Raw genomic sequence first — 57,671 nt, 5'->3', positions numbered from 1 at the left:
TGGATTCAAGCCGGCGCCGTATTCGTGACGCTCGCAGCGCCCGAGCGGATCGAACGTCGCCAGCCTCCGTCCCAGGTGATCGTACTCGGCACGCCAGCTCGCGCCGCCCGGCAGCGTCAGCTCGGCGATGCGCATGCTGTTGCCGTCGTAGCGCGTCCCGGTGCGGCGGCCGAGCGGATCGATTTCCACGACGATACGGCCCGCACTGTCGTACTCGAAGGAGAGACTGCGCTCGCCCGGCAGGTCGATGCGGGTCGGTTGCCCGGCCTCGTTGTAGGCCAGCCGATAGGCGCCGCCATCGAGGTCGGTGCAGTCGACGATCTGCAGCGCCGCGTCGTAATGCCACTGCGCCACCCGTCCCAGTTCATCGCGCACCGTGGTGCGGCGCGCATCCAGGTCGTAGTCGAACTCGGCGCGCTCGCCCTCGCTCGACCAGCAGGCGGTCACGCGCGGCCGCCCGCCGATCTCGCGCCACGCATAGTGCGACACCAGGCCTGATGCGTTGGTGTGGCTGGTCATCAGGCCGTCGGCGTATGTAAAACGCCGCGCAAGAACGCCGCTGGCGTCGTTCACGGCGCACAGCTGCCCGCCGCCGTCATACTCGTAGCGCACCAGCGTGCGCGGGCCGGCGTCGACGCGCTCGATGCCAGTCAGGCGCGCTGGCGCCGCGGTGTTGTAGTCGAGCCGCAGCTGTACCCCGCCGCTGCAGGCGATCGCACGCACCCTGCCCTCGTCGTCGCGGGTAAATGCCTGCCACTGCCCGCAGCGGTCCTCGATGCGCAGCAGCCGGCCGGTCTCACCCGCCGCCACGTCGATGCGGCCGAAGTCGTGATAGCGCTCGTTCAAGTCGACCATGATGTAGCGGCCGTCCTGGGTACAGGCCAGGTAGCGCTGCTCGGCTTCGCTGTACAGCGTATGCCCCGGCGGCACGATTGGAAAGCCGGTTTCGCGCCCCTGCGCGTCGGATAGCCACAATTGGCCGTCACGCGCCTGCAGCCGCAGTTCCCACGGCAGCACCCAGCCCCTACCCAGGCTGCCTTCGGTGGCGAGGTCGCTTGCGTAGAAGCGCGCCACCGGCAGCGGCATCGGGCCCGGCACCACGGCGTCGATTTCGTCCTGCGCCAGCAAGACCTTGCGGCCGGTGGCGACATCCACCGGCCGCCCGAACAGGCCGCCCATCACGCGCGTGACCACCGGCGTGGCCACGTAATGGCCGACCGCCTCGCCGATCATGAAGCCGCCGGTGAACTTGACCGCGCACGGCACGACCGCCTTCGACAGGCCGCCGGCCGCCTTGACCAGCCCCGCCAGGCCGCCGACCAGCCCGGCCAGGGCGAAGGCCCAGCCCACCGCGGAGCGCAGCCACGCCGGCACCTCGTCCTCCACCGGCAGGTAGCCGACCCGCCCACCGCCGATGAAAACGTTGGCCGAGCCGTCGTCGACCTTGGCGCCGCAGGTGATGGCGTCGCCCTTGCGCGCCGCCGGCAAGCCGTTGATGAATACCGAGCCCGAACCTTCGGCCACCAGCGGCAGCGGGTTGTGCTTGTCGCAGGCGACGCCGCTGGCGGTGGTGCGGGCGGCGCCGCGGCCGTTGGTGAAGACGTCGGGCGAGGCGCTGGCGATGGCGCCGGCGCGCTGCGAGAACAACCTGCCGATCGCCTCTCCCAGGCCAAGGATGGCGGTGGCGCCGATGCCGGCTGCCAGGCCGGCCAGCAGCGCCACGCCGAAGCCGCAGGTAAAGGTGGCAAAGGCGACGGCGGCGATCAGCGCGATGCCGATCACGGCGCCGACCAGGAAGCCCTCGAGCGCGCAGGTATGCGCGATCGGGTCGGTCAGGCGGGCGGCTTCGAACATGGCGCGCGTCAGGCCAGGGCCGCCGGCTCGAAGCTGTCGAGCCAGGCGCGCCACAGTGCATCGAACGCCTCGTCGAACGCGCCTGGCGTGGATGCGCTGAACACCAGCAGCCGCCCGGCGCCGATTTCGAACACTGCCTGTCTCTGGCGCACCGGCTGCGCGCCGCTCCTGTACTGGGCGTCGATACGCTCACCCGCCAGTGCCGGCGCGGGTTGGCCCAGGCGTTCATCGCGGCGCGCCAGCAGCCGGTGACCGGGCAGGCGCGCCCCGAGCATGGCAAGCTGGCGTTCGACATAAGCCGGCAGCGTTTCGTCCGGGCCGAGCCAGTCGCGCGCCACGCTCAGGTTGGGCTGGCTGCGCGGATCGCGCGGCACGAACAGGTTGGCGCTGCGGTCCTCGAAACCGGGCGGCAGGCATACGCTGCCCTCGTGCATGACGATGCGCGCGGGCTGGCCGGTCGATCGCGGCTGCTGGCTCATGAAAGGCTCCTCCTGAGTTGGATTCAAGGGTTCAGGAAAATCTTGCCGGCGACGATCGTGATCTCGTCCGGCGTCATGGTGATCGAGCTGCCGCCCACGCTCAGGGTGAGCTTGCGCGGCGACGTCACCATCACTTCGCCACTGAGTGAAGTGACCATGATGTCGCCTTTCACCGTGCTCTCCTGGCGCCCTTCGGTCACGTTGACGGTCATGTCGCGCTTGACCGTGGTGCTGCAGGCGCCGCCGACATCGCAGGTGGCGTCGCCGCCGATGCTCTCGGCGTTGGCCGCGCCCACGCTCACCGTGCGCGCGCCGCCCACCGACCTGGTCTCGCTGCCCTTGACCACCGTGTCGAGGTTGCGCTCGGCCTGGGCCCACAACTGCTCGGCGCCGCGCTTGTCCTCGAAGCGGATCGCGTTGGCGTTGTCATAGCCGCCGCCAGGCGAGGAGCGCGACAGCATGCCGCTCTGGGTCTTGTTGGCCGGCAGAGTCCACGGCGGCATCGTGTTCGCGTTCGGGACCATGCCGGTGATCACGGGCCGGTCCGGGTTGCCGTCCATGAAGGCGACCAGCACCTCGGCGCCGATGCGCGGGATCGCCGTCATGCCGAAGTTCGCGCCGGCCCATGGGGTGGCGACGCGGATCCAGGCCGAGCTGCGCTCGTCGCCCGCGCCTTCGCGGTCCCAGTGGAACTGCACCCGTACGCGCCCGAATGCGTCGGTATGGATTTCCTCGCCCCGCGGGCCGACCACGGTGGCGCTCTGGATGCCGTAGATGCGGGTCTGCTGGCAGTGAAACCCGCGCCCCGGACGCCAGGGAATCTTGCGCCGCAGGCAGGTGAAGCGGTTCCCGTAGCTCGGCAGCTCCTCGCCCACCCCGTAGTTGTTGGTGGCGCGGTGCGTGCACTCGACCACCAGGAATTCGGCGTCGGCGCCGCGGTCGAAATGGCCGGTGAGGCGGAACCAGCGCCCCGGCATCAGGTGACGATTGTTGCCGCCGCCTTCGAACGCCTTGGCGCGCGCCTCGGTTTCCTCCATGCGCAGGCGCGCCAGCGCGTCGCCGCCGGCCAGGTCGCCGAAGCCGTGGGCGCCGGTGTATTCGTAGGATTCGATGACCGGCACCTCGCCCTGGCGGTTGACGGTGGTGGTCGAGGTGTGCAGCGGGCGGCCGCTCTTGAAGTCGTAGCTGGCGACGGCGACGCTGGCGTGCACCAGGTCGCGGCTGGGCGACCAGTCGCCGATGCCGTCTTCCTCGATCGCGCCGCCGTGGCGCTGGTAAGGCACATCGGCGCCGCCGTCGATCGGCGCGGCGCTGATGGAGTCGTCCGCCAGCACCAGGCGGTGACCGCGCGCGCTGTGCTCGAACCAGTAATACAGTCCGGCCGCGGCCCAGCGCCGCGCCAGGTAATTCAGGTCGCTTTCGTCGAACTGGCAGGCATCGGTCATCGGGCGGTCGGCGCCGGCTACCCGCCAGTCCCAGTCGGCCAGCGCGCCGTAGTCGGCCATGATGCTGCGGGTCTGGTCGTACAGCGTCGCGTGGTGGAACAGGTAGTTGTCCTTGCGCAGGCCAAGGTAATCCAGCCAGGGACCGAGCACCGCCCGGTAATAGGCCAGGCCGCCGTCGACCCTGGTCAGGCCGAAGCGGAACACATGGCCGCTGAAGTGGCGCAGCGTGCCGTCGGCGCGCACCAGTTCCACGCACAGCAGCTTGCCCTGCAGCGCCTTGAGTTCGATGTGGGCGTCGTCGGACAGCAGCTCGAGTGTGTAGACGAAGGGACGGGACAGGCCTTCGGACGCTTCGATGGCGTTGACCAGCAGCGCCGCGCCGGGCCCGTCGTCATGTGGAAAGGCCAGCCGCAGGATACGGTTGTGCTGGCGTTGGACGCCGGAAGGCAACAGGCTGGATATGGCATCGCGCATGGCGTGGCTCCGCAAAAAACAGATGACCCTGCCGGTCAGCTTAGGCGTCGCGCATAAATCGAATTAGCTGAAGAACAAGCTTTACTGAAAAACCACACCACGCCGCTTGTCGCTTGCGTGGAGAAAATAGCCGTGTGAACGAGCGATGCCGGAAGCGCATACAACAACGTCGCCTTACAAAGATTCAATAATCATTTCCATCGCACAATCACCTGACTATAATTATTGGAACAACAAGATGACCCGGACCATGCCGCCACGTCTCTCCAAATCCAAGCTCATGGCCTTGCGCCAGTGCGAACGCCGTCTCTGGCTCGAACTCCACCAACCGGCGCTGCGCCAGGACAACGCCGCCAGCCACGCCGCCTTCGCCACCGGCCACCAGGTGGGCGGCGTGGCGCGCAGCCTGTACGATCCCGACGGCGCCGGCGTCCTGCTCGACCCGCACAGCGAAGGCTTCGACGCCGCGCTGGCGCGCAGCCGCGTTCTGCTCGATGCGCGCCAGCCGGTGTTCGAAGCCGGCTTCGCCGCCGGTGGCGCGCTGGCCTTTGCCGACGTGCTGCTGCCGTTGGCCGACGGCGGCTGGCGCATGGTCGAAGTGAAATCCTCGACCTCGGTCAAGGACTACCAGCGCGACGACGCCGCGATCCAGGCCTACGTCGCGCGCCAGGCTGGCGTGCCGCTGGCCGCCATCGCGGTGGCGCACATCGACAGCGACTGGGTGTACCCGGGCGGCGGCGACTACCGCGGCCTGCTGGCGGAACACGACCTGACCGCGAGCGCGTTCGCGCGCGCCGACGAAGTGCAGGACTGGATCGCGCGCGCGCAGGCGGTAGCGGCCCTGCCGGCGGAACCGGCCATCGCGCCGGGCGCGCAGTGCAGCGCTCCCTACGATTGCGGCTTCATGCAGCATTGCCATGCCGACGCGCCGCAGGCCGAGTTCCCGGTGAGCTGGCTGCCGCGCGTGGTCAAGCGCGAACTCAAGGAGTGCATCGCCGCCGGCGCCAGCGACATGCGCGACGTGCCGGATCACCTGCTCAATCCCACCCAGCAGCGCGTCAAGCAGCATACGATCTCCGGCCAGCCGTTCTTCGACGCCGCCGGCGCCCGCAACGACCTTGCGCGCCACACGCTGCCGGCCTGGTTCATCGACTTCGAGACCATCAACCTGGCGCTACCGGTGTGGCCGGGCACCCGTCCATTCCAGATGATCCCGTTCCAGTTCAGCGTGCACCGGATGGACGCGCAGGGCACTCTCGACCACCGCGCCTTCCTCGACCTGTCGGGCAACGACCCGTCGCAGGCTTTCGCCGGCGCCCTGCTCGACGCCTGCGACGGCGCCGGACCGGTATTCGTCTACAACGCCGCTTTCGAGACCGCGCGCATCGCCGAACTGGCGCAGCGCTTCCCTGCCCTCGCCGCGCCGCTGATGGCGCTCAACGCGCGCGTGGTCGACCTGCTGCCGGTGGCGCGCAACCGCTATTACCACCCGATCCAGCAAGGCAGCTGGAGCATCAAGCGCGTGCTGCCGGCGATCGCGCCCGACCTGTGCTACGACCAGCTCGACGGCGTGCAGAATGGCGGCGGCGCGATGCAAGCTTTCCTGGAGGCGCTGGACGGCGCCACCACGCCCGAACGCAGGCGCGACATCGAGCGCCAGCTGCTCGACTACTGCCACCTGGACACGCTGGCGATGGTGCGCCTGTGGCGCTTCCTGGCCGGCGCCGAATAAGACAACCGAGGATTTCCATGCAAGAAACCGACCTGCACCAGCACCTGCTGCGCCTGTGCGCCGAACCCGACTTCCAGCAACTGGATGCGCGCATGCGCCAGTTCGATCCGTTCAAGGTGCTGAGAGTCGAGCGCTACGAACTGCGCCACACCACCACGCTGGCCTGGCTGCTCGACCCGGAACAGACTCACGGCCTGGGCGACGGCTTCCTGCGCCGCTTCCTGGAACAGACCTGCGGCGCCGGTCTGGCGGCCGGCCCCGTCGCCGTGCAGGCCGAGCTGCGCCTGGGCGGCGGCGCGCTGCATGCGCCGGTGACCGCCGGTGCCGATGAAGAAGGCGACAGCGGAACGGCCGCACGCAAGACCGGCGAACTCGACGTGCTGATCGAAAGCGCGGGGTGGGCGGTCGCGATCGAGGCCAAGATCGACAGCCGCGAAGGCCAGGACCAGCTGCTCGACTACAGCCGCTACCTCGAGCGCCGCTTCGGCGACGCCAAGCCGGTGCGCCGCCTGTACCTGACCGTCCAGCCCGACCAGGACGTGATCGACGCCAACCCCGGCTGGAGCGGCATCCAGTGGGGCGCCCAGGTCGCCACCGCGCTGCGCGCCGCGCTGGAACAACGCTACGGTGCGTCTCTGGACCAGGCGCTGGATGGGTGCGCGCCCGGCGAGCGCGCCCTGTGCGAATTCCTGCAACGCTACCTGCACCTGCTCGAGCGCCTCGACGACACCGCCTTCGGCGCCGCCGGCACGGTGCAGGCGCTGGCCGATGCGTACTTCGCGCCGCTGGCCGCGCTCAGGGACCGGCTGCGCCGGCGCGAGGACGCCAACGCGCCGATCCTGCCCTGGCTCGACCTGCCGGACTGGGCGCGCTGCTACTGGCCGCATCGCCAGCTGTTCGACCTCCTGATCGGCCGCATGCGCTCGCCCGAAGCGGGCTTCGCCGCCGCCGTCCTCGAGCGCCTCGGCACGGCAAGCGACATGCCGCTGCAGCGTCTGGACGGTGACGGCGGCAAGCGCGCCACCTTCCGCTTCGTGCCCGCGGCGTGGATGGACTGGCAGGTCGACGTCGACGACAACCGGGCGCCGCTGCACGCGCTGATGTTCTATCACGTCGCCTACCGCAACAGTTACCAGGACATCGAGATCAAGCTGCTGCTGCCGAAAGTGGCCGAGCATGCGCTGCAGGTGCGCCTGGTCGAGGGCTTGCTGGCGCAGCAGCAGGCGCACGGCACACGATCGCTCAAGCCGAGCCCGACCCACCTGGGCGTGTTCCTGGAAGCCACCGGCAGCAGCCTGAAGCTGTACAGCGAGAAGCTTGCCTGGCAGCTGGACGACGGCAGCCACGCGCTCAGCGCCGGCGCCGACGACAAGATCGGGGCGTTCTGGAAAGCCGTGACCGAGCACACCGCCCTGCTCGGGAAGATCATGGCGCAGCCGCAAGCGTGATGGACATCGGCCCGGCCGGCGCCACCGGCGCCGCCATCCTGCGCAACGGGGCGCTGGTGCAGCGCCTCCGCGACTCGGAAGCGACGCCCGGCGCGCCGATGACGATCGACGCCTTCATCGACTGGCCGGGCTCGGTTACGGGCGAGGACGGCGAGGCGCCGCCGCCCGCCGGCTGACGACCGCGCCTGGCGGCAAGGGTGCGCGCGATCGAACATCGGCGCCGGGAGGAGTACAATTTTTCGGCATTCGTCAGCCGATTCCGATGCCAGCCCACTTCGTACACTTCTGCCCGGCGCCCGGTTCCAAATCCGGCGAAGGGGCGGCGTGTCGCCACAAGATTGCACGCCAAACACACAGGCAGCACGCCGGGCGCCCCGCGGAGGACCCGCCATGACCTTGTCCCAACCGATCCTGGCGCCCTCCGCGCGCCAGGCCGAAACAGCCGTCTTGCTGGTCAACGACGACCCGGGCGCCCTGTTCGCGCTGCGCACCGTGCTGGGCGACCTGGACGCCGCCATCGTTACCGCCGGCTCCGGCGAGCAAGCCCTGCTGCGCCTGCTGAAGCAGGACTTCTGCCTGATCCTGATGGACGTCAAGATGGCCGGCCTGGATGGCTTTGAAACCGCGCGTCTGGTGCGCGCCCGCCCGCGTTCGCGCGACACCCCGATCGTGTTCCTGACCTCGCACCGCGCGAGCGACCTGGACCGGACGCACGGCTTCGAGGCCGGCGCCAGCGAATACCTGTTCATGCCGGTCGCGCCCGAGGTGCTCAAGGCCAAGGTCCAGGCCTATATCGACGCGGCCGGCGGCCGTCACGCGCCGCAGGGCGATGCGCAGGCGGACGGCGCCACGGCCATGGACGGCATGCGGCACGCGGTCGTGCCGGCGCCGCGCCCGCCACCGGCGCCGGCCGACCACCCCCCGGACGCGGTTGCCGCGGCGCCCCCGGTAGAGCGCGGCGGCCCGCCGGCGGTCCAGGGCGAAGGCATCGAGCGCCTGATCCTCGACCACGCCGGCGACTACGTGGCCCTGCTCGACGCCGCCGGCGCCTGGCTGTACACCAGCCCCAGCTACCGCGCCGAATTCGGCGCCGCCTGCACCCCGGGCGCGCCCTACTTCGAGATCGTGCATCCGGCCGACCGCGAACGCCTGCGCACCCTGCTCGCGCATCCGCCGCCCGACGCAGCGCACTGGCGCCTGCAATACCGGGTGCTGGGGCGTAGCGAACGCCACTTCGAGTCGGACGCCAGCCTGATCCGCGCGGACGACGGCGCAGTGGCGCAGCTGGTGCTGATCTCGCGCGACATCACCGAGCGCAAGGAGATGGAAGCCTACGTGCTGCACCAGTCCTTCCACGACAGCCTGACCGGCCTGCCCAACCGCCTGCTGCTGCTCGACCGCCTGAGCCAGGCCACCGCGCACCGCGAACGCGCCCACGCGCGGGTGGCGGTGCTGTTCATGGATCTGGATCACTTTAAAGAAATCAACGATTCGCTCGGCCACGCCGCCGGCGACCGCCTGCTGCAGGTGGTCGCCGAGCGCCTCGCCGCCTGCGTGCGCGAAGGCGACACCGTGGCCCGGGTCGGCGGCGACGAATTCGTGGTGATGCTGGTGGAATTGCAGCAGCTGGCCGACGCCGCCCTGGTGGCCGAGAAGATCATCGCCACCGTGTCCGAGGCGTGCCAGATCGAGGGCAGCGAGCTGCATGTGATGCCCAGCATCGGGATGGCGATCTTCCCCGGCGACGGCGCCGATCCCGACACCCTGCTGCGCAACGCCGACATCGCCATGTACCATGCCAAGCGCGACGGCGGCGCCCACTACTGCTTCTTCACCCGCCACATGCAGGAAGCGGCAAGCCGCCGGCTGGCGCTCGGCAACGCCCTGCAGCGCGCGATCCGCGCCGGCGAATTCGTGATGCACTACCAGCCCAAGGTGGCCGCCGCCAGCGGCGCCATCGTCGGCTTCGAGGCGCTGATCCGCTGGCCACAGGCCGGCGCCGCGCCGATCCCGCCCAGCCTGTTCATCCCGGTGGCCGAGGAGACCGGGCGCATCGACCCGATCGGCAGCTGGGCCATCGGCGAAGTCGCATCCGAGCTGGGGCGCTGGGCCGGGCTGGGCTTCGGCGACGTGCCAATCGCGGTCAACGTCTCGGCGCTGCAGTTCCGGCGCGCGGACGTGGCGCGCAGCCTGGGCGCGGCGGTCGACCTGGCCCACGTGCGCCCGGCCATGCTGGAAGTCGAGCTGACCGAATCGGGGGTGATGAGCAACCCGGCGCAGGCGATCGCGACCCTGCACCAGATCCACCAGCTCGGCATGACGATCGCGATCGACGACTTCGGCACCGGCTACTCGTCGCTGGCCTACCTCAAGCGCTTCCCGATCGACAAGCTCAAAATCGACGCCTCGTTCGTGCGCGACATCGCCACCGATTCCAGCGACGCCGCGATCGTGCTGGCCATCATCAGCCTGGCCCACGTGCTGGACCTGACCGTGATCGCCGAGGGCGTGGAAACCGAGGCCCAGGTCGCCTTTCTGGTCGAACACGGCTGCGACGAATTGCAGGGAAATTATTTCAGCGCGGCGGTGTCGAACGAAGACGCGGTCGGCCTGTTGCGGCGCGGTCCCTTCTGCATCGGCCCCGGCACGACCGCCATGCCACCCACAGAGATTCGGCCATGACATCCGAGCAGGCGGCTCCCGAACGCCGGGTCCGGGCGCGCCGCGCGCCGGGGCGGCGGGTGTTCGACGGGTCGGCGCACGAACGGCGTGCCGGCGCCCATGTCGGCACGGCAGATGGCGCTGGCGCCGACCTCGCCTCGCGCGCACTGCTGCTGCAGGCGCTGATGGCGCTGCGGGCGGGCGACTTCAGCGTGCGCCTGCCGTACGACTGGCCCGGCATCGACGGCAAGATCGCCGACGCCGTCAATGACATCGTCGCCACCCACGGCAAGCTGGCGGGCGCGGTCGAGCGGGTCTCGGTGGCGGTCGGCCTCGAGGGCCGCCTCGGCCAGCGCATGCAGCTCGACAAGACCGACGGCGCCTGGGGCGACGAGGTCGACGCCATCAACTCGATGATCGACAACCTGGTGCAGCCGGTGCGCGAGGTGGGGCGCGTGATCGGCGCGGTGGCGCGCGGCGTGCTCACCGAAAAGATGCTGCTCGACAACGAAGGCCGCCCGCTGCACGGCGAATTCCTGAACAATGCCAACACCATCAACACCATGCTCGACCAGCTCAACAGCTTCGCGAGCGAGGTGTCGCGGGTGGCGCGCGAAGTCGGCACCGAGGGCAAACTCGGCAGCCAGGCCGACGTGCGCGGCGTGGCCGGGGTCTGGAAAGACCTGACCGACAACGTCAACCTGATGGCCGGCAACCTCACCGACCAGGTGCGCAACATCGCCGAAGTCACCACCGCCGTGGCGCGCGGCGACCTGTCGCGCCAGATCACGGTGGGCGTGCGCGGCGAGCTGCTGGCGCTGAAGGACACCATCAACATCATGGTCGACCAGCTCAACAGCTTCGCCGGCGAAGTTACCCGGGTAGCGCGTGAGGTCGGCCTCGAGGGCAAGCTCGGCGGCCAGGCCGAGGTCAAGGACGTGGGCGGGGTGTGGAAGGACCTGACCGACAGCGTCAACGCCATGGCCAGCAACGTCACCGGCCAGGTGCGCAACATTGCCGAAGTCACCACCGCCGTGGCCAGGGGCGACCTGTCGCGCAAGATCACGGCCGACGCCAAGGGCGAGGTGCTGGAGCTCAAGAACACCGTCAACATCATGGTCGACCAATTGAACGCCTTCTGCAGTGAAGTCACGCGCATGGCGCGCGAGGTCGGCACCGAAGGCAAGCTCGGCGGCCAGGCCCAGGTGAAGGACGTGTCCGGCGTGTGGAAGGACCTGACCGACAGCGTCAACGCCATGGCCGGCAACCTGACCGTGCAGCTGCGCGACGTGTCGAAGGTGGCCACCGCGATCGCCGATGGCGACCTGGGACGCAAGATCACGGTCGAGGCGCAGGGCGAGATCCTGCAGATCAAGGACGTGATCAACGTGATGGTCGAGCAGCTGAAAAGTTTTTCGGGCGAGGTCACGCGGGTGGCGGTGGAAGTCGGCACCGAAGGCCGCCTGGGCGGCCAGGCCGAGGTCGCGGGCGCCTCGGGGGTATGGAAGAACCTGACCGACAGCGTCAACCTGATGGCCAGCAACCTCACCGGCCAGGTGCGCAGCATCGCCGCCGTCACCACCGCGGTGGCGAATGGCGACCTGTCCAAGACCATCACGGTCGACGTGCGCGGCGAGGTGCTGCAGCTGAAACAGACCATCAACACCATGGTCGACCAGCTGCGCGGCTTCGCCGGCGAAGTCACGCGCGTGGCGCGCGAGGTCGGCACCGAAGGCCGGCTGGGCGGCCAGGCCTACGTGCCGGCGGTGGCCGGGGTGTGGAAAGACCTGACCGACAACGTTAACCTGATGGCCAGCAACCTCACCGGCCAGGTGCGCAACATCGCCGCCGTCACCACCGCGGTGGCCAACGGCGACCTGTCGCGCAAGATCACGGTCGACGTGCGCGGCGAGATCCTGGAACTGAAAAATACCGTCAACATCATGGTCGACCAGCTCAATGCCTTCGGCGGCGAGGTCACGCGCGTGGCGCGCGAGGTCGGCCTCGAGGGCAAACTCGGCGGCCAGGCCCAGGTGAAAGGCGTGTCGGGCGTGTGGAAGGAACTGACCGACAGCGTCAACCTGATGGCGGCCAACCTGACCGACCAGGTGCGCGGCATGGCCAAGGTGGTGACCGGGGTCGCCCAGGGCAACCTGAAGCAGAAAATGGTGGTGCCGGCCAAGGGCGAGGTGGCGGCGCTGGCCGACACCATCAACGACATGGTCGACACCCTGGCCACCTTCAGCGACCAGGTGACTCGGGTGGCGCGCGAGGTCGGGGTCGAGGGCCGGCTGGGCGGCCAGGCCACGGTGCCTGGCGCGGCCGGCAGCTGGCGCGACCTGGTCGACAACGTCAACCAGCTGGCGGCCAACCTGTCGACCCAGGTGCGCGCCATCGGCGAAGTCGCGACCGCCGTCACCAAGGGCGACCTGGGACGTTCGATCGCGGTCGAGGCGCGCGGCGAGGTGGCCGACCTGAAGGACAACGTCAACCAGATGATCCGCAACCTCAAGCAGACCACCGAGCGCAACACCGAGCAGGACTGGCTGAAGACCAACCTGGCGCGCCTGAACCGCATGCTGCAAGGCCAGCGCGACATCATGACGGTATCCCGCCTGCTGCTGTCGGAACTGGCGCCGCTGGTGGGGGCGCAGCATGCGGTGCTGTACCTGATGCAGCTGCCGCGTCATGGCCGCTCGGGGCTGACCACGACGCCGAACGCGCAGCCGGTGCTGACCCTGAGCGCCAGCTACGGCTACCAGGAGCGCAAGAACCTCTCCAAGGAATGGCACGTCGGCGAAGGACTGGTCGGCCAGGCCGCGTTCGAGAAGCAGCGCCTGCTGGTGAAGAACTTGCCGGAAGACTACATCCAGATCGTCTCCGGCCTGGGCCAGACCAGCCCGCGCAACATCGTGCTGCTGCCGATCCTGTTCGAGGGCCACGTCAAGGCCGTGATCGAACTGGCGGCGCTGGAGCCGTTCCAGGCGATCCACCTGAACCTGCTGGACCAGCTGTCGGACGCGCTGGGCATCGTGTTCAATTCGATCGAGACCGCGTCCGGCACCGAGATGCTGCTGCGCCAGCAGGCCCAGAAGCTGGAAGGCGAATACAAGTCGCAACAGAGCGAGCTGCAGGAGATCAACGCCGAGCTGGAACGCAAGGCGCACCAGCTGGCCGACCAGAACGCCGAAGTCGAGGCCAAGAACCGCCAGATCGAAGAAGCGCGCAAGAACCTGCAGGAGAAGGCCGAGCAGCTGTCGCTGACCTCGCGCTACAAGTCCGAGTTTCTGGCGAATATGTCGCACGAGCTGCGCTCGCCCCTGAACAGCCTGCTGCTGCTGGCCGAGCAGCTGCGCCAGAACCGCGAGCACAACCTGAACGAGAAGCAGATCGAGATGGTGAAGGTGATGTACGGCTCCGGGCGCGACCTGCTGCACGTCATCAACGACATCCTCGACCTGTCCAAGATCGAGGCGGGCAGCATCTCGCTCGACATCACCGACATCGCGCCGGCGGCGCTGGCGCGCGAGCTCGAGAAAAGCATGCGCGGCCAGTTCGAGGCCAAGGGGCTGGCATTCACGGTCGACCTGGCGCCCGACCTGCCGCCGCTGCTGCGCACCGACGTCCAGCGCGTCAAGCAGCTCCTGACCAACCTGCTGTCCAACGCACTCAAATTCACCAGCCGCGGCAGCGTGACGCTGGCGGCGCGCATTGCCGGCAGCGGCTGGAAGATCGACCAGCCGGGCCTGGAGCATGCGCCGCGCGTGATTGCCTTCAGCGTTACCGACACCGGCATCGGCATCGCGCGCGACAAGCGCCAGATGATCTTCGAAGCCTTCCAGCAGGCCGACGCCAGCACCTCGCGCCGCTACGGCGGCACCGGGCTCGGCCTGGCGATCAGCCGCGAGATCGCGCGCCTGCTGGACGGGGAACTGAGTGTGGACAGCGAGGAAGGCGTGGGCAGCACGTTTACCTTCTACCTGCCGCAGCAGATGCCGGGACTGCGCGCGCATGCGCCGGCGATGGAGCAGGCGCCGCCGGCCGGCAAGGACCGCGGCGGCGCCGAACCGGCGCAGCGCCACGAGGCGGAACCCGAACCGGCGGCGCCCGCTGCCGCGCGCCAGAACGCGCCCCTGCTCCTGATCATCGAAGACGACCTGGTATTCGCGCGCACGCTGCAGGACATGGCGCACGAGCGCGGCTTCGACACCCTGGTCGCCACCGGCGGCGAGCAAGGCTTCCTGCTGGCCCAGCGCAACCGGCCGGACGCGATCACGCTCGACCTCGAGCTGCCCGACACCGACGGCTGGAACGTGGCCGACAGCCTGCGCAGCGATCCGGTGACGCGCGCGATTCCCATCCACGTGATCTCGGTGCGCGACCGCCCGGGACGCGACGGCCGCCACGGTGTGGCCAGCTTCACCACCAAGCCGGCCGACCTGGACACCCTGGCCCAGGTGTTCGCCGAGATGACCGCGCGCCTGGTGCCGCCGCTGCGAGTGCTGCTGGTGACCGACAACCCGGCCCGGCGCCCGGCGATCGAGCGCGCGCTGGCCGGCCCCGACCGCGTGTTCGACGTCGTGTCCAGCGCCGCCGAAGCGCTCGGCGCCCTGGAGCGGCGCAGCTACCAGGGCATCGTGATCGAGCTCGAGCCGCCCGGCGACGAAGGCCTGGAACTGCTACGCACCATCCGCGGCAATCCGGCGCTGGCGCAGCTGCCGGCGATCCTGTATGCCGAGCACGCGCCGAGCGCCGCCATGCTGGAGCAGGTGGCGCGACTCGACGCCCAGGTGCTGCGCCACGACGGCCAGTCGCTGGAAGAGAAGACCGCGGCGGTATCGATGTTCCTGGAACGGATCAAGAAAGGAGCCGGCGCGCCCTCCCCGCGCACGCTGGGCGCGGCCGGCCCGGCCCCGCCGGCCGGGGTCCTGAAGGGCAAGTGCGTGCTGATCGTCGACGACGACGTGCGCAACCTGTTCGCCCTGACCGGGCTGCTGGAAGACGCCGGCATGTCCGTCAACGCGGTCGAATCGGGCGAAGAAGCGCTGCGCCAGCTCGACACCCATGCGGGCATCGACGCGGTGCTGATGGACATCATGATGCCCGACCTGGACGGCTACGAAACCACGCGCCGGATCCGCGCCGACGCCCGCTTCTCGCGGCTGCCGATCATCGCGCTGACCGCCAAGGCGATGCTGGAAGACCGCGCCAGGTGCCTGGCGGCCGGCGCCTCGGACTATGCCTCGAAGCCGGTCGACACGGCGCAGCTGCTGGCGCAGCTGGCGGCGTGGCTGGCGGAGCAGCCGACCGCGTAGCTGTCGTTATCGGCGTCGTTGTATGCCTGGTTTCAGCGCAGCGCCGCCTTCGCGCGCGCCGCGTGCAGCTTGCGGTAGCTGTCCATCAGGCGCTGATGGCGGTCCAGCCCTTGCAGGTCCATCCCGGTCGGGGTCAGGCCGTAGAAGCGCACGCTGCCGTCGACCGAACCGAGCGCCGCATCCATGCGCGCGTCGCCGAACATGCGGCGGAAGTTGGCGACGTAGTCGCTAAGGTCCAGCTCGTCGTCCAGCGTCACCTCGAGCACCACGTTCAGCGCCTGGTAGAACAGGCGGCGCTCGACGGTGTTGTCGTTGTACTGCAGGAAGGCCCCGACCAGGTCGTGCGCATCTTCGTGCTGGCCCAGCGCCAGGTGCACCAGCAGGCGCAGTTCGAGCACGGTCAGCTGGCCCCATTCGGTGTTCTCGTCGAACTCGATGCCGATCAGGGTGGCGATGTCCGAATATTCGTCCAGCTCGTTGTTGTCGAGCCGTTCGAGGAGTGCCCCCAGCGCTGCGTCGTCGAGGCGGTGCAGGTTCAGGATGTCTTCGCGGAACAGCAGCGCCTTGTTGGTGTTGTCCCAGACCAGGTCTTCGACCGGATAGACTTCCGAGTAGCCCGGCACCAGGATGCGGCAGGCGGTGGCGCCCAGCTGATCGTAGGTCGCCATATAGACTTCCTTGCCCATCTCTCCCAGGATGGCGAGCAGGGTTGCCGCTTCCTCGGCGTTGGAATCGTTGCCCTTGCCCGAGAAATCCCACTCGACGAAGTCGTAGTCGGACCTGGCGCTGAAGAAGCGCCATGACACCACGCCGCTGGAATCGATGAAGTGCTCGACGAAGTTGTTCGGTTCGGTGACCGCGTGGCTGGAGAAGGTCGGTTGCGGCAGGTCGTTCAGGCCCTCGAAGCTGCGGCCCTGCATCAATTCGGTCAGGCTGCGTTCGAGCGCCACCTCGAAGCTCGGATGCGCGCCGAACGAGGCGAACACGCCGCCGGTGCGCGGGTTCATCAAGGTCACGCACATCACCGGATACATGCCGCCGAGCGACGCGTCCTTGACCAGCACCGGGAAGCCCTGCTCCTCCAGGCCCTTGATGCCGGCCACGATGCCGGGATACCTGGCCAGCACCTCCTGCGGCACGTCGGGCAGCGCCATTTCGCCTTCCAGGATCTCGCGCTTGACGGCGCGCTCGAAGATCTCGGACAGGCACTGCACCTGGGCTTCGGCCAGCGTGTTGCCGGCGCTCATGCCGTTGCTGGCGTACAGGTTCTCGATCAGGCTGACCGGGAAGTACACGGTCTCGCCGTCGCCATGGCGGGTGAACGGCAGCGCCACGATGCCGCGCTTGACGTTGCCGGAGTTGGTGTCGAACAGGTGCGGGGCGCGCAGCTCGTCGTCCGGGTTGTAGATGTCGAGCGAATAGTCGTCGAGCAGGCCGGCCGGCAGCGCGTCGTCCTTCCCCGGCTGGAACCAGCGCTCGTTCGGGTAGTGCACGAAGTCGGCGTTCGCGATGTCTTCGCCCCAGTATGCGCCGGCGTAGAAATGGTTGTTGCTCAGGCGTTCGATGTATTCGCCCAGCGCCGAAGCCAGCGCGCTTTCCTTGGTCGCGCCCTTGCCGTTGGTGAAGCACATCGGCGAATGGGCGTCGCGGATGTGCAGCGACCAGACGTTGGGCACGATGTTGCGCCACGAGGCGATCTCGATCTTGATGCCCAGGCCCGCCAGCAGCGACGACATGTTGGCGATGGTCTGCTCCAGCGGCAGGTCCTTGCCGGGAATGCGGGTGGCGGTCGCGGTATCCGGCTGCAGCGTCAGGAGCGCCTGGGCGTCGGCGTCCAGGTTGGCCACTTCCTCGATCACGAACTCGGGGCCGGTCTGCACCACCTTCTTGACGGTGCAGCGCTCGATCGAGCGCAGGATACCCTGGCGGTCCTTGTCGGAGATATCCGGCGGCAGCTCGACCTGGATCTTGAAGGTCTGCTGGTAACGGTTCTCCGGGTCGACGATATTGTTCTGCGACAGGCGGATATTCTCGGTCGGGATGTTGCGGGTGTCGCAGTACAGCTTCACGAAATAGGCCGCGCACAGGGCCGACGAGGCCAGGAAGTAATCGAAGGGACCGGGCGCCGAGCCGTCGCCTTTGTAGCGGATCGGCTGGTCGGCGATCACCGTGAAGTCGTCGAACTTGGCTTCCAGGCGAAGCTTGTCGAGGAAGTTGACCTTAATTTCCATATCAGAATTCCAAAATGTCGCGTAAAACGAAATGGGCGCCATTATCCGTTGTTTCAGCCGATCGGCATAGAAAAAGCGGAGAAAAACCGTTGTGAAAACAGGGATTTAGGGAATAAAAATGGTTCGGCAAACCCGCTTCAGCCAGCCGCCGCGCTCGTGCTCCCGGCGCCGGCGGCCCGCTCCCAGCGCCGCACCAGCGCATCCACGTCGTCGACCGGGAAGCGCAGCAACTCGACCACCGGCTCGTCGATCTGTCCATAGCAGCGTCCTTCGTCCCCGTCCGCGCCACCGTTGGCCAGTCCGGGGAGCGGCACCTCGGGCGGCTGGATTTCTTCATAGTTATAGATAGTGATGAACGACGCGTTTCCACGGCAGCGGTACATCGTCACCTCCGCGAACAGCGGCGCCTCGTCCACATGCGGGATCAGGAGCGACGTCACCGCGCCCGGATCGCGCTCCAGCCTGCGGCGCACGGCTTGCTGATCGTGGATGAAGTGGAACTGCAGCGGCACGTTAAATTCCGTGGCCCACGACCCGGTCTGCTCGCAAAACGGTTTGCGCGCACGCGCCGCGCCGGCCAGTGCCGACGGGATGACGCAGGCGCCCAGTTCGACCAGCCACACCACGATCCGCGCCGCCCCACCCGGCACCGACGGCGTGTCGGCCACGATGACGGCGGGCGCAGCCAACAGCACGTCCGGACGCAGGAAGAAGTAGACCGCGGTTTCGGCCGCCGAGCGCGCGTCCAGCTGCACGGTCCACGCGGCCCAGGCCGCCCATTGGACGTACCACGCCGCCAGCCCGAGCGCCGCGCCGGCGCGCCCCATCCAGCGCGGGTGGCGCACGTTGCCCCATGCGGCCACCCGGTTCGCCGCCAGCGCCAGCCACGAACTCAGGCCCAGCGTGTACAGCGGATTCGGCATCGCCGGCGCCGGCGCCGTGGCCCAGGCATACAGCCACGCGACCGGCAGCGTCAGCACCAGCGCGGCGGCGAAAACGTATTTGGCGGCCGGGGCCACCCGAAGCGACGGCGCAAAGTATGCGCTGCGCATCAAATCGTGCGTTGAACCGTGCTCGCCTTGTTTCATTCGCGAATTTCCATAGAATCGTCGACACCTCCATTGTTGAGCAACTAGCTTCGCGCGACAACTGGTCACTTCCCTCACGACGTCGACGGCATGAACCTGAAAGCGGCAAGACCCTATCTGTTGGCGGCGCTGATCAGCGTCGGCGCCCTGGCCGCCTGGCGCAGCTTCGGCTGGAACACCATGGACCCGGTGAACAGTCTCGGCCTCGACCTGTCCAGGCCGGATGCGCTGATCCTCAGCCACAGCATCGCCGCCCTGCCGCGCGACCTGCTCACCATTCCGCTGGCGCGCGACGTGCTGCGCGAAGACCTGGTGTTCTACTACGAGCAGAGCGAAGACCGCCTGGGCCTGAAAGGCACGCTGCGCCGCATCGCCTACGAGCACGAGCTGGACTGGGGCGACCAATTGATCCGCGTGATCCTCGACCAGCCGGCCGAGATGGCGCTGTGGCGCGACGGCGACGGCACGCTGCGCCACTTCGCCGTCGCCGTCACGCGCAGCCGCCTGGGCCGCGTGGTCGAGGAAGCGGCCAAGGTGGCGCTCAAGGACACCCAGATGCGCCTGGCCGGCGAACTGCGCGTGGGCGACGCGAACGCCCAGGTGTATGCGCTCGACTACGCCCATGGACGCACGCTGCTGTTCGTGGCGCATGGCGAGCGCATGGTGATCCTGTCGCATCCGGGCATGCTGTACGGCGGCGACAAGGAAGACCGGCTCGATGCGCGTGCCAAGAAGGTGGTGGCCGGCCTGCTCGACCCCGATGCACGCAACAACGGCGTCTTGCGCCAGGGGTTCCAGCTCGGCGCCGGCATTCCATCGGGTCACAGCGTGGCGGTCAAGGCCGACTTCCTGTCGTTCGGCTACCAGCCCTTCTTCGGCGCGCTGCAGGCGCTGCGCTTCGATTTCAGCCGCAACAAGTGGCAATCGCAGGTGCTGCTCGACGGCGCCGCGCTCAAGGGAGGCGGCTACAGTGGCTACGATAGCCGGCCGCTGTGGGACACCCTGCCCTATGGCGCCAGCGCCTGTTTCAGCGTGCCGGCCGACTGGGCGGCAATGCGGCCGGTGTTGAAACGCCTGGGCGCGGCACGCGATGCGCAGCTCGAACCGCTGGCGGCGCAATTCTCCGGTCCGGCCGCGGCCTGCTGGTATGGCACGTCGAATCTGTACACGCCGGTGTTCGTGGCGCGCCGCGCCCAGGCCGGCGGCGGCGCTGATCGCGACGCGGCGCTCGCCGCCCTGTTCGGCGCCACCGTCGGGCCGAGCGATGCCGTCGACAGCGCTGGCGCCGGCGCACGCTGGCAGCGCGCCCGGCCCACGCCGGCCGGCGCGTTCACGCCGACGCTGGCGGCCAGCGGCGACACCGTCGTGTTCTCGGCCGACCCGGCGCTGGTCGACGGGGTGCTGGCGGTGCAGGCGAAACGGGCGGCCGCCGCGTCGGACCGCCTGCCGGCGCCGGCGCGCACGATCGGCATCGTCAACCCGGCCGCGCTGGCGCAACTGATGCGCAAGGAAGCATCCGAGGTGCTGCCGGCCGCCACCGAGCCGGTGCTGCGCGGCGCCTTCGACACCCACATGGCGCCGCGCCTGGATGCGCTGGCGCGCTATCCGGCTTACCGCATGGTGCTCGGGCCCTTGCCAGCGTCGGGCAAGGCCTGGACCCGGCTCGAGTGGCAAGCGATCCAATGAGCACGCGCCGCGACGGCTTGCAGCTGCTGGTCGCACTGGCCGGCGCTTGCGTATTTGCGCCGGCTGGTGCCCTGACCCGGCTGCCGGACAAGCAGATCCGCCTGTCGTCGGCGCAGGGCCGCGCCTTCCGCGCCTGGATGGTGCGCATCGTGCGCGTGCAGGTCGAGCGCGGCCCTTCTCCGCGCTGGCAGCACCGCGACTGCGCCGGCCTGGTGCGCTTTGCCGTCACCGAAGCATTGACAGCGCACGACGCGCGCTGGCTGCGCGCCAACGGCATCGCCACCAACCGCTTCCTGCCGCCGGAGCTGGGCTTGAGCCCGGAACAGGCCAGGCTGCGCAACCGCTGGCTGCAGACCGGCGGCACGGTCGGCCACTTCGTCACCGCGCTGGCGCTGGTGCAGCACAACAGCCGTCCGCTCGGGCGCGACGTCAACATCGCGCAGCCGGGCGACCTGCTGTTCTACGACCACGGCGACGCCCAGCACCTGATGGTCTGGATGGGCGCGCACATCGCTTACCACACCGGGACCGTTACCCCGGACGACAACGGATTGCGCAGCGTCGGCATCCGCCAACTCATGAACTGGAAGGACACACGGTGGCATCCCTCGGCCGACAATCCGAACTTCGCCGGGGTGTACCGGCTTGCGTTTCTCGCCTAGCCCAGCTGCTGCATCTGCTGCTATTGGCGTTGCTGTTCGCCCTTGCGCTGCCGGGGCGGGCCGAGACGCGCGAGCGCCCGCCCAGCAACTACGAGCCGTTCAAGGGCGCGCCGTTCTTCCTGCTGTCCGACACCAGCTACGGCAGCGCCGACGTGGCGCGCGTGCGGCTGGAAGTGCCCGAGCGCGACGCCGCCCGCGCCGGACTTGAAGCATATTCCGGCGTCGACATCGTGGTCTACCGCGTGCCTCAGCCGCTCGAATTCCTGAAGAAACAGCGCAACCTGCACCGCATCGAGGTGACCGGCAACTACCGCGGCGAAGGCCTGGCCAATACCTTGCGCCACCTGTGGGATACCTGGTGGAAGGAGTCGCGCCTGGTGTGGCGCAAGCTGTTCTCGGCGCCGGCGCGGCGCGCCGTCACCGAAGCGCAGCCGGGCCTGGCCACCAGCCCGGCGATCCACCGTCCGACCGTGTACGCCCACCATCCGCAGTACAAGCCGATCAAGGGCTTCGACATGGTGGACAGCTTCCGCTACCCGCTCTGGCACGCCAAACCGATCGAACCGCCGCCCGGCGTCAAGCTGGAAGGCTCGAGCAGCGAATTCATCGACTTCGACGCCGGCGGCAACGTGATGATCCCGATCGGCAAGCGCGCCCCGGGCCTGTACCTGGTCGAAGCCATGATCGGCGAGCACCGCGCCACGACGCTGGTGTTCGTGTCGGACACGGTGGCGGTCACCAAGATCTCGTCCGGCCAGATGCTGGCCTGGACCGCACGCCGCGACAACGGCGCCGCGGTGGCAAATGCCAGCGTGGCATGGAGCGACGGCGCCGGCATCCTGCAGTCAAGCCGCAGCGGCGCGGACGGCGTCGCCATTCTCGAACGCGCCAGCCCGGAACACACGTATCTGCTGGGCGAGGATCCGGCCGGCGGCGTGTTCGTGTCCGAGAATTTTTACTATGACAGCGAGATCTACAACACCAAGATCTACGCCGTCACCGACCGCCCGCTGTACCGGCCGGGCGACGAAGTCAACATCAAGATCCTGGCCCGCAACTTCGTTTCGGCGCGGGTGTCGCAAGCGGCGACCGCCGGGCCGATCGGCCTCACGCTGGTTGACCCGAACGGCACGCCGGTGCTGACGCAAACGCTGCAGCTGTCGCCCGACACCGGCGCCGAGACGCGCCTGCGCCTGCCCGAGTCGGCCGGCGCCGGCGGCTACGAACTGCGCATGCGCTACGGCGAGGACACCTATGGCGCGGCGTTCCGTGTGGCCGAATACATCAAGCCGCACTTCGAGATCGACGTGCGCCCGTCGCGCACCGACTTCAAGACCGGCGACACCGTCACCGGCACCATCGCCCTGCGCTACCCGGACGGCAAGCCGGTCAAGCGCGCCCACGTTTCCATCAGCCTGCGCAGCCAGAAAAACACCATGGTCGAGGGCGAGCTGCGCTACGGCGGCATGTTCCCGATCGAACTCAAGACCGAGGAACTGCGCAGCGACGACGACGGCAATATCGGCTTCACGCTGCCGGCGGCCGCCGACCCGTCGCGCTACATCCTCACCGTGCTGGCCACCGACGGCGCCGCCTACCGGGTCAAGACCACGCGCGAGCTGCTGGTCGAACGCGCATCGACCGGCTACCAGCTGCGCGCCGCCCGTAATTTTTCGGAACCCGGCCAGCGGGTACGCTTCGCGCTCACCGCCCAGGGTCCGATCATGCAACGGCCCACGCGCTGGGAACTGATCCGGCTCGAATCGCAGACCAAGACGGGCGGCGCCTTCGACCCCAACGCGCGTCACTGGGACCTGGACTTTCCCGGCGCCGGCTCTTACCAGCTCAACCTGCGCGACGAGCGCGGCAACCTGCTGGCCGCGGCCAGCCACTGGGTGGCGGGCGACGGCGTCAAGGCGGCGCCGGGCAGCATCGAGATCGTGCTCGATCGAGCGCGCTACGCGCCGGGCGACATCGCCGAAGCCTTGATCACCTTCCCGGAACCGGTGCAACAGGCGCTGCTGACCCTCGAACGCGACAAGGTCGAGCAGCACGGCCTGGTGGCCGGCGACGCGCCGTGGTACCAGGCGCGCCGCGTCGCTCCGCGCCAGTGGCGGGTGCGCATGCCGGTGCGGGCCGAGCACGGGCCGAACATGACGTTCTCGGTGGCCTACGTGCGCAACGGCGAATTCGTGTTCGAGAACGCCGGCCTGGAAGTGATCGAGCCGCGCATCGCGCTGCAGTTCAGCAGCGACAAGGAGGTCTACCAGCCCGGCGAAACGGTCACGCTCGACGTGTTCGCGCAGCTGGACGGCAAGCCGCTGGAAACGCTGGTGACGCTGGGCGTGGTGGACGAGATGATCTACGTGCTGCAGCCCGAGATCGCGCCCGACATCGGCGACTTCTTCCACCACCTGCGCCGCAACAACGTGCGCACGACGGCCAGCCTGGCCTTCATCAGCTACGACATGGCGCAGGGCCGCGGCGGCGCGGCGCCGGCGCGCCACAACTACAACGAGCGCGGCGTGAAAGTGCTGGAGCGGCCGCGCCGCGCCGAAGTCGACACCGCGTTCTGGGCGCCGGCGCTCAGGACCGGCGCCAACGGCCGCGCGCGGGTGTCGTTCGTGATGCCCGACGCGCTGACCCGTTGGCGCATCACCGGGCGCGCCATGGACGCGCAAGGGCGCGTCGGCCAGCGCAGCGCCTACCTGCGCTCGGACAAGGCCTTCTATACCAAGTGGACCGCGCCCGACTGGATGCGCGAGGGCGACGCGCCGCGCGCGGCGATCGCGGTGTTCAACCAGACCGGCAGCGAGCAGCCGCTCGACGTCATCCTGGGCGCCGGCGCCCAGCGCAGCAAGCAGATCTTGAAGGCGCGCCCCGGCGTCAATTACACCGAATTCGCGCTGGCGCCCGGCGCCGGGCCGTTGCGCCTCGAAATACACCACGCGGGCAAGCTGGTCGACGCCCTCGACGCCCCAATGCACACGTTGCCGCAAGCATGGAGTGCGCTGCGCACGCAAACGGTGGCGCTGAACGGCGTCGACCTGCCGCTGAACCTGCCGCTGAACTTGCCACCTGATGCGCGCAACGTGCGCCTGAGCTTTGCCGCCGGCGCCGCCAGCCATTTCGCGCGCATCGCCGACGATTTGATCGCCTATCCCTACGGCTGCGTGGAGCAGACCGCTAGCCGCCTGATTCCGCTGACGATGGCCCTGCACGGCGTCGGCGCCGCCAATCCGGACGTGCGCGAGCGCTTGACCGCGACGCTGCAGGCGCAGCGCCTGCGGCTGGTCGCGATGGCGGGTCCGCAGGCGGTATTCGGGTGGTGGGGCAACGCCAGCCGCGAGGATCCCCTGATCACGGCCTATGCCTATTACGCCGACTGGCTGGCCGCGCGCGCGCTCGGCATCGCGCTGCCGCCCGAGCACTGGAACAACGTGGTGACCGTGTATCAAAAGCACGGGCCGCGCAAGCCCCTGCTCGAGCGCGCCCTGGTGCTGTGGCTGGCGCAGGAGATGGGCCTGCCGACGCGCACGCTCGCCGCCGGCCTGGTCGAAGAACATGGCGCGACCCAGCTGGGCGCGCCGGCGCGGCGCCCGGCCATGTCCGATTCGCTGGTGCTGGGCGCCACGCCCGAGCGCGGCGCCGACGCCATGGGGCTCGGCCTGCTGGCGGTGGTGGCCGCCGCCAACGAAGTCGCGCTGCCGGCCGGGCTGCAGGCCCAGGTCGATGCGGCCCGGAAGGCGCTGGCGGCCACGCGCGCTCCGGCCGCCCGCGCGCTGCTGATGCTGGGCGGCCAGTTGCCGGCGGCCGGCGCCGACTCGGTGCTGGCGGCCGCCAGCGCCGACCTGCCGACCATCGACCGCGCGTTGGCCCTGATCTGGGTCCAGAAAGTGCTGGGCGGCGCGCCGCCGGCGCAGTTGCCGGACGTTTCCCCGAGCGGCGCCTGGCGCATGGCCGACCGCCGTTCCGGCATGCCGGTCTGGCATTGGGCCGACCCGAAAGCGCTGCCGGCGCGCCTGCAGCTGGCCGCTGCGCCGCCGGCCGGCACGGTCGCCATGCTGCAGTTCGAAAGCCGCGCGCCGCTCGCGTCCAACCTGCCGCTGCAGGTGCGGCGCCGCATCCTGCGCATGCAGACCTCCGGCAGCGGCTACACGCTGCAGCCGCTCAAGCCCGACGAAACCTTGCGCACCGATGAACTGTATATGGACGAGATCACCCTGACGCCGGCGGCCGGCGCTACTACGCGCTTCGGCCTGGTCGAGGTGGCGCTGCCGCCGGGCGCCTCGGTCGAAGCCACCACCTGGGGCATCGACCTCCTCAATGGCGCCAAGCGCGAAGCGCTGGAACGCGCGCGCCACGTCGAGCGGCGCGACGGCTACGCGGTGCCGATCGACCTGCTGGAAGGCGAGATCAAGGTGCGCCACCTGCTGCGCTTCGCCCAGAAGGGACGCTACCGGCTGCCGCCGGCGCGCTTTTACCGCATGTACCAGCCAAACCAGTTCGCGACCGAGCGGCCGGACAAGGCCGTCGCCGCGCTGCGGGTGGAATGATGCGCCGGATTGCCTTGTCCGCCGCGCTCTTCCTGGCTTCCGGCCAAGGCGGCGCGGCGGCGCTCGATGTCGCCTGGTTCGATGGCGGACGGCTGCGCGCCATCCAGCTGCACCAGCAGCCGTCACGCGGCGGCCACCCACCCACCGCCAACACCCTGGTCCCGCTCGGCAGCCTGTGGAAGCTGTTCGTCCACGTGTATGCCACCGACACCGGTGTCGACATGCCGGACTACCACTGCGGCGGACGGATTCCGGACGAAGTCTATTGCTGCGAGCCGGGCCGGAGCATCGACGCCGACGCCGCACTGGCGCAATCCTGCGGCCTGCTGTTCGCGCCGGCGCGCCTGATGCTGGCGCGCGGCGCATGGCAGGCCTACTGGGGGCGTCTGCTCGGCACCTCGCCGCGCGGCGAGCTGGCGTGGCTCGCCGATCCCGCCCGGCTCGGTCCGGGGAGACAAGTCCGGCTCGGCGCCCTGCTGCGGGTGCTGGGCGCCATCCCGCCGGCCAGCCGCGAACGCGCCGAAGCCGCGCTGCTACGGGTCGTGCTCGATGGGCGCGGCGCCGGCAGCGTGCGCTGGTTCGGCAACCGCCTGCGGGTCAAAACCTTCACCTGGCACCGCCCCGGCCAGCCAGAGACGCGCCTGGGCGGCGCGGCCGGCTGGCTGGCCGACGGCACGCCGATCTGGTTCAGCGGCGACGACAGCAGCAGCGGCATTTTCAAGCGCTGGGCGCCGCAGCTCGCCGCCAGCCCTGCCTTGCAGCAGCGCGCCGGTGGCGACAGCGGCTGCGTGCTGGTCGATTTCTTCGCGCGCTATCCGGTGGCGCGGCTGGACGGGCCGGCGGGACCGGCGCGGGCCGGAACGCTCAGCGGCCGCCACGTGGTGCGCTTCGAAAACGGCCAGCGGCTCGCCTTTACCGGCGCCGGCGACATGACCATGGCGCGTGGCGCCAACGGAAAGATCCGCATCCAGGGCCGCTTCGGCGTCAACGACTACGTGGCGCGCGTGCTCGATCGCGAAGCCGACGCCACCCGGACCGAGGCGGCGAAGGCGCTGGCGATCGCGGCGCGCACCTATCTGCAGCAGAACGCGCGGCCGCTGGCCGCCTGCCAGCACATCGCCGACAGCAGCGCCACGCAGCGGGTCAGCCCGAATCCCCCGTCCTCGCCCGCACTGGCCGTCGCCCGCTGGACCGACGCGCTGGTGCTGGAAGGCGCGCAGGTGCGCTACCACCGCGACCTGGCCGGGACCGACGTGCTGGCCTGGAACGAGGCGCTGGAACAGGCGCGCAAGGGCGCAGCCTTCGACGCCATCCTGGCGCACGCCTACCCGCGCGCCAGCCTGACGATCGCCGGCGTCGGCGGCCAGCGCTGCCGGCGCCTGCATCCGAACGAGGCGTGGCTGGCGCGCATGCTGCCGCGCTGGGAGCGGGTGCTGCTGCGCGAGCCGGGCTACGAACGGCCGGCGCAGCTGCCGACCGTGTGTGCGCTCGACGTCGGCGCGCCCTATTCCGAACAGTCGCGCGGCCGGGTCTTCATGCGTGCGCTCGCCACGCGCGAGGACCGCATCACGCTGGCCCACGAATACCTTCATATCGCGCTGCGCCATCATCCGCGCGGGCAGGACGAACGCTACGTCGAAGGCCTGGCGCGCCGGCTGGCCGACCAGAACGTGGGGAGCGACTGACATGATCCGTCACTGGTTCAATCGCGCGATGCTGGCGCTGCTGCTGCCCGCCGCCTCGGCCTCAAGCCAGAGCGTCGGCCTGGAGGCGCCGGTCGGCGGCTGGAAGCGCGCCGGCCTGGTCGACAAGTCCGATGAGCTGGCGGTGAACTATCCGTATTCGCTGATCGACCGCGGCGCCCAGAAGTCGCGCACCATGATTCGCGGCCGGCTCGGCGCCGCCAGCACGCAGCGCCCGTTCCACGGGCTGGTCGTCAACGGCAACCCGACGCCCCTGTACACCGACGACGACGGCCGCTTCGCGCGCGCCTACAGCTTCGGCAGCGGCTCGAACAGCGTCGAAGTACGCGCGCCTGACGGCAAGCCGCTGCGCCGCGTGCAGTTCTTTGAGGCCGACCGCCAGCGCCCGCAGCCGACCTTGCGCGTGATCGCGGCCTGGGACGACAACCAGGCCGAGATCGACCTGCACGTCCTGACGCCGGACGGCGGCCACGCCTTCTGGAACAAGCCGTTCCTGGCCAATGGCGGCGGGCTCGACGCCGACACCGTCGACGGTCCGGGGCCCGAGACCTTCACGATGACCTCGCAGTTGCGGGGCAGCTATCAGGTATGGATCAACTATTGGGGGAATTTTGGCGACAGCGGTTACCACTTCGACGAATCGACCCGCCAGCGGCCGGTCATCACCACCCGCATCACCCTGGTCTTCAACGAGAACACCCCGCGCGAACGGCGCGAGGATGTGGTGGTGCCGCTGCGCAGCATCGGCCAGCTCACGCTGGTCAAGTCGTTCGTCTATTAAGGCCATGACATTCGCCCGCGTTCTGGTCTACGTCCTCTGCTGCGCCGCCGGCATGGCCGGTGCGCAGGTGCGGATCGACACGCCGAAAGGCGGTTGGCGCAGCTCGGAAGGCGACCGTGCCAGCTACACCCAGCCGGTGAACTATCCGGCGTCCTCGGTCAGCCTGCAGCCCGGCCAGAGCGAAAGCGCACAGATCCGCGGCAGCATCGCCGAGGCGAAGAAAGAGCGGCCCGCTACCTTGATCGTGAACGGCACGGCGATGCCGATCGAAGTGCACGAGGACGGCTCGTTCGAGCGGCCGTACGGCTTCGGCAGCGGCGCCAACAACGTCGAGGTGCGCGCGCCCGGCGGCCAGGGCGCCGCCCGCGCCCAGTTCTTCGACACCTATGCGGGCAAGACCCAGGCGCGCCTGCGGGTGGTGCTGTCGTGGGATACGCCGGGCACGGACCTCGACCTGCACGTGATCGGGCCGGACGGCGCGCACGCGTGGTACGGACAGCGGGTCATGCCCAACGGCGGCGCGCTCGACGTCGACGTCACCACCGGCTACGGGCCGGAGATCTTCTCCAGCGCCGCGCCGGCGCCGGGCAACTACCACGTGTACGTCAATTATTTCGGCGGTGGGCAGGAGCAGGCCATCGTGACGCTGGCCCAGGTGACGGTGATCGCGCACGAGAATACGCCGCGCGAGAAGAAGCAGACCTTCCGCGTGCCGATGCGCGCGCCCGGCGAACTCACGCTGATCCGGAGTTTCGTCTTCCAGTGACGTCGCGCAGCACTTCGCGCGCGGCGTTGTGGCCCGGCGCGCCGGTGACGCCGCCGCCGGGGTGGGCGCCGGCGCCGCAGGTGTACAGGCCCGGCACCGGGCCGCGATAGTCGGCGTGGCCGAGCATCGGGCGCGCCGAGAACAGCTGGTCCAGGCCCAGCGCGCCGTGGAAGATATCGCCGCCGACCAGGCCGAAGGTGCGCTCCAGGTCGAGCGGGCTCATGATCTGGCGGCCCAGCACCGAGCGCCTGAAATTGGGCGCGTGACGGTCGACCGTGTCGATCATCAGGTCGGCCACGCTGTCGCGATGCGCGTCCCAGCTCGCCCCGTCCGGCAGCTGCGGCGCCACGTGCTGGCAGAACAGGCTGGCCACGTGGCAGCCGGGCGGCGCCAGGGTGGTGTCGAGCGTCGACGGGATCAGCATCTCGACGACCGGCTGGCGCGACCAGCCATGCGCGCGCGCGTCGTGGTAGGCGCGCTCCATGTACTGCAGGCTGGGGGCGATGATGATGCCGCTGCCGTGGTGCTCGGCCGCCTGCGTGCCGGGCAAGCAGCGAAAGTCCGGCAGTTCGGACAGCGCCACGTTCATGCGAAAGGTGCCGGAGCCGCAACGCCAGGCCTGCATGCGGCGCAGGAAGTCGTCCGGCAGCGCGGCCGGATCGACCAGCCGCGTGTACAGCAGGCGCGGATTCAGGTTCGATACGACCACGCGCGCGTCCAGCCGTTCGCCGCGCTCGGTCACCACGCCGGCCGCGCGGCCGCGCTCGAGCAGCACCTCGGCGACGGCGCAATCGGTGCGGATCTCGACGCCGCGCGCCTGCGCCGCCTTGGCCATCGCCGCCGTGATCGCGCCCATGCCGCCGATGGCGTGGCCCCAGGCGCCCTTCCTGCCATTGACCTCGCCGAATACGTGATGCAGCAGCACGTAGGCCGAGCCGGGCGTGTAGGGACTGGCGTAGTTGCCGACGATGCTGTCGAATCCGTAGGCGGCCTTGATCGGGTCGCTCTCGAACCAGCCATCGAGGTAGTCGCCCGCCGACTTGGTGAACAGGTCGAGCAGCTCGCGCTGCGTCGCCAGCGGCAGCTTGCCCAGGCGGCCGCCGAGCCGGCCGGCCTTGATCAGTTCGGGCAGCACGGCGAACCAGCCGCCTTCGACCCGGTTCGGCGGCGTTTGCAGCACCAGGGCGCGCAGCAGTTCGGCGGCGCCGTCGAGCTGCCGCTGGTAGTCCTCGAGGCGCTCGGCGTCGCGCGGCGAAAATCGCGCCACCTCGGTCGCCGTCTTGCCGGCGCCGATCTTCAGGTAGCGGCCGTCGTCCAGCGGCAGGAGGTTGGCCAAGGGACGTTCGACGATGCGCAGGCCATGCCGCCCAAGATCCATGTCGCCGATCACCCTGGGATGCAGCAGCGAGACCGTGTACGCCGCCACCGAGTTGCGAAAACCCGGGTGGAACTCCTCGGTGACGGCGGCGCCGCCGACCACCGGACGCCGTTCCAGTACCGTGACCTTCAGCCCGCCGCGGGCCAGGTAGAACGCGCTTACCAGGCCGTTGTGGCCGGCGCCGATGATGATTGCATCACGCATCACAGTTCTCCCATGCAGGATTGAACGCCATGATCCGACAGGCACGACCATTCTACATCCGGCGCCCTGCATGTTATGCTCGTCGCCACGTCATTCAGAGGGCATACGATGCTGTCGAAACTGGGGGTAGTGATGGTGGGATTGTCGATCGCGCTGCCGGCAGCGGCGCAGGACGGCGGCACGCCGGATCCGAAAGGCACGGAAGTGTGGACGCCGGAGCCGGCACGCGTGGTTCCGGGTTCGACGAGCCGCGCGCCGTCGGACGCGCTGGTGCTGTTCGACGGCAAGGACGCGCGCGAGTGGGTCTCGGCGGCAGCGCCAACAAAAGCCGCCGGCTGGATCGTGGCCGACGGCGCGCTTACCGTGCGTGGCGGCAGCGGCGACATCCAGACCCGGCGCACGTTCACCGACTACCAACTCCATCTCGAGTGGCGCCTGCCGGCCAGGCTGACCGGCAGCGGCCAGGGGCGCGGCAACAGCGGCCTGTTCCTGTCGACCGGCACCGGCAACGGCTACGAGCTCCAGATCCTCGACTGCGGCGACAACCAGACCTACGTGAACGGCCAGGCGGCCAGCATCTACAAGCAGTACGCGCCGCTGGTGAACGCCTGCGCCGCAGCCGGCGAATGGCAGACCTACGACGTGATCTGGACCGCGCCACGCTTCGGCGACGACGGCGCGCTGCTGTCGCCCGCCCATGTGACGGCGCTGCACAACGGCGTGCTGGTGCAGAACCACGTGGCGCTGCGGGGAGAGTCGCTGCATGCCGGCAAACCGGCGTACCGCAAGCACGGGCCTGCGCCGATCAGGCTGCAGGACCATGGAGATGCGGTGAGCTTCCGGAATATCTGGGTGCGGCCGCTGTAATACGGTCGTTTGCTGCACGAAAATCCGCGCATTCTCACGCCGCTCCAGGTAAGCGCTCTTCCTGGATGCCACGATGATGTCTCGCTGTCGCCGTCGTGGCCCGTAGCGTGTGCCAATTCAGGTTGGCCTGGCATCTCTGTTGGTTAGTTACTTTTCTGGAGGGCGCGGATGCCCATCGTGTGGCTTCAAAGCGCGCCCGACATGCGGGCACGCATCCACCGTCAGTTCGACGCGATCGTTGCGACCGCCCCGCGCCTGCCGTTACGGTCGAACGCCGCCACGCGGATCGTGCCACGCTCCACGATCGGACCATCTACCCGTTTGCTCGCGGCCGTCGGATCGCTGCCGTCGCTGGTATAGCGCAGCACCATCCCCGGCAGCACATGGTTGGCCAGCACCCTGCCCCCGTCCAGCACCAGTCCCGGCGGTGCGATGCGATAGGCCACGTTCGAACCATCCAGGTCGAGGCGCGGCAGCACGCGCTGGCCCAGCGCATTGACGAAGCCCGTCCACGCCTGGCGCTGCAACACCTGGCCCTTGACCGGGTCCGGCGCGCTGGCCCACGCCGGATCGGCCGCCCACGCCCGCTCGGCCAGCGCCGCCAGGCGCGGCATCACCAGGTAGTCGAGGCGCGCCGGATCGCGCACGGTTTCCGAGAACAGGTTGGCCTGGATGCCGCGCACGCGGCGCTTGCCGTAGTCGGTCAGGCGGTCCTTGCCGGCGCGCGCCGACTCGGGAGAATCCTTCATGATGTCGAACGGGATGAAGTCGTACACCGTGTCCAGGTCGACGTAGGCGCCCCAGTTGACGCCGTGCTCCTCGGGGTTGGCGTTGCGCGCCATGTCGAAGTACATGCGCGTCACCGGCGTAAGCACGATGTCGTAGCCGGCGTTGGCCAGGCGGTAGGCCAGGTCTTCGAGGCCGACCGTGTTGTTCCAGACGTAGGCGGTGAAGCCGTTGCGGGTGAAGCGCGGATTCGGGATCAGCTTCGATTTGCCGTCCAGCTGGGTCTTGCGCGCGGCCAGCTCTTCCCAGCCCGCGGTGCTCAATCCATGCTTGCGCACGATGGCGTCGACCCGGTCATAGAAATAATCCCACAGGTCGGCGCTGCTCTCCAGGCCGTGCTTGCGCATCATCGCGTGGCTGGCGGGCGACTTCTCCCAGGCCCCGTTGGCCAGTTCGTCGCCACCCATGTGGATGGTCTTGAGCGGCACGCCGGCCTCGCGGTGCAGCGCCGCCATCTCCTTCACCACGTGGTCGATGAAGGTGTAGCTCGATTCCAGCCCCGGGTTGATCACGTTGTCGTTGAACAGCTGGGCCGACACGTACACCGACTTGTCGTCGAAGTCGTTGAGCAGGTAGCGCGCGGCATCCGGCTTGCCGGCCGCCTTCAGGCGCTGGTAGCGCGCCTGCATCGCCTGCACCGCGGCGCGCGCATGGCCGGGCATCTCGATCTCTGGGATCACCTCGATGTGGCGCGCGGCGGCGTAGCGCACGATCTCCTGGTAGTCGGCGCGCGTATAGTGGCCGGTGCCGCGCGGGTCGCGCGGATCGGGGCCGGAGCCGTAGGCCGGATCGAGGCGCACGCCCGGCTTGGCGCTATGGCCGCGCACGGCGCCGACCGTGGTCAGCTCGGGCAGGCCGCCGATCTCGATGCGCCAGCCTTCGTCGTCGGTCAGGTGGAAGTGGAATTTGTTCAGCTTGAAGCGCGCCATCAGGTCGATCCACTTGAACACAGTTTCCTTGCCATGGAAGTTGCGCGCCACGTCGAGCATGAAGCCGCGGTAGCCGAAGCGCGGCGCGTCGACGATCGTCAGCTCCGGCAAGTCGAGCGTGGCGGCGCCCGGCAGCGGCATCAGGTCGCGCAGCGTCTGCAGGCCGTGGGCCACGCCGGCGGCGCTGTTGCCGACGATGTCGATGCCGCCCGCCGCGCTGATCGCCAGGCGATAGGCTTCGGGCGACGCCTGGCCCTCGACGGAACCAACGCGCAGGCGCAGCTGCGGGCCGCCGCTGGCCGCCAGGCTGGCCGGCAGGTTGGCAGTCATCAGCGAGCGCGCCAGCGCGCTCTCGTTGGCCAGCGCGTTCGATGCGCTGATCACCGGGCGCCCGCTCAGGGTCAAACGACCGGCGCCTGGCTGCAGCTGCAATGGCGTCGGCAGCACTGGCGGCACGCTGGCCGCAGGCAGCAGCTCGGCGCGCGCGTTGCGCCAGTAGGTGTCTTCCGGCGACACCGCCGAATGCGGGCTGCCGACCTTGCGCTGGGCCGGCTCGGTGAGCGGCGTCACCGCGTACTGCAGCGGCACGCCGGCATCCGGCGCCGCGTCGTACACCAGATACGGACCGGTCGGCGAGCGTGACGGCATGAATACCGAGTCGACGTGACGGTAGGCGAATTCCACCGCCTGTCCCGGCGCCAGCCCCTGAAAGGCCGGGGTCGGACGCAGGCGGAAGAAGCCGCCCGCGACCTGCTCCAGCGCCAGGCCGTTCGATTGCACGCCGGCCGGCATGCGGTCGATGCCGGTGAAGTACAGCGACCAGCCGGCGGCGGGCAGCGCCTTGCCATCTCCGTTGGTCAGGATGAAGCGCGCCGGCGTGCCGCCCTGCACCAGCTGGTCGTTCGCCGGCCTGCGCTGCAGTTCCCAGCGCAGCTGCAGCCGGGCGCCGTTGGCGGCGCCGTCGGCGGTAGCGGCGGCAACCGGCGCCTGGTTTTCGGCCAGCGCGACCGGCGCCGCCAGCATCATCAGCGCCGCCAGCACGGTGGATGCCACCGCGCTGCGGCCAGTCGTCATCTTGGTTGTTCCCACATCTCTCTCCAGGTCTGCTCTACGCGAACGCGCGGCGCCGTCGCGTCGGGTTGTCCGGGCGCGTCATGCGCCCGGATATTGTGTCACTTGGCCGCCCTGGGGCTGGCGAACAACCGCTCGATCTCTTCCAGCGACTTGCCCTTGGTCTCCGGCAGGAAGAAGGTCGCGGTGATGAAGTACACGGCGGTGCAGGCGGTCCAGAACAGGAACATCATGTGGAAGCCGTAGTTGCCCACGATCGGCAGGAAGGCGCCGGCGATCAGGGTGCCGGTGCCCTGGTTGATCAGCAGCGCCACGCCCATGCCGACCGAACGGATCCGGGTCGGCATCAGCTCGGACAGGGCCAGCCAGACGCACACGCCCGGCCCCACCGAATAGGCGGCGATGAAGCCGGCGATGGCCAGCGCCGCCAGCAGCCCGCTGCCCTTGTCGGGGATCGGCCCCAGGCTGGCGCGCACGATCTCGAGCGGCGCGCCGTTGGCGACGTCGGCGGCGCTGATGTCGATGCGCTGCGCCACGTGGACCCGGCGCGCGGCATCGAGCGTTTCGCGCGCCTGCGCCGGCAAGCCGGCGATCATCTGCTGGGCGGCGTCGGCAGCGGCAGCATCGGCGCGGCCGCTCCAGGCGGCGCGCGCCTGTGCCAGCAGCGCGCGCTGGTCCTCGGGCAGCGTCGCCACCAGCGCCTGCTCGCGCGCCAGCACCGCCTGCGCGTCAAGCGTCGGCGTATACGCCTCGGCCACCTGCTGCTTGTCGCCGTACTGGTACAGCACCGTCAGCTGCACCGGACCCGCGCCCGGCTGCACGAAGCGGGCGTCGGCCAGGTTCAGGTCGAGCGCATTGTCTGCTACCTGCGCCGCCACCTCGGCGCGCACGTCGACGCGCTGCGATTCGAAGCGGTGGAACAGCAGCGCCAGCAGGCACAGCGACACCATGATGCCGGCGGTGCCGATCTTGAGCAGGAACACCCGGCCCTTGCGCTCGACCAGCATGATGGCGAACACCGTCATCACCATGTTCAGGACCTTGATCGCGGTGCCGTAGCCGGCCGCGCTCACCGGATCGAGGCCGGCGTGCTGCAGGATGGTCGACATGAACTGCAGGATCGAGTTGATGCCGGTGGCCTGGTTGCAGCCCAGGATCACGCAGGCCAGCACGAACGGCAGCACGTAGCGGCGCTCGGTCAGCATCTCGGCCAGCGCCGCGCCGCGGCTAAGTTTGGGACGCGACTGTTCCTCGGCCAGCGCGGCGCCGATCTCGGCCACTTCGCGCTCGCACTGCTCCTGCGGGCGCAGGCGCGCCAGCACCGCGCGCGCCTGGTCCGAACGTCCGCGCAGCATCAGCCAGCGCGGCGATTCGCTCACGAAGAAACAACCGAGCAGGAACAGCGCGCCCGGGTACAGCACCGCCAGGAACATGCTGCGCCAGGCCGTGTCCGCGGCACGCGCGACCGCGACGGCGTCGCTGCCGGCGGCCTGGATCGCCAGCTCGGCGTTGCTCAGGTAATGGTGGCCGATGAAGGCGGCGATCACGATGCCGGCGGTGAGCGCGAACTGGAACAGCGCCAGCCCGCGTCCGCGCTGGCTGGCCGGCAGGCACTCGGCCAGGTACAGCGGCACCACCACCGCGATCACGCCGCCGCTCAGGCCCTGCAGCAGGCGCCCCAGCAGCAGCGGCACGAACGACTGCGACAGGTAGATCAGGGTGACGCTGCCGACGAACAGCAGCGCGCTGACCACCATCATCGGGCGCCGCCCGAGCCAGTCGGCCAGCATGCCGGCCACCACCGAGCCCAGGATCGAGCCGCCCATCACGGCCGCCACCACCAGCGACAGCTGGCCCTCGGTCAGGCTGGTGGCGCGGTGCAGGTAGGGCAAGGCGGGGTCGATGATGCCGATGTCGATCCCGTACAGCAGGCCGCCGAGGCCGCAGATGGCGGTGAGGAACAGCAGGTGCATGCGTTGCTTGTGATGGTGTGACATGGCGTGCCTTCGGAGCGCTGGATGGGTGTTTGCCGGCAATTGATGCGATCGGGTAATGTACCAGACGAATACCAGATGCGTACCAGATGGGTTGCCAAAACCGACATGTTTAGTAATCGGGAGCGCTCGTTGCGCGGCGCGTCCATACAAAACGGATATGGATGTGCGATATTGGTCGTTCAGTTTCGTGGCGAACGCGGTTAAGGTGGGTTTTTGCCCATGGAGACCGACGCGCCATGACCGACACCCTCACGCCCAGCCGCCCCGCCGCATCCTGTCGATGCCCGGACACCACCCCTGCCCTGCCGATCTACCTCGATTACGCCGCCACCACGCCGGTCGATCCGCGCGTCGCACGCGCCATGCTGGAATTCATGACCGAGAAGTTCGGCAACCCGGCCAGCACCTCGCACGCCTTCGGCCAGGACGCCGCGCTGGCCGTGGCCCACGCGCGCAGGCAGGTCGCGGCGCTGATTGGTGCACCGGCCGCCGACATCGTCTGGACCTCGGGCGCCACCGAATCGAACAACCTGGCGCTGAAGGGCGCCGCCCACGCCAACCGGGCCAGGGGCCGGCACCTGATCACGATGAGCACCGAGCACAAGGCCGTGCTGGACACCATGCGCCGGCTCGAAACCGAAGGGTTCGAAGTCACCTGCCTGGCGCCGCAAGCCGACGGCCTGCTCGACCCGGCCGCCTTCGAGGCGGCGCTGCGGCCCGACACCATCCTGGCTTCGGTCATGATGGTGAATAACGAGATCGGCGTGATCCAGCCGATCGCGGCCCTGGGCCGCATCTGCCGCGCGCGCGGCGTGCTGCTGCACGTCGATGCGGCGCAGGCCGGCGGCAAGCTGGCGATCGACGTCGACCAGCTCGGGGCCGACTTGCTGTCGCTCAGCGCGCACAAGCTGTATGGACCGAAAGGCATCGGCGCCTTGTACGTGAGGAGCGGCGTGGCGCTGGAGGCGCAGATGGACGGCGGCGGCCACGAGAACGGCCTGCGCTCGGGCACGCTCGCCAGCCACCAGATCGTCGGCATGGGCGAAGCGTGCGCGCTGGCGCAGCGCGAGATGGCGGGCGAGACGGCGCGCATCGCGCTGCTGCAAGAGCGCCTGCGCGCCGGCATCGAAGCCCTGCCCGGGGTGCGCTTCAACGGACACCTGGAGCAGCGCATCCCGCACAACCTGAACGTCAGTTTCGCCGGCGGCGGCGCCGCTGCGCTGGCCGACCGGCTGCCCGACATTGCCGTCTCCGCCGGCTCGGCCTGCAATTCGGCCAGCAGCGCGCCGTCGTACGTGCTGCGCGCGCTCGGGCTGGACGACGCGCTGGCGCGCAGCGCGCTGCGCATCACGCTCGGGCGCTATACCGGCGCCGCCGACGTCGACTACCTGCTGCAGCAGCTGCGCGTCGCGCTCGGCTAGCGCGCTTGCGGTGGCGAGACGCGCCCGCTCAGGCGCCGGCCCGCTGGCGCCCGAAGGCGTGCGCGAACTGATCGAGATGCTGCCTGATGGTCGGGTTGCCCAGCGCGTGCATGCGCGCCAGCAGCGCTTCGCCCTCCTCGATCCGGCCCAGTTCCAGGTAGGCGCGCAGCAGGTTCAGGCCCGCCATCGGATCGTGTCTGCGCTCGTGATAGGCGGGGCCGTCGACGGTTTGCGCCGCCAGGACTTGCTCGTACAGTGCTCCAGCACGACAACGCCCTCACCCAGCCTGCTCCGTCGCACGTTGCGCCTGGCGCGCCGCCGCGCGGCGGCGCACCGCACGCCACAAGCGCCGCACCGCCCAGATGGCGAACGCGATCATGACAATCCACGGCAACAGGTAAGGCAGCGTCATGATGGCGTAGGCAATGCCTTCGGCCAGGTTGCCGCTGAAGTCGCGCAGCGCCAGGCCGATCGGCTTCCAGAACGGGCGGTGGCGCTCGGCGCTGATCGTCACGTTCAGGAGCTCGGTCTCGACCCGCTGCGCCAGCTCCGCGCGCATGCCGTCGGCCTCCTCCAGCCGCGACTGGACTTCGGCCAGTTCCTGATTCACCTTGATCAGGGCGTCGATGTCGTTGCCGGCCCTGTTGCGCATGTCTTCCAGCCGGTCGCGGTAGTTCTGCAGCATGGTCAGGCGCCGCCCCGTATCCGCGATCGGCCCCGACAGATCTTCGGCCCTGGTGGATTGGTGCGCGAGCTCGGCCTGGTTGCCCATCGCCGCCACCAGGCGCGGGATCACCTGCGGCCGGGCACGGAATGTCAGCACCGCCTCGGCCTTCGGTTCGCTGTCGATGCGCGACTCGAGCAAGGTGCAGGCGGCGGCGCCGGCCTCGCGGCAGGCGGCCAGGCCGGTGGCGTGGATCGCGGGCAGGCGCTCCGGTTCCGCATCGAAGCCGACCGTATGCTCGTAGGCCAGCTGGCGTGGCGCGGCGCCCTCCTGCACGGCCGGTTTTTCGCCCGGTCCCGCTACCTCGTGGGGCTTGGAACAGCCGGCCAGCACGGCAAGCGGCAGCATCGCGACGATGACGAGCGGCCGCACTACGCGCCGGCTGATGGACAGGTGGACAAGGTAGTCGATGGCGGCTTGCATGGGCATGGGAGCGGGTCGTCTGTGAGTGAACGGTCGGGATGCGCAAAGCGCTGCAAGGCAGGCGTGCATCGTCCCGCGACGATTGGTTACCAGCCCCTGCATACAAACGATAGCATTTTCTGCGCTTCGCATCAGCACGTACCGTCAGCGTGACGTATGCATCGGTTGCTGCTTGCCCGTTGGCCGGGCCTGCGCCACAATCGGCCGGCGCGGCATCCTCGCCGTCACACTAACCCCCTGTAGAAGGTTCACAGCATGTTCGGACGCATCACCCTCGCCTGCCTGGCAATGACCCTGTGCGCTGCAACGGCGTACGCACAACGTTTCGACCCGGGCGCACTCAAGGCCGCGCCGAACGGCAAGCCGAACGAAGTGCTGGTGCTGGCGACCGCCCACCTTGCGCAGCTGCCGGCCACGTTCCAGCCGGCCAGCCTGGATGGCGTACTGCGCAAACTGGCTGCCTGGGCGCCGAAAGCCATCGTGATCGAAAGCCTGTCCGGGCCGGAGTGCGCCACCATGCGCCAGTATCCCGGCCGCTACGACGGCACCACCGAACGCTACTGCCGCTGGGACCCGAGCCCGGCGCGCGCCGCTACCGGCCTCGACGTGCCGGCCGCGACCGCCGAGATCGACAAGCTGCTGGCCGACTGGCCCGCCGCGCCGACGCCCGCGCAGCGGCGCCGCCTGGCCGCCCTGTTCCTGGCCGGCGGCGAACCGGTGTCCGCCCTGGTGCAGTGGCTGCGCCTGCCCGCGACCGAGCGCCGCGCCGGCGATGGCCTGGACCACAAGCTGGTCGCCGTGCTCGACCAGCGCCAGTTCGGCCGCGGCCCGCGCGGCGAAGACATCCTGATCGCGGCGCCGCTAGCAGCCATGCTGGGGCATGAGCGCGTGGTGCCGATGGACGACCACTCGATCGGCGACGCGCCGCCCACGCACCTGGACGGCTATGGCGCGGCGCTGGCCAAGGCCTGGGACAATCCCGTCTTCGCCCGCCGCCTGCGCGACTACGAGCGGCTGCATGCGAGCGTCGACACCCCGGACAAGGCGCTGCAGCTGTTTCGGGTGCTGAACGCGCCGGCGCACGCCAGGCTGGTCTACGACAGCGACTTCGGCCCGATGCTCGGCGAACCGTCGCCGCAGGGTTTCGGGCGTCTGTACGTCGCCACCTGGGAACGGCGCAACCTGCGCATGGCGTCGAACATCCGCGAAGCGATGGCCAACCGTCCGGGCAGCCGCACCCTGGTCATCGTCGGCGCCAGCCACAAGGGTTATCTCGAGGCTTACCTGCACCAGATGCACGACGTCACGGTGGTCGCGGCCGGCCCGGTGCTGGAGTAGCCAGGCATGCCGCGACGCCGCTTGTCGCGCCGTCCCGTACACTGACTACCATCACGCCTGCAAACGATCAAGGAGACCGCAACAATGAGCAAGGGACTGGTGCACTTCGTGCACGGCAAGGAGAGTGGCCCGCATGGCACAAAGATCGCCGCCCTCTCAACGGTGGCGCGCCGTCACGGCTGGGACGTGGCGAGCCTGGACTACTCGCACACGGTCGATCCGGCGCTGCGGGCGCAGCAGCTGCGCAGCGCCTGCGCCGGCCTCGAACAACCGCTGATCCTGGTCGGCTCGAGCATGGGCGGCTGGGTCGCTGCCGAGGCGTCGGTGCGGGTCGATGCCTACGGCGTGTTCCTGCTCGCCCCGGCGCTGTACATGCCGGGCTATCCGACCCAGGCCCCGCCGCTGCTGGCCGACCACACCGCGATCGTGCACGGCTGGGACGACGACGTGATCCCGTGCGAGCACTCGATCCGCTATGCGCGGCTGCAGCGCTGCACGCTGCACCTGGTGCAGGACGGCCACCGGCTCGAGCGGAAACTCGACACCCTGTGCCAGCTGTTCGACGCCTTCATGGCGCGCTGCGAGCACCCTGCCTCGGCATCCTCGTGAAAGACCGTCCCATGCCGTTTGCATCGCTAGATGCCGCCATCGAGCGCGCCGCCGCGCTGATCGCCGACGCCGACGCCCTGGTCATCGCTGCCGGCGCCGGCATGGGCGTCGATTCCGGCCTGCCCGACTTTCGCGGCAATACCGGATTCTGGAAAGCCTACCCGGCGCTGGCCGCCTCCGGCACGGAATTCACCGACATCGCCTCGCCCGCCGCCTTCCTCGCCGATCCCGCCCGCGCCTGGGGATTCTACGGCCACCGGCTCGATCTGTACCGGCGCACCGCGCCGCACGCCGGCTACGGGCTGCTGCGGCGCTGGGGCGAAGCCAGGCGCCATGGCCTGTTCGTCTTCACCAGCAACGTCGATGGCCAGTTCCAGAAGGCCGGCTTCGACCCGCTGCGCATCGACGAATGCCACGGCTCGATCCACCGGCTGCAGTGCCTGACGCCGTGCTCGCCCATGCTGTGGCCGGCCACGGGGGTGCAACCGGCGGTCGACGAGGCGAACTGCCGGCTGCTCGGCCCCGTGCCGACTTGCCCGCACTGCGGCGCCATCGCCCGCCCCAACATCCTGATGTTCGGCGACTACGGCTGGCTCGACGAGCGGCGCGCGCTGCAGGCCGTACGCTGCCGCGCCTGGCTCGAAGGGGTGCGCCGTCCGGTGGTGATCGAGCTCGGGGCCGGCCTCGATATCCCGACCGTGCGCCACTTTTCGCAGCGCGTGGTGCTGCGCCATGGCGGCGCGCTGGTGCGGATCAACCCGCGCGCGCCGGAGGTCGGCAAGCTGCCCGGGGTCGGGATCGCCGGCGGCGCGCTGGCGACGCTGGCGGCGATCGACGGCCTGCTGGGTAAGCCGATCGACGACGCCGGTTTTTAGTTACCGACATCTGCGAACCGGATATACTGCGCCCCTTCTTGCCCGAACATTCACAGGACAGCAAGCGCGGCGCCGGTCCGGCGTGCTCCATGAACGATGACGTCTTCCAGATTCCTTCTTCCTCCGCGCATGACCGCGCTCGCCCTGGCGCTGAGCGCCTGCCCCTTCGGCGCCCACGCCCACGCCAATGACCAGCAGGTCGTGATCGAAGGCCAGCGCCAGAACTACCGCAGCCTGTCGGCCACCGGCGCCACCAAGACCGACACCGACCTGAAGGACCTGCCGCAGAGCGTGCGCGTGATCACCGGCGACCTGCTGGACGATGCCGGCGTCACGACCCTTGCCGGCGCCCTCGACCTGGCCAGCGGCATCTCGCGCCAGAGCAACCTGGGCGGCCTGTGGGACAGCTACGCCATGCGCGGCTTCACCGGCGACCCGAATTTCGGTTCCGACTACATGGTCAACGGCTTCAGCTCCAGCCGCGGGTACAACGGCGTGCGCGACGGCGCCAATACCGACAGCGTCGAAGTGCTGAAAGGCCCGGCCTCGGCGCTGTACGGACGGGGCGAACCGGGCGGCACGGTCAACATCGTCACCAAGAAGCCAAGGTTCGCCCCCAGCTACGCGGCCAGCGTCGGCATCGACCGCTTCGGCGCCAGGCGCAGCACGGTCGACCTGACTGGCCCGGTCAGCGCCAACGTCGCCTACCGCCTGAACGCCGCCTACGAACAGGGAGACACCTTCCGCGACCACATCGACATCGAGCGCATGTTGATGGCGCCGTCGTTCGTGTGGCTGATCGGCGAAGCCACCACCATCTCGTACGAAATCGAGGCCACCAGGCAGCGCGCCCCGTTCGACCGCGGCGTGGTGGCGGTGAACGGCGTGCTGGGATTGATACCCAATTCGCGCTTCCTCGGCGAGCCGGACGACGGCAAGGTCACCATCAAGTCGGTCGGCCAGCAGCTGTTCGTGCGCCACGAGCTGAACGCCGCCTGGTCGCTGCAGGGCGGCGTGTCGTACCGCGACAGTTCGCTGCGCGGCTTCTCGTCGCAGGCCAACGACATCGCGCCCGACGGCCGCACCCTGCGCCGCCAGCGGCGCCTGAACGACTGGGCCGGCGTCGACCGCTCGGGACGCATCGAAGCCGTCGGCACGGTCGCCACCGGCGCGGTCACGCACCACGTGCTTCTCGGCGCCGACGCCTATGCCTTCGACGACGACCGCATCCAGCTGCGCCGCAATCCGGGCGCCGGGGCGCAGCACGCGGTCGACATCTACGCACCCGTGTATGGCAGCATTGCCGCGCCGCTGACCCTGTCGGCATCGACGCGCGAGCGCCAGCGTTCGCGCGCGCTCTACCTGCAGGACCAGCTCGACCTGGCGCCGCGCTGGAAGGCCCTGCTCGGCATACGCCGCGACAGCTACGACCAGTCGGTCGAGAACCGCCGCCTTGCCCGCACCAGCCAACAGTCGCTGGGCGCCACCAGCCCGCGCGCCGGCCTGGTGTACCAGCCGAGCGCCACCCTGTCGCTGTACGCCAGCGCGGCCAAGGGCTTCCGCCCTAACAGCGGCATCAGCCTGGACAACGAAGCCTTCCCGGCCGAGAGCAGCCGCGCCTATGAGGTCGGGGCCAAGGTCGACAGCCTTGACGGCAAGATCAGCACCACGCTGGCACTGTACCGCATCACCAAGGACAACGTGCTCACCTACGATCCGCGCAACACCGATTTCTCGGTGCCGGCCGGCGCGGTCGAGAGCAAGGGGGTCGAGCTCGACGTGGCCGGCGACATCCTGCGCCACGTGCGCATGTCGCTGGCCTATGCCTTTACCGACGCCGTCGTGACCCAGGGAGACAACGCCATCCTCACCGGCAGCCGCTTCCCCAACGTGCCGAAGCACAGCGCCAACCTCCTGGTGACGCCGCGCTTCACGCTGGGCGACGGCGGCGGCGTTGTGATGCTGGGCGGGGGCGTCAGCTACGTCGGCGAGCGCAGGGGCGACGTGGCGGCCTCGAACAGCTTCATGCTGCCGTCGTACACCACCGCCATGCTGGTGGCTTCGTACGCACCCAACCGCAGGCTGCAGTTCGCGCTGAACGTGGACAACCTGTTCGACCGGCGCTACTACGCCAGTTCGTACAGCGCCATGTGGGTGACGCCCGGCGCCGGGCGCAACGTGCGGCTCAACGCGCGCTACCGGTTCTGAGCATGGGTCGACCGATCACACCATCGCGCCGGCGACTGCGCCGTACCGTGCTGGCGGCCGGCAGCGCCGCACTGCTGCCGTGGCACGGCGCCAATGCCGACAACCGTCCCGGCCCGCATTCGCACACCTTCACCGCCGCCGCGGCCGACGTATTGACCGTGGTCGGCCCGTGGGAACTGACCGGCATCGACCCTTCGCGCTCCGGCTACATGTTCGCGCGCATGGAGGTGGTCGAGACCCTGCTCGACGTCGACGACCGCGGCCGCCTGCAGGTGCGCCTGGCCTCGCGCTGGCAGGTGTCCGATGACGGCCTGGAATGGCGCTTCACGCTGCGCGGCAACCGCCGCTACCACGACGGCAGCGAGGTCACGCCGGAAAGCGTGCTGGCCTGCCTGCGCCGCGCCCACGCCCGTCCCGGGGTATTGAACATGGCCGGCATCCGCAGCATCGCGCTCGACGCCGGCGCCATCGTGATCACGCTCGATCGCCCGTTTGCGCCGCTGCCCTACCTGCTCACCCATTACTCGGTCCAGATCCTGGCCCCGTCCTCGTTCGACGCCCAGGGCAACGTGGTGCGCATCGTCGGCAGCGGGCCGTTCAGGATCGCCTCGATGTCGCTGCCGCAGGGTTTCGACGTCGAGCGCTTCGCCGGCTACGGCGGGCTGGCGATTCCGGGCCGCATCCAGCGCGCGCGCTACATCAGCGTGGCGCGCGCCGAGACGCGCACCCTGCTGGTGCAGAGCGGCCAGGGCGACCTCGCCTTCTCGCTCGACCCGCCCAGCATCCGCGCGCTGCAGCGCAGCCCAAAAGCGGTCTTGCTGTCGCAGATGCTGCCGCGCACCACCTTCATCAAGCTCAATAGCGGTCATCCGCTGCTGGCCGACGTGCGGGTGCGGCGCGCAATCGCGCTGTGCGTCGAGCGCCACGGCATCGCACGCGCCCTGCTGCGCGACCCCGACCTGGGCGCGACCCAGTTGTTTCCGCCGTCGATGACGGGTTGGCACGACCCGTCGCTGGCGCCGCTGCGCACCGATCCGGCCGCAGCGCGCGCCCTGCTCGAACAGGCCGGCTGGAAGCCTGGCGCCGACGGCATCCGCGTGCGGGACGGCGTGCGCCTGGCGCTGTCGCTGACCACCTTCGTCGACCGCCCCGAACTGCCGCTGATCGCCACCGCGCTGCAGGAAGAGATGCGCCAGATCGGCATCGCCGTGCGGGTGGTGATCGGGAACTCGAGCGACATCCCGGCCGGGCACCGCAGCGGCTCGCTGCAAATGGGACTGGTGGCGCGCAACTTCGGCAACCTGCCGGATCCGGTGGCGACGCTGCTGCAGGATTTCGGGCGCGATGGCGGCGACTGGGGCGCGATGGGCTGGCGCAACGCCGAGGTGCCGGCCACGCTGGCGCGCCTGGCGTCGGGCACGCAGACTGCGCCGGCGCTGGCGCGCGCCGACCGCGCGAGGGTGGCCGCCGTTCTACAATCCGAGCTGCCCCTGATCCCCGTGGTCTGGTACCGGCAGGTGTGCGCCACCAGCCGCCGCATCGACGGCGCCAGCATCGATCCCTTTGAACGCAGCTACAGGATTTCGCACCTGGTATGGAATTGAGAACGGATTCAGGGTTCAGCCCTGCCTGGCGCGGCATCGGCGCCGCGCTCGCGCAGCGCCTGCTGCAGGCGGCGCTGGTCGCGCTGCTGGTCGGCACGCTGTGCTTCTTCATGACGCGCATGCTGCCGGGCGATATGGCATACCGCATCGCGGCCGGCCGCTACGGCTACGACATGGTGACCAGCGCAGCCGCAGAGGCGGTGCGCATCGAACTCGGGCTGGACCGCCCGTGGCTGGCGGCGCTGGGCGACTGGTGGGCGCGCCTGCTGCAGTTCGACCTGGGCGTGTCGCAGGTGACGGCGCAGCCGGTCACGGTGGAGATCGCGCGCCAGCTGGGTCCGACCGTCAAGCTGTCGCTGCTGGCGATGTTCTTCTCGCTGCTGGTCGGCCCCACGCTGGGCGTGCTGGCCGGCCTGAAGCCGGGCGGCCTGCTCGATCGCTTCACGCTGGGCGTGTCGGTGGTGCTGCGCGCGCTGCCCTCGTTCCTGCTTGGCCTGGTGCTGGTGCTGGTGTTCTCGGTCAAGCTGGGCGTGCTGCCGGCGGCCGGGCACGACGACCATGGCAGCATGGTGCTGCCGGCGCTGACGCTGGCGCTCGGCATGGCCGCGGTCTCGTGCCGCGTCGCGCGCGATGCCATGGTGCAGGTGCGCGGCTCGGCGTATTTCGCCTTTGCCCTGACCAAGGGCTTGACGATGCGCCAGGCGCTGCTGCGGCATGGCCTGCGCAACGTCGCCGCGCCGACCGTGGCGTATCTCGGCGTGCAGCTGGTGTACCTGGTCGAAGGCGTGGTGCTGGTGGAGACCATCTTCGCCTGGCCCGGCATCGGCCACGCGCTGGTGCACGCGATCTTCAGCCGCGACGTGCCGATGATCCAGGGCACCGCGCTGGTGTTGGGATTGATGTTCGTCCTGTTCAACGCGCTGGTCGATACCGCCTGCGCCATCATCGATCCACGCCGCCGCGCATGAACGCCCACCTTGCTCCCGAACTCGTCATCGACGACGCGCCCGCGCGCCGCTTGAATCGCGCCCAGCTGGCCGGCATCGTGCTGCTCGGCGCGATCGGGCTGTTCGCCCTGTTCGGCCCCTGGCTGGTCGGCATCGACCCGGCGCGCCAGCAGCTCGAACGCTTCCTGGAAAACCCGAGCCTGGCGCATCCGCTCGGCTTCGACCAACTAGGGCGCGACATGCTGGCGCGCCTGGCCCACGGCGCGCGCCTGTCGCTGACGCTGGCGGGCCTGAGCGTGCTGTCCGCGGCGATTCCCGGCACCCTGCTTGGCCTGCTGGCGGCGTGGCGCGGCGGCTGGCCCGAGCGCGCGCTGGCGGCCTTCGCCGACGCCGTGCTGGCGCTGCCCGGGCTGCTGCTGGTGCTGCTCCTGACGGCGTTCACGCCGGGCGGTTTCTGGCCGCTGTACGTCGGCATTTCGCTGGCGCTGTGGGTCGAGTACTTTCGCGTGGTGCGCGCGGCCGGCCGCATCCTGCTGGCCAGCCCGCACGTCGAGGCGGCGCGCCTGCTCGGCTTCGGCCCGGTCTACATCGTGCGCCGCCACCTGATGCCCGAACTGCTGCCGCGCCTCCTCACGCTGATGCGCTTCGGCTTTGCCGGCGCGGTGCTGGCGATGTCGGCGCTCGGCTTCGTCGGCGTCGGCCTGCAGCCGCCGACGCCGGAGCTGGGGGTGATGATGATCGAACTGCTGCCGTACTACGGCGAAACGCCGTGGCTGATCGGCGCGCCGGTGCTGCTGCTGTTCCTGACGCTGCTTGGCCTGCTGCTGCTGGCGCCGGAACGGGAGGCCGCATGAACCACCGTTCCACGATCCCCGCGCTGACGGTCGAAGGCTTATCCGTCCTGCACGGCGAGCGCGCGCTGGTGCGCGACATCTCGTTCGCGATTCCGGCCGGCGGCGTGCTGACGCTGCTGGGCGAAAGCGGCTCCGGCAAATCGCTGCTGGCGCAAGCCATCATGGGCAACCTGCCGGCGCCGCTGCGCTGCGAAGGCCGCGTCGTGATCGGCGGCGAAACCACCAACGCCGCCGCGCAGTCCAGCCGCCATGCGCTCTGGGGCCGGCGCCTGGCGCTGCTGCCGCAGGAACCCTGGCTGGCGCTCGACCCGACCATGCGCGTGCGCGAGCAGGTCGCCGAGACCCATGCGCTGGTCAGGCGCTCGCCATGGCGCGGCGCGCGTGACCTCGCCGCGCGCGCCCTGGCTTCGCTCGGCCTGCAGGACGCGGCGCACAAGTATCCGTTCATGCTCTCCGGCGGCATGGCGCAGCGCGTCGCCTTCCTGGCCACCCACGCGGCCGGCGCGCCCCTGATGATCATCGACGAGCCGACCAAGGGGCTCGATCTGGAACGCCGCGGCGAAGTGCTGGAACTGCTGCGCGCGGCGCAGGCCGAGGGCATGAGCCTGCTGTGCATCACCCACGACATCTGGCTGGCGCGCGCGCTCGGCGGCCAGCTCGCCGTGATGCTGGAAGGCGCGCTGATCGAACAGGGCGAGGCCGCGCAGCTGCTGGCGGCGCCGCAGCAGGATTACACGCGGCGCCTGCTGGCGGCCGATCCGGGCAGCTGGCCGGCCTGGCGCGCGTCCATACTCGCGCCGGGTAGCGGCGCGATCGTGCAGGTCGAGGGGCTCACCAAGTCGTTCGGGCGTCAGCGCCTGTTCGGCGACGTCGATGCGCGCATCGCGGCCGGCGAAATCGTCGCCGTGAGCGGGCCGAGCGGGTCGGGCAAGACCACCTTCGGCAACATCGTGCTGGGCGTGGCGCGGCCGGACCGCGGGCGCGTGCAGCGCGCGCAGGGCCTGGCCCCAACCGCGTTCCAGAAGATCCAGCAGGATCCCGGCGCCGCCTTCGCGCCGCGCATCCGCCTGCGCCAGTCGCTGCGCGATCTGGTGCAGCTGCATGGCCTGGACTGGGCCGAGCTGGAGGCCCTGCTGGCGCGGATGCGCCTGGCACCGGCCCTGCTCGACCGCCTGCCGCACCAGGTCTCGGGCGGCGAGCTACAGCGCATCGCGCTGGCGCGCGTGCTGCTCATGCAGCCGGCGCTGATCTTCGCCGACGAGCCGACGTCGCGCCTCGATCCGGTCACGCAGCAGGATGTGTTCGCGCTCCTGCTCGAGCACGTGCAGCGTCGGCGCTGCGCGCTGCTGCTGGTCACGCACGATGCGGACATCGTGCGCAGCGTCGCGAGCCGACGCATCGCACTTGGGTCAAGCGCGCCGGCCGACTGATCGGCGGCGCGTCCACGCTCAGGAGATGAATCCGCTGAGCGCCCGCAACGCCATCACGGCGCCGCTGGCGATCAGCTTGGCGCAGAACAGCGCCACCACCACCATCAGCACGAGTTGAATGACGCGGAAGATCCCTTCGTGGCCGCGCAGGTGGCTGCCGAGATGGGTGGGACGATGAAACAGCGCTGCGAGGTTCGGGGATGCGAGTCGAATTTTCATGATTGTCTCCGCTGTAAGCGTTTTTGTAGATTCAGCTTACTCCTCGACCGGACTGCCTGCAAATACATTGTCACGCAAGCGTGCGCTTGTCGTACAGAGAGCACAAGACAGTTCAGCAAACAGGGGGCCACGGCGAGTTTTGCGCGGCCTGAGACCTGAGCGGCCAACGCAACTGCGACTACGGGCAGGGCTGCGCGATGTCTGGCGCGCCCCATTCAACGCGGCTTGCCCCGACCATTCTCGGACTACTTGACTGCGGAGATACCCAGCGCATTTAAGGTCGGTGTACTCATCAACCCCGTGACAGGCAGCTCCTTTACCCTTTGGAAGAGTTTTAAGGCGTCTTTCGTCTCCTCGCCGAAGACGCCGTCAATTTGGCCATCATAGAGCTGTAAACTGTTTAGCCTGATCTGCACGCGAATCACCTGCAGCCGGAGTTTCTCGTCCACGCTCAGGGTTGGGCGGCTTTCGACGTCATCGGCGACGTAACTGCTGGTCGAGGGTGTCGTGGACGAGGATGGCAACGACGAACTCGTTGACGGCGTCACATAAGATGAGCTGGGTACATAGCTACTGCCCGATCCGGAGCTCGAGTAATGTGATCGGTGGCTCGAATGTGACCGGTGGGAGGAGTGAGACCGGTGCGATGCAAACAGATTGTCCATGTCAAAATTGAGCGGACGAAGCGAAACCGCATTATCCAGGTCGGTGTACCGGGGCGCATCAGGTGTGGGCACATCCGCTGCGCGCGTGGTGGCAAGCGGTAGTCCGGCAATAAACAAGGCAATATTCCGGATAAATTTGCTCATACTGCCGTCTCCTCTATCGGCTTGAGTTTGGTTGGTTTCCAATTCCGTTCATGCCACGAGAACAGCCCGCAGCAACGATCCTTGACCGAACAGCGCGCGCACTCATCCGCGTAGGTGTTCTTCCAATCAGAAATACTACGGGTTGCGCGTCCCCATAGACGCGGCGGCAGCGCGCATAACGGAGCATTCATGAAGACGTGACGCACTTGGTAACGCTCGAGTATGCGCGAAGCACGGTCCAGCATCGGCGCCGCGTCGAGCAGATCCAGTTCGCACAGATCGCGGTTGGCAAGTGCGAAACCCGTCGGCTCGCAGGCCATCAGCGCAACGCATTCGACAAACGGCAGGTTCTGCCCGATAAAGCGGCATAGCTCGTCCAGGATGTCCAGCACCGGTTCGATCAAGACGATTCTCAGCTGGATGGGCTGTTGCAACGACTGCAGGGTGAGCAAACCCTCGAGCGTTTCGTCAAACGCCCCCGGTGACTGCACCACGAAGTCGTGCAGGAAGTCGGCGTGACCGTACAGCGGCACCAGCCAACGCACATTCGTGGGTAGTTCGCTGAACAGCGCTTGACGAACCCGGGCTTGATGCAACAGGCGGCCGTTAGTCAGGATTTCGATCACGGTATCCGGCCAGCACTTCCTGATGGTCGCGAAAACGCGCTGAAGCCCTTCGCTCGCGAGTAGGGGCTCGCCGCCGGAGATGCCGATCACCGCTGGCGCGACCCTCGCATGGCGTACGATCTCGATCGCGTGCTCGACCAGCCATCCATCATCGTGCCTGGTAGGTGGCTGGGAGCACATCAAGCAGTAGCTGTTACAACGGTTCGTCAGAAACAAGCTGTGGTGCGCATCACTTTCACGAAACAGCACGATGGCCCTGGCGCGATCAGGATTGCAGTCGACGACATCGCCCTCTTCCAGTCCGTCTGCGGTCACCGGCGCGATATTGCGCAGTCCTCGGGCGCGCCATTGCTCGACCTGCTCGTATGTCGCTGCGTTTGGTGCGAGTACCAGGAAGCGCAGATCGTCACGCCATTGCTCTGCAAGCGATTGCACGTCCACGACACGAAGGATGCCTGGCTCCGTCGCCATGGGCAGTCCGATGCTCACCTGTCGCATGACGCCTCCGCCATGGCATTTGGTCTGGCCCAGTCATGAAACGTTTCTTCCATATCAGGTGCGGCCGCATGCAGCAGCGCGAACGCGGTATCGAACAGCCATTGATGACGCAGGCAATGCTCCGTCTCGTGCGCAGGCACATCGGGCCTTCCAAACTGCGCTTGGCTATCGACCGGATTTGGTGCGCAATAATGACGATAGGCGCAGGCAATGCAGTCGACCGCTGCCGCTTCGCTGGCCTGCCGCATTCGCTGGCCCGTGGAGCAAGACAGCAAATGCTCCAGCGAATCCGTCACCCGGCCCATGCGCAGGCTCGTATCGCCGGTCTCGACGAGCATGCGCGCCTCGTCGCTTGGATACACCCAGCCGTCGTAGTTATAGACCAGCACGCTGGCGCCAGTGCCGCTTTCACTTTGAAGGTCGACGTAGCCCGCGTCGAATGTCGACAGCAGTTTGTTCATGACGACCGACATATACACCTCACGCAGAGCGACACCTCGCCCGTTCCACCACATGATTCGTGCAAGCGCCCGATCGTAAAATCCCTGGAACTCCTCGCGCGAATAACCGATCCGTGTCAAATTACGCTTGGCGAATCCATACACGCTCAGTGGGCGCAGAAATATCTCCGGAAAACCCTGTCGAACATATTCGTCGACGATTTCCTCCGGATAGGCCAGTGACGCTCGGGTCGTTGTCATCAGGGCTGACACAGCATGCTCGCCGACGTGCTGCCGGGCTAACCTGATGCCCTCAACAGTACGCCGGAAACTATCCCTTCCTGGAACCGGGCGGTTGCGGTTGTGCAGATGCTCCGGGCCATCGAGGCTGGTCGACAACACCACGCCCTTGATGCGAAAGTACTCGCACATTTCCTGCGTCAATTGATGCAATGTCGATGCCACGACAAACCGGATCCTCCGTCGTCCCTCGTGGTTCAAGTGGGTCAGTTTGTCTACGGCGCGGACGATCAGATCGAAGCGCACCAGAGGATCGCCGCCCTGAAACTCGACCGTCAGATCGTCGGCGTTGCTCTCCCATACACGGTCGCATGCAGAATCGAGCATGGCAGGCGACATGGAAAACCCGGCGTCGGTCTGCGCGCGGCTTACTTGACAGTACTGGCAGGTATGCCCGCATTGAAGCGTCGGCACGATGATATGGAGCGAAGGCCCCGACGTGACGGTCTCGTGCTTCGCTGCACGCCGTGCGGCGAGCAGTCGCTCCTTGCCGACGTTGCGCCCATGATTTGGCAAGAAAAATCGGGCGGCCATGTCGGCTCTGCGCCTGGGTGGGAGACCGGACGGATCCGTCAGCAAAGCATCCACTTCACTCTGTTGGAGAAACAGGTGTTCGCCTGACATCGAGATGCCAACCAGAGTACCGTCCTTGAGCACGCGAATATCAAATGGAAGCGTCTTATCCGAAGCAGGCCTGCCCGCCTCCAAGAGTAGTGGCTGTTCAAACTTGTCAAACTCATTTTTTGTCGTTGGGCGCGGGTGGAACACTAAGGGATGCATCGGTCGAATCACTATTGATCTACTTTCACACGAGCTTAGCAGGCTTTTCTTGGCCGAAAGATTGCATATTGTCACTGCATTGGGAATTCGAATATATAGTTAACTTCACGATTCGGACTCCAATAGCGCTACCCATCCTTGACCGAAGACCTTTGCTACGAGTCCGATTGCCGCTTCGCGTAGTTCATCGACCTGCTAACTTTCAGGACGCGCGGAGCGAACAACAAGCTGAGTCGCGCGCAAGCCGCCAACTGCCGAGTTTGGTGCGCCAACGCACCTTCCTAGCACATCCTTTTCAGAATGCCAATTGACTTTGTTGTGTATTTGCATTACAATTGATGACAATTAATAACAATTGTCTGCACAAGACTTCCGCTGCACCCGTTTTTCCGCGCCTTGCGTGGGAATCCATTCCTGGGCCTTGCGCCCGTATCCCGTAATCGCCCGAAGCACCGGCACCTGCCTGCGTCCGGCATCCCGGCTCCGTGCACTGCACGTTGCCTGCGTCGTTAAAAGTCCTGCACCCAGCCTCTTTTAACACGCGTACGACACCCATCGTCGGCACCGCTGCGCCGCAAGCACGGGACTTCCCGTCTTTCGTTGCCGCGCGCGTGCGCCGCTGCATTGCCGCCGGCATGGGGTCCCTTGATTCCACTGGCGCCAATGGCAGCAGGGTTTCATTCCATTCGCCAAATCGAAGGAGAACCACACGTGGCAAAACAAATCAACATCGACCATGTCTTCAAGGTCTACGGCGACCAGCCGGACGACGCGCTGGCGCTGGTGCGCGAAGGCGCCGGCAAGGCCGACATCCTGGCCCGCACCGGCTGCACCATCGGCGTCTTCGACGCCACCTTCACCATCGAGGCGGGCGAGATCTTCGTCATCATGGGCCTGTCCGGCTCGGGCAAGTCGACCCTGGTGCGCATGCTCAACCGCCTGGTCGAGCCGACCGCCGGCAGCATCCTGATCGACGGCCATGACATCAACACCCTGCCCGACGCCGAGCTGCGCGCGCTGCGTCGCAAGGACATCAGCATGGTGTTCCAGTCGTTCGCGCTGCTGCCGCACGTGAGCGTGCTGGACAACACCGCGTTCGGCATGGAGCTGGCCGGCGTGCCCAAGGCCGAGCGCCACGCGCTGGCGCAACAGGCGCTGGAACAGGTGGGACTGGCCGGCTACGGCGCCAGCTATCCCGACGAACTATCGGGCGGCATGCAGCAGCGCGTCGGCCTGGCGCGCGCGCTGGCCAGCGACCCGTCGATCCTGCTGATGGACGAAGCGTTCTCGGCGCTCGACCCGATCATGCGCACCGACATGCAGTCCGAACTGCTGCGCCTGCAGCAGATCAAGCGCCGCACCATCGTCTTCATCTCGCACGATCTGGATGAAGCGATGCGCATCGGCGACCGCATCGCCATCATGAAGGACGGCCACGTGGTGCAGGTCGGGACGCCGGAAGACATCCTGCGCAAACCCGCCAACGACTACGTGCGCAACTTCGTGCGCGGCGTCGACGCCGCGGCCGTGTTCAAGGCCGGCGACATCGCGCGCAAGAGCCCGACCGTGGTGTCCGAGTCGCCCGCGCGCGGTTCGCGTGCGGCGCTGTCGATGCTGGAAGAACAGGATCGCGCCTACGCCTATGTCGTCAGCCCTGGTCGCAAATACCTGGGCCTGGTGTCGGTCGATTCGCTGCGCAGCGCGCTCGACGGCCATACCGGTCCGCTCGGCCTGGCGCACGCCTTCCTGCCCGACGTGCAGACCATCAAGGCCGACGAACCGGTCGCCGGCCTGTTCGGCCAGGTGGCGCAGTTGCCGTACGCGGTGCCGGTGGTGGCCGACGACGGCGCGTTCCGCGGCGCCATCAGCAAGACCACCTTGCTGAAGTTCCTCGACCGCGATACGCCCGCCATTCCAGAGACTCAGAAAGGACAAGCATGATGTCGAGTAGCACAGCCGCAGTACAACCTGCAGTACAAGCCGCAGCACAAGCCCCGGTCGACCCAAGCCAGGCCAATCCCTGGCTGCCATCCCCGCCGGCCGACACCTCCTGGCTCGACGCGGTGCCGGCCGCCGCCCCGGAACACGCCTCCGGCTTCGACCTGGCCCACATCTTCGACGGCGCGCTGCCGCTGCAAGCCTGGATCAACGAAGGCCTGGGCTGGGTAGTCGAGCATTTCCGTCCCGTGTTCCAGGCGGTGCGCGCGCCGATCGACGCCACGCTGAACGGCGCCAGCCACGTGCTGCTGGCCGCGCCGTCGGCGGTGGTGATCGCCATCATCGGCCTGCTGGCCTGGCAGTTCACCAGCCGTACGCTGGCGCTCGGCACCGTGGTGGCGCTGATGGTGCTGTCGCTGCTGGGCGTGTGGCCGGAAGCGATGATCACCCTGTCGCTGGTGCTGACCTCGCTCGCATTCTGCCTGGCGATCGGCCTGCCGCTCGGGATCTTCCTGGCCAGCAGCGACCGCGCGCAAAACATCCTGCGCCCGCTGCTCGACGCGATGCAGACCACGCCGGCCTTCGTGTACCTGGTGCCGGTGGTGATGCTGTTCGGTATCGGCAATGCGCCGGGCGTGATCGTGACCATCATCTTCGCCCTGCCGCCGCTGGTGCGACTGACCAACCTCGGCATCCGCCAGGTGCGGCCCGACCTGATCGAGGCGGCGCGCGCTTACGGCGCCTCGCCCTGGCAGATGCTGAGCCGCGTGCAGCTGCCGCTGGCGATGCCGTCGATCATGGCCGGCATCAACCAGTCGCTGATGCTGTCACTGTCGATGGTGGTGATCGCCTCGATGATCGCGGTCGGTGGCCTGGGGCAGATGGTGCTGCGCGGTATTGGCCGCCTGGACATGGGCCTGGCAACCGTGGGTGGCCTGGGCATCGTGCTGCTGGCCATCACGCTGGACCGCCTGACCCAGGCCATGGGCCAGCCGCGCCGCGGCGTGCGCCACTGGTACCAGACCGGCCCGGTCGGCCTGGTGCTGCGCCGGGTGAAGGGCAATCCGGCCCGTCCGGATACGCCTGCACCTTCGCCTGCATCTTCGACTGCGCCCGCCACGTCCGCCAACGCACGATAAAAGAAAGGATACTGATGCAACATATTGACCACTTCAACGTCACCTACAAAGCCCGGCGCAGCTTCCGCCGCCTGTCCGGCCTGCTGCTGGCCGCCCTCGCCTTGAGCACCGGCCTGGCCATGGCGCAAACGCCGGACGCCGCCCTGCCCGGCAAGGGCATCAAGGTGCAGGCGCTGCAGGGCCCGCTGGCCGAGGAAACCTTCCAGACCATGCTGGTCGACCGCGCGCTGCAAGCGCTGGGCTACGAGACCCAGCCGATCAAGGAGATCGCCTATCCGACCGCGCACATCGCGGTCGGCAACGGCGACGCCACCTTCCTGGCGGTGCACTGGGACCCGCTGCACCAGGACTACTACCGGAACGCCGGCGGCGACGCCAAACTGCTGCGCATCGGCGCCTATGCCGGCCCGGCCGCCCAAGGCTACCTGATCGACAAGGCCACCGCCGAGAAGTACAAGATCACGAACATCGACCAGCTGCGCGACCCGGCCATCGCCAGGCTGTTCGACCACGACGGCGACGGCAAGGCCGACCTCACCGGGTGCGATCCGGGCTGGGGCTGCGAAGCGATGATCGAGCACCACATGGACGGCTACCAGCTGCGCCCGACGGTCAAGCACGTGCAGGGCAGCTATTCGGCGCTGATCGCCGACACCATCGGCCGCTACCAGCGCGGCGAACCGATCCTGTACTACACCTGGACGCCGTACTGGGTCAGCAGCGTGCTGGTGCCGGGCAAGGACGTGGTGTGGCTGCAAGTGCCCTCCTCGTCCAACCCGGAGGGCCTTGACACCCGCATGGCCGACGGCAGCAACTACGGCTTCTCGGTGAACACCACGCGCATCGTGGTCAACCGCGCCTGGGCCGAGAAGAACCCGGCGGCGGTCAAGCTGTTCGAGATCATGCGCCTGCCGATCGCCGACATCAACGCCCAGAACGAGCGCGTGCGCAACGGCCAAGGCTCGAAGGCCGACATCGCGCGCCACACGGCGGGCTGGATCAAGTACCACCAGCCGCTGTTCGACAGCTGGATCGCGCAGGCACGGGCGGCGGCCAAACCCTGATCCTTGTCGACACCGGGGCCGGCCGACGGTGCATCGTGTGGCGTATCGGTCGGGCCGCGCGATGTGTGCGTTGTCGCGGCATCAGCATGCCGCACGCTACAATACCGCGTTCCACCCCGGTCCATGCAGGCTCGTCCCGCATGGTAATGCCCCACACCAACGACAAAGAATATGCTGACTACCGTACTCGACTGGTTCCTCCACCTTGACCGCCATCTCTCCATGCTGGCCGCCGAATACCAGCTGCTGGTCTATGTGCTGCTGTTCGCGGTGATCTTCGTCGAGACCGGCCTGGTCATCATGCCCTTCCTGCCGGGCGATTCGCTGCTGTTCGTCACCGGCGCGCTGGCGGCGAAAGGCATGCTGTCGCTGCCGGTGCTGATTCCGCTGCTGATCGTGGCCGCCGTGGTCGGCGACATCGTCAATTTCGCGATCGGCACCGTGTTCCGCGACCGCGTGAAACACGGCTACCGGCTGCGCTTCATCAAGCCCGAGCACATTGCCCATACCGAACGCTTCTTCGAGCGCCACGGCCCGAAAACGATCGTGCTGGCGCGCTACGTGCCGATCGTGCGCACCCTGGCGCCGTTCGTCGCGGCGCTGGGCAGCATGCGCTATCGCACCTTCATTTCCTATAACGTGGCCGGCGGCGTGCTGTGGGTGGTGTCGCTCACGGTGGCCGGCTACGCCTTCGGCAACATCAAGTGGGTCAACGACAACCTGACCGCGGTCATCCTCGGCATCATCGTGCTGTCGTTGGTGCCGGGCCTGGTGGCCTGGCTGCAGGAGCGCTATCGCAGCAATGCTGCGGCGGCGCGCAACGACGGCTGAGGTCAGAAGTAATAACCTGCCTGCAGGTTGATCCTGCGCGTGAATCCCTTGTGCTCTGACGTGGTCGACGCCAGTCCGCCCAGGTCCGGCGACAGATAGGGGTGGTGCTTGCCGAGCATGAAGTCGGCGTAGAACGACCACTTCCCGGCCGAGAAACTCATGCCGGTGACGTTTTGCACCGAATCGCGGTAGGCGCTGTTTCGCTTGTGCAGGATGCTGTAGTCGTTATACAGCTTGAACTGGCTGAACGGCCCGATGCGGCCTGGCAGGTCGTAGCTGATATTGGCGATATAGATATCGCCCGCCGACGCCACCGGAAAAGGATAGCCGAAGCCGCCGAGGATCACGAAGCTGTTGGGGTCGAGCCCGCCGTAGGTCTGGTCGGCGCCGTGCGCGGTGCGGTAGCGGTAGCGCATCGCCTGCAGCATCACGCCGACCTTGCCGTAGCTGCCGCGGTAGTGCACCGCGCCGGCGCGGCGCC

Annotated in this window: 39 protein-coding genes and 1 pseudogene (1 of these 40 only partly in view); 25 read left to right on the top strand and 15 right to left on the bottom strand. The window is 68.6% G+C overall.

Annotation, left to right across the window (positions count from 1 at the left end; all coding sequences use genetic code 11):
* The 3 genes in view from QPK27_RS13995 to QPK27_RS13985 are tightly spaced (at most 23 nt apart) and all read right to left on the bottom strand, a layout consistent with a single transcriptional unit that may run on beyond the window.
* Positions 1-1,854: the 5' end (the start) of an RHS repeat-associated core domain-containing protein gene (locus QPK27_RS13995; protein ID WP_290418861.1), read on the bottom strand. 2,397 nt of this gene lie to the left of the window's left edge; only the first 1,854 of its 4,251 coding nucleotides appear in the window; it begins with the start codon at positions 1,852-1,854; its stop codon lies off the left edge, out of view.
* An 8-nt stretch (positions 1,855-1,862) separates the two neighbouring features.
* Positions 1,863-2,333, bottom strand: coding sequence for a DUF1795 domain-containing protein (locus QPK27_RS13990; protein ID WP_290418860.1), 471 nt, complete (start codon positions 2,331-2,333; stop codon positions 1,863-1,865).
* A 23-nt stretch (positions 2,334-2,356) separates the two neighbouring features.
* Positions 2,357-4,252, bottom strand: coding sequence for a type VI secretion system Vgr family protein (locus QPK27_RS13985; protein ID WP_290418859.1), 1,896 nt, complete (start codon positions 4,250-4,252; stop codon positions 2,357-2,359).
* Between the two features lie 238 nt (positions 4,253-4,490).
* Between QPK27_RS13985 and QPK27_RS13980 the strand changes: the two genes are divergently transcribed.
* The 5 genes from QPK27_RS13980 (at position 4,491) to QPK27_RS13960 (ending at position 15,408) form a co-directional block, all read left to right on the top strand.
* Positions 4,491-5,984 (top strand): DUF2779 domain-containing protein, encoded by a 1,494-nt coding sequence (locus tag QPK27_RS13980; RefSeq protein WP_290418858.1) that lies wholly within the window; start codon positions 4,491-4,493, stop codon positions 5,982-5,984.
* 17 nt (positions 5,985-6,001) lie between these two features.
* On the top strand, positions 6,002-7,432 hold the full coding sequence (locus QPK27_RS13975) for a PD-(D/E)XK nuclease family protein (RefSeq protein WP_290418857.1): 1,431 nt from the start codon (positions 6,002-6,004) through the stop codon (positions 7,430-7,432).
* The gene (locus QPK27_RS13970) at positions 7,432-7,608 is read left to right on the top strand and encodes a hypothetical protein (RefSeq protein ID WP_290418856.1); all 177 of its coding nucleotides are present in this window, start codon (positions 7,432-7,434) and stop codon (positions 7,606-7,608) included. Before QPK27_RS13975 ends, QPK27_RS13970 begins: the two co-directional genes overlap by 1 nt.
* A 214-nt stretch (positions 7,609-7,822) precedes the next feature.
* A complete protein-coding gene (locus QPK27_RS13965; protein ID WP_290418855.1) occupies positions 7,823-10,114 on the top strand; it encodes an EAL domain-containing protein in 2,292 nt (763 codons plus the stop codon).
* The gene (locus tag QPK27_RS13960; protein WP_290418854.1) at positions 10,111-15,408 is read left to right on the top strand and encodes a HAMP domain-containing protein; all 5,298 of its coding nucleotides are present in this window, start codon (positions 10,111-10,113) and stop codon (positions 15,406-15,408) included. Before QPK27_RS13965 ends, QPK27_RS13960 begins: the two co-directional genes overlap by 4 nt.
* 32 nt (positions 15,409-15,440) lie before the next feature.
* Here the strand turns inward: QPK27_RS13960 and QPK27_RS13955 are convergent, their stop codons facing one another.
* Positions 15,441-17,639 carry an OsmC domain/YcaO domain-containing protein gene (locus QPK27_RS13955; RefSeq protein ID WP_290418853.1) on the bottom strand — a complete coding sequence of 733 codons (2,199 nt, stop codon included), beginning with the start codon at positions 17,637-17,639 and terminating at the stop codon, positions 15,441-15,443.
* 137 nt (positions 17,640-17,776) lie between these two features.
* Positions 17,777-18,691 carry a hypothetical protein gene (locus tag QPK27_RS13950; protein WP_290418852.1) on the bottom strand — a complete coding sequence of 305 codons (915 nt, stop codon included), beginning with the start codon at positions 18,689-18,691 and terminating at the stop codon, positions 17,777-17,779.
* Between the two features lie 126 nt (positions 18,692-18,817).
* Between QPK27_RS13950 and QPK27_RS13945 the strand changes: the two genes are divergently transcribed.
* The 6 genes from QPK27_RS13945 to QPK27_RS13920 are packed head-to-tail and all read left to right on the top strand — an operon-like array spanning position 18,818 to position 28,881.
* Positions 18,818-20,413 carry a DUF2138 family protein gene (locus QPK27_RS13945; protein WP_290418851.1) on the top strand — a complete coding sequence of 532 codons (1,596 nt, stop codon included), beginning with the start codon at positions 18,818-18,820 and terminating at the stop codon, positions 20,411-20,413.
* Positions 20,410-21,075 (top strand): DUF1175 family protein, encoded by a 666-nt coding sequence (locus QPK27_RS13940; RefSeq protein WP_290418850.1) that lies wholly within the window; start codon positions 20,410-20,412, stop codon positions 21,073-21,075. Before QPK27_RS13945 ends, QPK27_RS13940 begins: the two co-directional genes overlap by 4 nt.
* Before the next feature lie 29 nt (positions 21,076-21,104).
* On the top strand, positions 21,105-25,631 hold the full coding sequence (locus QPK27_RS13935) for an alpha-2-macroglobulin (RefSeq protein WP_290418849.1): 4,527 nt from the start codon (positions 21,105-21,107) through the stop codon (positions 25,629-25,631).
* Positions 25,632-25,645: 14 nt separating this feature from the next.
* A complete protein-coding gene (locus QPK27_RS13930; protein ID WP_290418848.1) occupies positions 25,646-27,316 on the top strand; it encodes a DUF2300 domain-containing protein in 1,671 nt (556 codons plus the stop codon).
* A gap of 1 nt (position 27,317) precedes the next feature.
* Positions 27,318-28,115, top strand: a complete 798-nt coding sequence (locus QPK27_RS13925) for a YfaP family protein (protein WP_290418847.1) — start codon at positions 27,318-27,320, stop codon at positions 28,113-28,115.
* A 4-nt stretch (positions 28,116-28,119) separates the two neighbouring features.
* On the top strand, positions 28,120-28,881 hold the full coding sequence (locus tag QPK27_RS13920; protein ID WP_374047066.1) for a DUF2135 domain-containing protein: 762 nt from the start codon (positions 28,120-28,122) through the stop codon (positions 28,879-28,881).
* Here QPK27_RS13920 and QPK27_RS13915 read toward each other — a convergent pair.
* The gene (locus tag QPK27_RS13915; RefSeq protein WP_290418846.1) at positions 28,850-30,463 is read right to left on the bottom strand and encodes an NAD(P)/FAD-dependent oxidoreductase; all 1,614 of its coding nucleotides are present in this window, start codon (positions 30,461-30,463) and stop codon (positions 28,850-28,852) included. The genes QPK27_RS13920 and QPK27_RS13915 overlap by 32 nt on opposite strands.
* A 108-nt stretch (positions 30,464-30,571) precedes the next feature.
* Between QPK27_RS13915 and QPK27_RS13910 the strand changes: the two genes are divergently transcribed.
* On the top strand, positions 30,572-31,330 hold the full coding sequence (locus tag QPK27_RS13910; RefSeq protein WP_290418845.1) for a DUF1080 domain-containing protein: 759 nt from the start codon (positions 30,572-30,574) through the stop codon (positions 31,328-31,330).
* A gap of 221 nt (positions 31,331-31,551) precedes the next feature.
* On the opposite strand, the gene QPK27_RS13905 is transcribed toward QPK27_RS13910, so the two are convergent.
* On the bottom strand, positions 31,552-34,119 hold the full coding sequence (locus QPK27_RS13905; RefSeq protein ID WP_290418844.1) for a family 20 glycosylhydrolase: 2,568 nt from the start codon (positions 34,117-34,119) through the stop codon (positions 31,552-31,554).
* 98 nt (positions 34,120-34,217) lie between these two features.
* Positions 34,218-36,113 carry an MFS transporter gene (locus tag QPK27_RS13900; RefSeq protein WP_290418843.1) on the bottom strand — a complete coding sequence of 632 codons (1,896 nt, stop codon included), beginning with the start codon at positions 36,111-36,113 and terminating at the stop codon, positions 34,218-34,220.
* Positions 36,114-36,349: 236 nt separating this feature from the next.
* On the opposite strand from QPK27_RS13900, the gene QPK27_RS13895 reads away from it, so the two are divergent.
* Entirely contained in the window at positions 36,350-37,534 is a 1,185-nt protein-coding gene (locus tag QPK27_RS13895) for an aminotransferase class V-fold PLP-dependent enzyme (RefSeq protein WP_290418842.1), read from the top strand.
* Between the two features lie 28 nt (positions 37,535-37,562).
* Here QPK27_RS13895 and QPK27_RS13890 read toward each other — a convergent pair whose 3' ends face one another.
* Positions 37,563-37,721, bottom strand: coding sequence for a hypothetical protein (locus tag QPK27_RS13890; protein WP_290418841.1), 159 nt, complete (start codon positions 37,719-37,721; stop codon positions 37,563-37,565).
* Between the two features lie 90 nt (positions 37,722-37,811).
* Positions 37,812-38,687 carry a DUF4349 domain-containing protein gene (locus QPK27_RS13885; protein ID WP_290418840.1) on the bottom strand — a complete coding sequence of 292 codons (876 nt, stop codon included), beginning with the start codon at positions 38,685-38,687 and terminating at the stop codon, positions 37,812-37,814.
* 249 nt (positions 38,688-38,936) lie between these two features.
* Here QPK27_RS13885 and QPK27_RS13880 point away from each other — a divergent pair, with 249 nt between their 5' ends.
* The 8 genes from QPK27_RS13880 (at position 38,937) to QPK27_RS13845 (ending at position 48,546) form a co-directional block, all read left to right on the top strand.
* On the top strand, positions 38,937-40,019 hold the full coding sequence (locus QPK27_RS13880) for a DUF5694 domain-containing protein (protein WP_290418839.1): 1,083 nt from the start codon (positions 38,937-38,939) through the stop codon (positions 40,017-40,019).
* Positions 40,020-40,103: 84 nt separating this feature from the next.
* Entirely contained in the window at positions 40,104-40,628 is a 525-nt protein-coding gene (locus QPK27_RS13875; RefSeq protein WP_290418838.1) for an alpha/beta hydrolase, read from the top strand.
* A gap of 11 nt (positions 40,629-40,639) precedes the next feature.
* Positions 40,640-41,503, top strand: a complete 864-nt coding sequence (locus QPK27_RS13870) for a Sir2 family NAD-dependent protein deacetylase (protein WP_290418837.1) — start codon at positions 40,640-40,642, stop codon at positions 41,501-41,503.
* A 129-nt stretch (positions 41,504-41,632) separates the two neighbouring features.
* A complete protein-coding gene (locus QPK27_RS13865) occupies positions 41,633-43,711 on the top strand; it encodes a TonB-dependent siderophore receptor (RefSeq protein WP_290418836.1) in 2,079 nt (692 codons plus the stop codon).
* A 2-nt stretch (positions 43,712-43,713) separates the two neighbouring features.
* On the top strand, positions 43,714-45,315 hold the full coding sequence (locus QPK27_RS13860) for an ABC transporter substrate-binding protein (protein WP_290418835.1): 1,602 nt from the start codon (positions 43,714-43,716) through the stop codon (positions 45,313-45,315).
* The gene (locus QPK27_RS13855) at positions 45,306-46,283 is read left to right on the top strand and encodes an ABC transporter permease (protein ID WP_290418834.1); all 978 of its coding nucleotides are present in this window, start codon (positions 45,306-45,308) and stop codon (positions 46,281-46,283) included. The genes QPK27_RS13860 and QPK27_RS13855 overlap by 10 nt, the downstream gene beginning before the upstream one ends.
* On the top strand, positions 46,280-47,116 hold the full coding sequence (locus tag QPK27_RS13850; RefSeq protein ID WP_290418833.1) for an ABC transporter permease: 837 nt from the start codon (positions 46,280-46,282) through the stop codon (positions 47,114-47,116). The genes QPK27_RS13855 and QPK27_RS13850 overlap by 4 nt, the downstream gene beginning before the upstream one ends.
* Positions 47,113-48,546: an ABC transporter ATP-binding protein gene (locus QPK27_RS13845; protein WP_290418832.1), complete on the top strand. Its 1,434-nt coding sequence runs from the start codon at positions 47,113-47,115 to the stop codon at positions 48,544-48,546. The genes QPK27_RS13850 and QPK27_RS13845 overlap by 4 nt, the downstream gene beginning before the upstream one ends.
* A gap of 18 nt (positions 48,547-48,564) precedes the next feature.
* Here the strand turns inward: QPK27_RS13845 and QPK27_RS13840 are convergent, their stop codons facing one another.
* The 4 genes from QPK27_RS13840 to hxsB form a co-directional block, all read right to left on the bottom strand.
* Positions 48,565-48,765 (bottom strand): hypothetical protein, encoded by a 201-nt coding sequence (locus QPK27_RS13840; RefSeq protein ID WP_290418831.1) that lies wholly within the window; start codon positions 48,763-48,765, stop codon positions 48,565-48,567.
* Positions 48,766-49,010: 245 nt separating this feature from the next.
* Positions 49,011-49,574 carry a His-Xaa-Ser repeat protein HxsA gene (hxsA, locus tag QPK27_RS13835; protein WP_290418830.1) on the bottom strand — a complete coding sequence of 188 codons (564 nt, stop codon included), beginning with the start codon at positions 49,572-49,574 and terminating at the stop codon, positions 49,011-49,013.
* Positions 49,571-50,698, bottom strand: a complete 1,128-nt coding sequence (hxsC, locus tag QPK27_RS13830) for a His-Xaa-Ser system radical SAM maturase HxsC (protein WP_290418829.1) — start codon at positions 50,696-50,698, stop codon at positions 49,571-49,573. Before hxsC ends, hxsA begins: the two co-directional genes overlap by 4 nt.
* Positions 50,686-52,218 (bottom strand): His-Xaa-Ser system radical SAM maturase HxsB, encoded by a 1,533-nt coding sequence (hxsB, locus tag QPK27_RS13825; RefSeq protein WP_290418828.1) that lies wholly within the window; start codon positions 52,216-52,218, stop codon positions 50,686-50,688. The genes hxsC and hxsB overlap by 13 nt, the downstream gene beginning before the upstream one ends.
* A 711-nt stretch (positions 52,219-52,929) precedes the next feature.
* Between hxsB and proV the strand changes: the two genes are divergently transcribed.
* From proV to QPK27_RS13805, 4 genes are all read left to right on the top strand, one after another.
* Positions 52,930-54,159 (top strand): glycine betaine/L-proline ABC transporter ATP-binding protein ProV, encoded by a 1,230-nt coding sequence (gene proV, locus QPK27_RS13820; RefSeq protein ID WP_290418827.1) that lies wholly within the window; start codon positions 52,930-52,932, stop codon positions 54,157-54,159.
* Positions 54,156-55,295: a glycine betaine/L-proline ABC transporter permease ProW gene (gene proW / locus QPK27_RS13815; protein WP_290418826.1), complete on the top strand. Its 1,140-nt coding sequence runs from the start codon at positions 54,156-54,158 to the stop codon at positions 55,293-55,295. The genes proV and proW overlap by 4 nt, the downstream gene beginning before the upstream one ends.
* 14 nt (positions 55,296-55,309) lie before the next feature.
* Positions 55,310-56,359 carry a glycine betaine/L-proline ABC transporter substrate-binding protein ProX gene (gene proX / locus QPK27_RS13810; protein ID WP_290418825.1) on the top strand — a complete coding sequence of 350 codons (1,050 nt, stop codon included), beginning with the start codon at positions 55,310-55,312 and terminating at the stop codon, positions 56,357-56,359.
* Between the two features lie 171 nt (positions 56,360-56,530).
* Positions 56,531-57,190 (top strand): VTT domain-containing protein, encoded by a 660-nt coding sequence (locus QPK27_RS13805; protein ID WP_290418824.1) that lies wholly within the window; start codon positions 56,531-56,533, stop codon positions 57,188-57,190.
* Positions 57,191-57,192: 2 nt separating this feature from the next.
* Here QPK27_RS13805 and QPK27_RS13800 read toward each other — a convergent pair.
* Positions 57,193-57,671, bottom strand: a pseudogene (locus tag QPK27_RS13800) (hypothetical protein); the annotation flags it as partial.

It is taken from the genome of Massilia sp. YIM B02443, assembly GCF_030411955.1.
Classification (GTDB): domain Bacteria; phylum Pseudomonadota; class Gammaproteobacteria; order Burkholderiales; family Burkholderiaceae_D; genus Telluria.
The sequence above is the reverse complement of the archived record's forward strand: the minus strand, read 5'-3'. Positions and strand labels throughout refer to the sequence as shown.

What these genes read in the sequence shown, in the direction of transcription:
- QPK27_RS13895 (WP_290418842.1), top strand. Translation starts at nt 36,350, where the DNA reads ATGACCGACACCCTCACGCCCAGCCGCCCCGCCGCATCCTGTCGATGC.
- QPK27_RS13885 (WP_290418840.1), bottom strand. Translation starts at nt 38,687, where the DNA reads ATGCCCATGCAAGCCGCCATCGACTACCTTGTCCACCTGTCCATCAGC.
- QPK27_RS13980 (WP_290418858.1), top strand. Translation starts at nt 4,491, where the DNA reads ATGACCCGGACCATGCCGCCACGTCTCTCCAAATCCAAGCTCATGGCC.
- QPK27_RS13955 (WP_290418853.1), bottom strand. Translation starts at nt 17,639, where the DNA reads ATGGAAATTAAGGTCAACTTCCTCGACAAGCTTCGCCTGGAAGCCAAG.
- hxsB (WP_290418828.1), bottom strand. Translation starts at nt 52,218, where the DNA reads ATGCATCCCTTAGTGTTCCACCCGCGCCCAACGACAAAAAATGAGTTT.
- QPK27_RS13960 (WP_290418854.1), top strand. Translation starts at nt 10,111, where the DNA reads ATGACATCCGAGCAGGCGGCTCCCGAACGCCGGGTCCGGGCGCGCCGC.
- QPK27_RS13985 (WP_290418859.1), bottom strand. Translation starts at nt 4,252, where the DNA reads ATGCGCGATGCCATATCCAGCCTGTTGCCTTCCGGCGTCCAACGCCAG.
- QPK27_RS13915 (WP_290418846.1), bottom strand. Translation starts at nt 30,463, where the DNA reads ATGCGTGATGCAATCATCATCGGCGCCGGCCACAACGGCCTGGTAAGC.
- QPK27_RS13920 (WP_374047066.1), top strand. Translation starts at nt 28,120, where the DNA reads ATGACATTCGCCCGCGTTCTGGTCTACGTCCTCTGCTGCGCCGCCGGC.
- QPK27_RS13950 (WP_290418852.1), bottom strand. Translation starts at nt 18,691, where the DNA reads ATGCGCAGCGCATACTTTGCGCCGTCGCTTCGGGTGGCCCCGGCCGCC.
- QPK27_RS13940 (WP_290418850.1), top strand. Translation starts at nt 20,410, where the DNA reads ATGAGCACGCGCCGCGACGGCTTGCAGCTGCTGGTCGCACTGGCCGGC.
- QPK27_RS13880 (WP_290418839.1), top strand. Translation starts at nt 38,937, where the DNA reads ATGTTCGGACGCATCACCCTCGCCTGCCTGGCAATGACCCTGTGCGCT.
- QPK27_RS13905 (WP_290418844.1), bottom strand. Translation starts at nt 34,119, where the DNA reads ATGACGACTGGCCGCAGCGCGGTGGCATCCACCGTGCTGGCGGCGCTG.
- hxsA (WP_290418830.1), bottom strand. Translation starts at nt 49,574, where the DNA reads ATGAGCAAATTTATCCGGAATATTGCCTTGTTTATTGCCGGACTACCG.
- hxsC (WP_290418829.1), bottom strand. Translation starts at nt 50,698, where the DNA reads ATGCGACAGGTGAGCATCGGACTGCCCATGGCGACGGAGCCAGGCATC.
- QPK27_RS13890 (WP_290418841.1), bottom strand. Translation starts at nt 37,721, where the DNA reads ATGGCGGGCCTGAACCTGCTGCGCGCCTACCTGGAACTGGGCCGGATC.
- QPK27_RS13975 (WP_290418857.1), top strand. Translation starts at nt 6,002, where the DNA reads ATGCAAGAAACCGACCTGCACCAGCACCTGCTGCGCCTGTGCGCCGAA.
- QPK27_RS13865 (WP_290418836.1), top strand. Translation starts at nt 41,633, where the DNA reads ATGACCGCGCTCGCCCTGGCGCTGAGCGCCTGCCCCTTCGGCGCCCAC.
- QPK27_RS13990 (WP_290418860.1), bottom strand. Translation starts at nt 2,333, where the DNA reads ATGAGCCAGCAGCCGCGATCGACCGGCCAGCCCGCGCGCATCGTCATG.
- QPK27_RS13925 (WP_290418847.1), top strand. Translation starts at nt 27,318, where the DNA reads ATGATCCGTCACTGGTTCAATCGCGCGATGCTGGCGCTGCTGCTGCCC.
- QPK27_RS13910 (WP_290418845.1), top strand. Translation starts at nt 30,572, where the DNA reads ATGCTGTCGAAACTGGGGGTAGTGATGGTGGGATTGTCGATCGCGCTG.
- proW (WP_290418826.1), top strand. Translation starts at nt 54,156, where the DNA reads ATGATGTCGAGTAGCACAGCCGCAGTACAACCTGCAGTACAAGCCGCA.
- QPK27_RS13860 (WP_290418835.1), top strand. Translation starts at nt 43,714, where the DNA reads ATGGGTCGACCGATCACACCATCGCGCCGGCGACTGCGCCGTACCGTG.
- QPK27_RS13850 (WP_290418833.1), top strand. Translation starts at nt 46,280, where the DNA reads ATGAACGCCCACCTTGCTCCCGAACTCGTCATCGACGACGCGCCCGCG.
- QPK27_RS13900 (WP_290418843.1), bottom strand. Translation starts at nt 36,113, where the DNA reads ATGTCACACCATCACAAGCAACGCATGCACCTGCTGTTCCTCACCGCC.
- QPK27_RS13875 (WP_290418838.1), top strand. Translation starts at nt 40,104, where the DNA reads ATGAGCAAGGGACTGGTGCACTTCGTGCACGGCAAGGAGAGTGGCCCG.
- QPK27_RS13845 (WP_290418832.1), top strand. Translation starts at nt 47,113, where the DNA reads ATGAACCACCGTTCCACGATCCCCGCGCTGACGGTCGAAGGCTTATCC.
- QPK27_RS13805 (WP_290418824.1), top strand. Translation starts at nt 56,531, where the DNA reads ATGCTGACTACCGTACTCGACTGGTTCCTCCACCTTGACCGCCATCTC.
- QPK27_RS13855 (WP_290418834.1), top strand. Translation starts at nt 45,306, where the DNA reads ATGGAATTGAGAACGGATTCAGGGTTCAGCCCTGCCTGGCGCGGCATC.
- QPK27_RS13945 (WP_290418851.1), top strand. Translation starts at nt 18,818, where the DNA reads ATGAACCTGAAAGCGGCAAGACCCTATCTGTTGGCGGCGCTGATCAGC.
- QPK27_RS13840 (WP_290418831.1), bottom strand. Translation starts at nt 48,765, where the DNA reads ATGAAAATTCGACTCGCATCCCCGAACCTCGCAGCGCTGTTTCATCGT.
- proX (WP_290418825.1), top strand. Translation starts at nt 55,310, where the DNA reads ATGCAACATATTGACCACTTCAACGTCACCTACAAAGCCCGGCGCAGC.
- QPK27_RS13870 (WP_290418837.1), top strand. Translation starts at nt 40,640, where the DNA reads ATGCCGTTTGCATCGCTAGATGCCGCCATCGAGCGCGCCGCCGCGCTG.
- QPK27_RS13970 (WP_290418856.1), top strand. Translation starts at nt 7,432, where the DNA reads ATGGACATCGGCCCGGCCGGCGCCACCGGCGCCGCCATCCTGCGCAAC.
- QPK27_RS13965 (WP_290418855.1), top strand. Translation starts at nt 7,823, where the DNA reads ATGACCTTGTCCCAACCGATCCTGGCGCCCTCCGCGCGCCAGGCCGAA.